Origin of the sequence: Phenylobacterium koreense, assembly GCF_040545335.1 — a bacterium.
Lineage (GTDB): Bacteria > Pseudomonadota > Alphaproteobacteria > Caulobacterales > Caulobacteraceae > Phenylobacterium > Phenylobacterium koreense.
Window position 1 is genome coordinate 501,299 of the sequence record NZ_JBEPLU010000001.1, and the last position, 56,761, is coordinate 558,059.

Genomic DNA, 56,761 nt, shown 5'->3' on the forward strand with positions numbered 1-56,761 from the left:
CGACAGCGTCGCGATGTTGTCGAACTCGAAGGAGTTCTGCGACGAGGAGAACAGCACCGAGGTGACCGACTTTTCGAACTGATAGGTCATCCGGCGGCCGATCGACTGGTCGCCGTTGAAGGCGCCAGCGGCCAGCTCGATACCGGTGAGGGTGTCGAAGCTGCCGTCCGAGTAGTTGAAGCGGATCGAGTTGTAGTTATCCGGCGAGCCCATGAAGAAGCTGAGGGCGGCGATGCCGGGGGTGGTCAGCAGCATTTCGCCGCCACCGAGAACCGCAGCATAGAAGCCGGTGGCGCCCGGAGGCGGAGCGGCGTCCGAAGACGAACCGGCGGCGACGGCGCGAGGACCGGAACCGGCGGTGAAGCTGACGCCGTAGCCGGCCCCCTCGACACCATCGAAATCCCAGACCATCTGCTGACCGGCGGGCAGGCCCGCGTCGGTCGAAGTGAAAGTCACGTTAACAGCGGCTTGAGCCGAACCGCCAGCGGTGGCGGCGAGCGCGGCCACGGCGGCGAAAGCGGCCGCCTTCAATGCGATCTTCATAAAGCTTACCCCTACCTATTGAACGCTCGGCGCCAGTACGCGCGCCCAGTTGCGTCTCAAAACGGGACAACCCCGTTTCGTTGCCGCAAGGGCCAGTTCACGAAGGGCGCCAACGGGGAGCCGCAGGCAGGAGCGTTCACCCGTCTCGGCGAACGATGTTTGGGCGACGCCGATATCGACCGCCGTTATTGAAATATCAACGATGTCCCAAAACGGGCACAGGGCGCCCCACATGGCAGGACGCCCCGCTTTAAGCTGCGTACTCCAGGGATTCACCCGGGATGAACGCCACGCGCCGCGTGGGCGTCAGGCGCCGCGGAGGACACCCCGACGGCGCTGCGAACGCACCGCAGATCCCAACCCAAAGAAGCCGATGATCATCATGGCCCAGGTCGCCGGCTCCGGCACCGCGCTGGTCGGCGGCGGCGTGACAGGCGGCGTGACCGGCGGCGGCTCGACAGGAGGCGGGGGCGTCGGCGGCGGCAGGACGGGAGGCGGCGGGACAGGCGGCGGAGTCACCGGAGGGGGCTCGACCGGAGGCGGCGTGACCGGCGGCTCGGTCGGAGGCGGCGGATTTTCCGGATTTCCGGGATTTCCGCCACCGCCACCACCGCCGCCGCCACTGACGAAGCCGCCAGGGCCGCCACCGAGGGGGAAGCCGATCGGGAAGCCGCCGGCGGGCGCTTCGGCGCTGGCCAGGGTCACCGGCGGGGCCTCGACCGGGGTCTCCGGCCCGGCCACTTCATCCAGCAGCCGCTGCACGGCGGGCTTGGCCTCGGGAGGCAGGGCGGTCTGGATCGAGGGCTTGGTGTCGCACTCCACCGAACGCGGCGGCGCACCAAGGCCGGTCCGCATTTCGTACGAGGATTCATCCAGCAGCTTTTGCACCGGCTTCGGCTTGGCGACCGCGGCGACGCGCTTCTTCGGCGCAACCGGACCGCGCACATGATGCTTCACGGGCTTGCGCACCTTGGGCGGGCTCGCCTTACGCTGAGGCTGCGCAATCCTGGGTGGCGGCGCGGGCCTCATGCTGGCGGCCATCACCTTGGGGAAGCAGTCTTCGGCGGCGGCCGAACCCGCCATCACGGTCGCAAGGGCCGCGCCCAACAACAGAGATCGAGAATGCGCCAACGTCTTCACCCACAGCCAATCCAGGCTGGATTCGAGCACAAGCCAGCGCGCCTACGAGAAGGCCTGGAGCCAGGCTAGCCCAGCTCCGCGCGCGCAGCGGCGTTAGTACACAACCCCACCCGACGTTAACGACCATACAGCACAAACTGCGGTCGAGTGGGTAATGAATTGCAAATTCGGCGCCAACCGTCGAGCCGCCAGTCAAGCTGGACGAAAAATCGGCTATTCTTCGGCCTGGCGGGTCCGCGAGAGGCTGGGGGCGCCGCTGAAATCCATGACGCACATGGTCGAGTAATCCCGATGGCCGCCGCAGCCTATGCCCACGACCTCGAAGCTGGCGTGGAAGATGTTCCGCCGGTGTCCGCGACTCGGCACGCCGCTGTCGATGATGAGCTCGCGCACCACGTCGGCGGGGGTCGCCGGCCCATAGGCGATGTTTTCGGCGGCGATGGCTTCCGCGGCGCCATGGCGGCGCAGCCGGTTATAGAAGCGCTCGCCGTTGACGCCGCTGTGGCCGACAAGTCCGGCCGGTCCCTGCAGCGCCACATGTTCGAAGGCGGCGCCGGCGAGCACGTCGTCGGCCTTCAGCGGCGGGAGGGGTTCCTGGCGCTGCAACTGGTCGACGGCCTCGAGGAAGGCCTCATGATCATAGGGCTGGCCGCCGGCCTCCAGGGCCCGCTCCCAGGCGGTGACCGGCTCGCTCAGCAGCCGGCGGGCGTATTCCTGGGGATAGGCGCGAGCGAAGTTGACTTCCGCCAGCACCGCATCTTCCATCGGCCCGCCAAACGCCGCCCCGCCCATCGCGAGCGCGAAGGCCGGAGCACAGAGCCACGCATGTATAGAACGCAGGTTCAACTTGGCTACTCACCCTACATCGGACGAGCCCACCTTGCCGCGACGCCGTATATACGTCTTTAAACTTGATGGTTTATTTCCTTGGTTACTCTCGCATTAACCATCATTACATAATTCTCGGAAAGTATTAGGGCGCGACCTGGGCCCATTCGGCGACGATTTTGAAACTATGACTCCCCGCTTCCTCTCCTTGTTGATTGGCGCCGTGCTGCTGGCCGGCTGCGACCAGGTCGCCGACACGACATTCGAGCACCGGCTGCGCGCCTATCTGCTCGACCACCCCGAGGTCATTCGGGAAGCGGCGATCAAGCTAAAAGAAAAAAAGGCGCGGGAGGTTCCCGAGACTATCGCGCGTCATCAGGAACAGCTTGAGCATGATCCCAGGGATTTCGTCGCCAATCCCGGCGGCAATATCACAGTCGTGCAGTTCTTCGACTATCGTTGTCCTTACTCGCGCGCGGCTGCGCCACAAATACTGAAGCTCATCCGGGAAAGACCTGACATCCGGGTCGTCTTCAAGCCCTACCCGCTGCTCGGCAGCACCTCCGACTGGGCCGCGCGGATGTCGCTCACCCCGCAGGCCAAGGCCAAGGGGCTGCAGGTGTACCAGGCGCTGATGAGCTCGCGCGACCTGAACCAGGATCGGATCGACCAGGCCCTGCGCAGCGTCGGCGTCGATCCGGTCGCGGCCAGGCGGGCGGCCAGCGATCCCACGGTCGATCAGCAGATTCGCGACGCCCGCGCCCTGGCGGCCGGCATCAACATCACCGGAACGCCGACCTTCGTGGTCGGCGACCAGATGATCGCCGGCGCGGACATGGAGCGGCTGTCGAGCGCCATGACCCGCACGCTGAGCAGTCACTACAGCAGCGTCGGCGCGCCGCTGACCTCGCCCGCGCCGTTCGGCACCCATTAGAGCGCGTTGGGCGAAAGCGTGCGGCTTCGCCCTGAACGCGCTCCAACATTAAGAAAGTAGAGCCTTTTTCAACGGGCTGGATGACGTCATCCAGCCCTGAAGGCTCTAGGCCGGACCGTAGTTCAGGATCGGCGCGAGCCAGCGCTCGGCGGTCTTCAGGTCCCAGCCCTTGCGGCGGGCGTAGTCCTCGACCTGGTCCTTCTCGATTCGGCCGACGCCGAAATAGTGCGCCTCGGGGTGCGAGAAATAGAGGCCCGAGACGCTGGCCGGCGGGCTCATTGCGAAGCTTTCGGTCAGTTCGATGCCGGCCGCGGCGGTGGCGTCGAGCAGCTTGAAGAGCGTCGCCTTCTCGGTGTGGTCGGGCTGGGCCGGATAGCCGGGCGCGGGGCGGACGCCGCGGTACTGCTCGGCGATCAGGGCTTCGACGTCGAACGGCTCGTCCGGCGCATAGCCCCAGAGCTCGGTCCGGACCTTGCGGTGCATGGCTTCGGCGAAGGCTTCGGCCAGGCGGTCGGCGAGCGCGGTGGAGAGGATCGCCGAATAGTCGTCGCCGGCCTCCTTGAAGCGCCTGGCGATCTCCAGCTCCCCATGGCCGGCGGTGACGGCGAAGCCGCCGACCCAGTCGGCCGGGCCGCCGACCGGCGCGACGAAGTCGGCCAGGGCCACATTGGCCCGGCCGCCGTCCTGGCGGCTCTTGTCCTTGGGCATCTGCTGGCGAAGGCTGTGCAGACGGGTCAGCTCGATCGTCCGGCTCTCGTCGGTGTAGAGGACAACATCGTCGCCATCGGACGCAGCCGGCCAGAAGCCGACCACGCCGTTCGCCTGGAACCACTTCTCGGCGATGATCTTGTCGAGCATGGCCGTGGCGTCGCGATAGAGGTCGCGGGCGGCCTCCCCCACCACGTCGTCCTCCAGGATCTGCGGAAAGTGTCCGACCAGCTCCCAGGAGGCGAAGAACGGCGACCAGTCGATGTGGCGCGCCAGTTCGGCCAGGTCGTAGGTGGTGAAGGCGCGGGTCCCGATGAAGCTCGGCTTGGGCGGCGCGTAGCTTTTGAAGTCGGGCTTGAGGGCGTTCTCGCGGGCTTCGTCCAGGGTGGCGCGGGCGCGGGTCCCCTGCCCCCGGGCGAACTGCTCGCGGACCTTGACGTATTCGGCGCGGGTCTGCGCCTGCACCCGGTCGCGCTCGGTCGGCGACAGCAGGTTGGAGACCACGCCGACGGCGCGGCTGGCGTCGAGGACGTAGGTGGTGGAACCCGCCTTGTAGGCCGGCTCGATCTTTACCGCCGTGTGGGTCTTGGAGGTGGTCGCGCCGCCGATCAGCAGCGGGATGGTGAAGCCGCGCCGCTCCATCTCGCCGGCCACATAGACCATCTCGTCCAGGCTGGGGGTGATGAGGCCGGAGAGGCCGACGATGTCGACCTGATGCTCCTTGGCGGCGTCGAGGATGCGGTCGGCCGGGACCATGACGCCCAGGTCGATGACCTCGTAGTTATTACATTGCAGGACGACGCCGACGATGTTCTTGCCGATGTCGTGGACGTCGCCTTTCACGGTCGCCATCAGGATCTTGCCGGCGGACTCGCGCGGCTTGCCTTCCTTCTCGGCCTCCATGAACGGCATGAGGTAGGCCACGGCCTGCTTCATCACCCGCGCTGACTTCACGACCTGGGGCAGGAACATCTTGCCCGAGCCGAACAGGTCGCCGACGACGTTCATGCCGTCCATCAGCGGGCCTTCGATGACGTGCAGCGGGCGCTCGGCGGCCTGGCGCGCCTCCTCGGTGTCGGCCTCGATATAGTCGGTGATGCCGTGAACCAGCGCGTGCGACAGCCGCGAGGCGACGCTGCCCTCGCGCCAGGCGAGGTCGACCTGCTTGGCCGCGCCCTTCTGGCCCTTGTAGCGGGGCGCCATGTCGACCAGGCGCTCGGTGTTGGAGACGTTGGTCCGCTGGGGCCGGTTGAGGATCACGTCCTCGACGGCCTCGCGCAGTTCCGGGTCGATGTCGTCATAGACCGGCAGGTCGCCGGCGTTGACGATGCCCATGTCCATGCCCGCGGCGATGGCGTGATAGAGGAAAACCGAGTGGATCGCCCGGCGGACGGGCTCGTTGCCACGGAAGCTGAACGAGACGTTGGAGACCCCGCCCGAGACCCGCGCATGCGGCAGGTTCTGCTTGATGCGGCGCGCGCCCTCGATGAAGTCGACGGCGTAGTTGTCGTGCTCCTCGATACCCGTCGCCACGGCGAAGATGTTCGGGTCGAAGATGATGTCTTCCGGCGGGAAGCCGACCTTGTCGACCAGCACCCGGTAGGCGCGCTCGCAGATCTCGTACTTGCGGTCGGCGGTGTCGGCCTGGCCGGTCTCGTCGAAGGCCATGACCACGACCGCCGCGCCGTAGCGCAGGCAGGCCTTGGCCTGCTGGATGAACTTCTCCTCGCCTTCCTTCAGGGAGATCGAGTTGACGATGCACTTGCCCTGGACGCACTGCAGGCCGGCTTCGATGACCTCCCACTTGGAGGAGTCGACCATGACCGGCACGCGGGCGATGTCCGGCTCGGCGGCGAGCAGGTTCAGGAAGGTCCGCATGGCGACGACGGAGTCGAGCAGCCCCTCGTCCATGTTCACGTCGATGACCTGGGCGCCGGCCTCGACCTGCTGGCGCGCCACCGACAGCGCCGCGGCGTAGTCGCCGTCGACGATCAGCTTCTTGAACTTGGCCGAACCGGTGACGTTGGTGCGCTCACCGACGTTGATGAAGACAGGTCTCATTGGGTCTCCGCGGCGCGCGCCTCTGCGAGCGCGATCTGGCCGTGCAGGAAGTCGACGAAACTGACCCCATAGGCGGCCAGCGCCTTGGGATAGAGCGAGGCCTTGGTCAGGCCCGGCAGGGTGTTGATCTCGAGGAACACCACGCCCGTCTCGGTGACGATGAAATCGGCGCGGGAATAGCCGCTGGCGCCCACCGCACGGTGCGCCTTCAGCGCGGCCTCCTGGATCGCGGCGTTGACCTCGTCGCCGAAGCGGGCCGGGCAGATCTCCTGGGTGCCGGACGCGAGATACTTGCTGGCATAGTCGAAGGCGCCGTCGGCGGGCACGATCTCGACCGGCGGCAGGGCCACGAGATGATCGCCCTCCTCCAGCACGCCGCAGGTCGCTTCGGCGCCGGTGACGAACGGCTCGACGAGATAGGCCTCGCGGGCAGCCGCTTCGGCGAGCGCGGCGAGGTCGGCGGCGGTGCTGACGAAAATCAGGCCGTAGCTCGACCCTTCGGCGATCGGCTTGGCGACGAGCTTGCCGTGCAGGGCTAGGCCTTCGGCGGCGCTTTCGACCGAAACCTGGCTGGGGACGCTGACGCCCAGCTCGGCGAGCTTGGCCTTGGTCGCGGCCTTGTCGAAGGCCAGGCGGCTGGCCGCCGCGCCGGAGCCGGTGAAGGCTACGCCGCGGGCCTCGCAGAGGGCGGCGAGCTCGCCGTTCTCCGCCGGGCCGCCATGCAGCGACAGGACCAGCACGCGGCCTTCGGCCTTGGCCCGATCGAGGGCGTCCTCGATGGAGCCGATCACCTCGCCGCCGGCCTTGAAGTCCAGCTCGAAGGGCCGCTGGTGCGCGGCCAGGGCCGCGTGGTCGGCCGCCTGGACCTGACCGTCGGGCCCCCAGAACCAGAGGTCGGCATCGGGCAGGGCCGCCGAGACGGCCTGGGCGCTGGCGACCGCGACGAGACGCTCGCGGTTGGTTCCGCCAAATAGGATCGTGGGCTTCATGTGACTGCGCTTACTGCCAGAAGGGTCGCCTAGGCCAGTTCGAAGGGTTCGAGACCGGCGAGGCGCATGGCCTTCGGCCGCTCAGGGACCCCGCGAGGCTTAACGCCGGCGACCTCTTCGGCCACGTGACGGATGTGGTCTGGCGTTGTGCCGCAGCAGCCTCCGAGGATGTTCACCAGGCCCTGCTCGGCCCACTCGTGAAGCTGGTGGCCGGTCTGGTGCGGCTGCTCGTCGTACTCGCCCATGGCGTTGGGCAGGCCAGCGTTCGGATAGGCCGAAACCAGGGTGTCGGCGACCCGCGCCAACTCGGCGATGTGCGGCCGCATCAGCTCTGCGCCCAGAGCGCAGTTCAGGCCGACGGCGAACGGCCTGGCGTGCTTCACCGAGTTCCAAAACGCCTCGACGGTCTGGCCCGACAGGGTGCGGCCGGAGCGGTCGGTGATGGTGCCGGAAATCCAGATCGGCAGCGGCTCGTAGCCCTCGTCCTCGAGGTCGAGGATCGCCTTGATCGCCGCCTTGCAGTTCAGCGTGTCGGTGATGGTCTCGATCAGATAGAGGTCCACCCCGCCCTCGTGCAGCGCGATCATCTGCTCGCGATAGGCCTTGTAGACCTCCTCGAAGGTCACCAGGCGCGCGCCCGGATCGTTCACATCCGAGGACATGGACAGCATCTTGTTCAGCGGACCAACGGAGCCGGCGACGAAACGCGGCTTATGCGGCTCCTTGGCGGTCCAGGCGTCGGCGACCTTGCGGGCGATCTGCGCGCCCTGGAAGTTGATGTCGTAGACGGCCTCGCCGCACTCGTACTCGGCCTGGGCGATGGTGGTGGCCGAGAAGGTGTTGGTCTCGGAGATGTCGGCGCCGGCCGCGTAATACTGGTCATGCAGGTCGGCGATGACGTCCGGCCGCGTGATGCAGAGCAGGTCGTTGTTGCCCTTGAGTTCCAGATTGTGGTGGGCAAAGCGCTCGCCGCGATAGTCGGCCTCGGCCAGGCCGCGCTTCTGGATCATCACGCCCCAGGAGCCGTCGAGGATGAGGATGCGCTCCTTGGCGATGGCCTTGAGCGCGGCGATGCGTTCCTGGCGGGTCATTTCGCGGCTTTCTGTTGCTTGGCGAGGGCCTGGCGGAAGGCCTGCTCGCTTGCGGCTACGGTCTTCTGCAGCGCACTGGGGTCTATAAAGGGGTTCGGGCCGCCGGCCGCCAGCCTGGCGCGCTTTTCGACCAGGCCGAACTGCTCGGCGTGAGGTGCGAGAAAGACGTCGCCATTCAGGCTGCGAAGCCGTTGGAAGGTCTTCTCGTAATCGGCGACGATGCCCGGGTATTGCGGGCCCTTGGCCTTGGAGGCCAGGCGGTTGGCCGCGACCGAGGTGCTGCAATAGAGCACGGCCTGGTGAGCCTCGCCCTTGATGGTCACCGGGAAGGTCCAGGTGGTGCAGCCGGCCGTGTGCCCGGGCGTCACGTGAGCGGTGAGCGTCGCCCCGCCCAGAGTGACGGTGTCGCCGTCGTTCAGCACCCGGTCGACCTTCACCGGAGCGAAGTCGAAGGCCTCCACGTCTTCGGAGCCGATGTACTTGCCGCTCTCCAGCGCCTGGCGGTCGCCGGCCGAGGCGGCGAACTGAGCCCCAGTGTCGGCCTTCAGTTCGGCCAGGCCGCCGGTGTGGTCGAAGTGGGCGTGGGTGTTGAGAAGCACCTTCACGTCGGAAAGCTTGAAGCCCAGCTTGGCGATGCTCGCCTCGATAGGCTTGGCGCTCGTCGGCATGGCGCCGTCGATCAGGATGTGTCCCTGCGGCGTCGTGATCAGGAACACCGAAATGCCCTCGGTCCCGACGTAATAGAGGTTGTCGGCGATCTGGAACGGCTCGGTCGGCGCGGTCCAGGAGGCGGGCATCTGCGCCTGAGCCGCCGAGGCGCAGGCCAACAGGCCGAGAGCGAGAACCAGCCGCTTCATGCCGCCGCCTCGATGGCCGGCGGGGCGCCGTTCTCGCGGACGCCGAGGACACGGCAGATCGCGTAGACGAGGTCGGCGCGGTTGAGGGTGTAGAAGTGGAAGTCGGAATAGCCTTCCTCGGCCAGGCGCACGCACATCTCGGCCGCCACCGATGCGGCGATCAGCTTGCGGGTCTCCGGATCGCTGTCGAGGCCTTCGAACAGGTTGGTCAGCCAGCCTGGGATGGCGACGCCGATCCGTTTGGCCATGTTGCTCAGGCCTTCGACGCTGCTGACCGGCATGATGCCGGGGATGATCGGGATGGTCACGCCGGCCTTGCGGACGCGCTCGATGAAACGCAGGTAACCGTCGATATCGAAAAAGAAATTCGTGATCGCGCGGGTCGCGCCGGCGTCGACCTTGGCCTTCAGCACATCGATGTCGTGTTCGAGCGAGGGGCTCTCCGGATGGACCTGGGGATAGACCCCGACGCTGACCTCGAAGGGCGCGATGGCGCGGATGCCGGCGGTCAGCTCCGTGGCGTTCTGATAGCCATCGGCGCGGGGAACATAGGTCCCACCGAGCGAACCGGGCGGATCGCCGCGCAGGGCCACGATGTGACGGATGCCGGCGTCCCAATAGGCCTGGATCACCTCGTCCACCTCAGCGCGCGAGGCTTCGACACAGGTGAGGTGAGCGGCAGGTTTCAGGTTGGTTTCCTGCAGCATCCTGACGACCGTCCGGTGGGTGCGGTCGCGCGTCGAGCCGCCGGCGCCATAGGTCACCGAGACGAAGGCCGGATTCAGCGGCTCAAGGCGGCGGATCGCCTCCCACAGGCCCTCCTCGCTCTTGGGTCCCTTGGGCGGCGAGAACTCGAAGGAGATCGACGGGCGCGTGGCCAGCCCGGCTCCGGCCCGGGCGATCGGGCCCAGCGCGGTTTCTTGGGGGCTCATGCGACGTTCCTTTGCGGCATGCGGGCGCGCTCGGCGACCCAGATCTTCACGGTGAGGCCCTCCTGCCGGGCCGGCGGCAAGGCGGTCACGCGGATGTCCGAAAGACCGGCCTCGCCCAACCAGCGGGCCATCTCGGTCTCGGAGAACCCGAGGCGGCGGTGCTGGTGTTGTTCGCGCAGGAACTCAAGGGCGTGGGGGGCGAAATCCACGATCAGCAGGCGTCCGCCCTCGGCCACCAGCCGCGCGGCCTCGCGCACGGCCGCGGCGGGGTCGGCCAGGTAGTGCAGAACCTGGTGGACGACGACGAGGTCGGCGCTCTGGCCCGGCAGGCGAGTGCCGAAGATGTCGCCATGGCGCAGCTCACAGCGCTCCAGGCCAGCCTCGGCCACATGGTTACGCGCGATGTTCAGCATCTGCTGCGAAAGATCGAGACCGACGGCCGTCTCCGCCTGCGGGCCGAGCAGGGTCAGCATGCGGCCGGTGCCCGAGCCGAGATCGACCAGCTTCTTGAAAGGCCCAACCCCGGCGGCATCGAGGATCGCGGCCTCGACGGCGGTCTCGGAGACGTAGAGCGAGCGGATCTCGTCCCAGCGGGCGGCGTTGCGGGCGAAATACTCGCCAGCCTCGGCCGAGCGCTCTCCCCTCACCGCCTGCAGGCGTTCAGCGTCGCGGGCGAAGACGGCGTCGTTCGGGTCGATGAGCTTGAGGGTCTCGTCGGCGAGATGACGCGCATCGCCGGTGGTGACGAGGCGATAGAAAACCCAGGCGCCATCGGGAAACCGCTCGACCAGGCCGGCCTCAGCCAGCAGCTTCAGATGTCGAGAAACCCGCGGCTGGCTCTGGTCCAGTACGCGGCAGAGCTCGAGCACGGCGAGTTCCTCGCGAGACAGGAGGCCCAGAATACGCAGGCGGGTCGGCTCGCCCGCCGCGCGCAAAACCTCGACCGCCTGTCCCGTGGAGAGAGTCATGAGCACATAAAGATATCTTTATGTCTTTATGTCAAGCTGACAGCATCGCGCTCGGAGAGCCCTTATAGCACGGCGTGAGCGGCGGTGCGCGGAGGTCCGCGGCCTCTTCTCCTAGGCGAAGCGAACTCACCCCCGCCCCTGCGTTGACTCCAGTTTATGCATATGCGAGTGACTCGCATTATTAGAAGGGGTGGTGAATGCGTAATTTATGGAGTTCGGCCGCAATCGCGGCGGTCATGACCTATGGCGGGGGCGCGCTTGCGGCCGAGGCGGCCAGCGGGGCCGTCGTTCAAGAGGTGGTGGTGACCGGCGAGAAGGTCAGCCGCTCGCTGCGCAACACCGCCTCCAGCGTCGCCGTGGTCCAGGACATCACGCCCGACATGGCCACGACCAGCGACCTCCTGGCGCGCATCCCCAACCTAGTGACCAGCGAACCGACCAACCTCGCCCCTGCCGTGCGCGGTCTTGACGGGACCGGCCCCGCCCAGGGCGCCGACGCCTTCTTCGCCGGAACCCGGCCGCGGCTGAATTTCCAGGTGGACGGTCGCACCCTCAGCCACAACGAGGCCATCTTCACCGAGTCGACGCTGTTCGACGTGGAGCGGGTCGAAGTGTTCCGCGGGCCGCAGAGCACGCTGCAGGGTCGCAACGCCGTGGCCGGGGCGATCATCATCCGCACCCGCAACCCGACCTACGATTTCGAAGGCGCGGCCCAGGCGCTCGTCGGCGACCTGGAGACCCGGCAGGCCTCGGTGGCGGTCTCCGGTCCGCTGATTGCGGGGCAAGTGGCGGCGAGGCTATCGGCGGACTGGCGTCGAGCCGACAGCTTCGCCGACTTCACCGGCTACGAGGGCGTCGATGATCCCGGCAAGTCCGAGCAGGTGGCCTTGCGCGGCAAGCTGCTGATCGAGCCCGAGGCGACGCCCGGGCTGCGGGCCCTGCTTACGGTTTCGCACATGCGCGCCTACGCCCCCCAGACGGCCGACGTCGTACGGCCCTTCGGCGGTCATGTGGCCGCCTTTCCGTTCCAGCCGCGGTTTCGCACCCGGTCGAACAGCGCCATTCTCGATGCGTCCCGGAAGCTGGGCGGGGGCTGGTCGCTGGAGCTGACCGCCTCGGCCGCCGACCTGAGGGTCAACCGCTACGCCGTGCCGGGCGATGGGATCGCCGAGATCAACGGCAAGGAATACGTCCTGGAGCCGCGTCTGCGGTTCAGCGGCGAGGACGGCCGAGTCACCGGCTTCGTCGGGCTGCACGTCTTCGATGCGGACCAGGGCGAGCACATCGACCTGTTCGGCGGCGGGACCTTCGACGACAGCACCCGCACCTATGCCGCGTTCGGCGAGGGGACCGTCAAGCTTACGGATCGGCTCGGCCTTACGGTCGGCGGCCGCCTGGAGCGCGAGGAGCGCCGTCGGACTGGCGGCGTCTGGTCGTTCGTCATCGACCTCGACGAGACCTACGAAGCCTTTCTGCCGAAGGCTAGCCTCTCCTACCGAGTGAACGACGACCTCACCGTCGGGGTGCTGGCCTCCCGTGGCTACAATGGCGGCGGGGCGGGCTTCACCTACGACGCGCCGTATGAGAGCTACGTCTACGATCCGGAGTTCGTCTGGAATTACGAGGCCTTCGCCCGCGCTTTGCTGCTGGACGGCCGGCTGAGCCTTTCGGGCAATATCTTCTATGACCGCTATCGCGACCTGCAGCTCCCGTTCGATCTCAACTCCGATCCGAAGGTCTGGTCCTACGTGGTGCGCAACGCTGGCCGGGCGGAAACTTATGGCGCCGAGATCAGTGCGCGCCTGATCGCCGCCCGAGGACTCGAGCTGTTCGCCAGCGGCGGCCTGCTGAAAACCGAGGTCACGAACTATCCGGGCTCGGACATCGAGGGGAACGAGCTTCCGCGCTCGCCGGCCGCCTCCCTCTCGTTCGGCGCGGACTACGTTCATGCGAGCGGCTTCGAGGCCGGCTTCGACGTCCGCTACAGCGACGGCTACTTCTCCGACATCGAGAACAAGCCATTCGGCGAAGTGGACTCCTATTGGGTCGCCAACGCCCGCGCCGCCTATCGCTTCGGCCAGGCCAAGGTGTTCGCCACGGTGGCCAACCTCTTCGACGAGGTCGGACCGGTCATGCTCTATCCGGGCGACGTCCGGGCGGACGACACCGCGACGGTGCTGCGGCCCCGCACCTGGCAGGTCGGTCTGCGGGTGGATTTCTGACGATGATGAGCCGCACCGCCCTCAGAAACTGGTGCTTCGTTCACAAGTGGACCAGCCTGATCTGCACGGCCTTCCTGCTGCTGCTGTGCGTCACCGGCCTGCCGCTGATCTTCCATGAGGAGATCGATACGGCCCTGGGCCGGCATCCGGCGCAGGCCGACGTTCCAGCAGGCGCACGCCCAGCCGATCTCGACCGCATCGCGGCCGACGCTCTCCAGCGCCGACCGGGCGAGAGGCTGCAGTACGTCAGCTTCGAGGACCATGCGCCGGTGGTCTATGTCACCACCGGCGAGCGGCTCGATTCCATCGACGGGCACACCGCGACCTACGACGCCCATACCGGGCGGATGCTGGATGCGCCGCCCCTCGACGAGGGCGTGATGTATTTCCTCTTCCGCCTCCACTACGACATGTTCGCCGGCATCGGCGGCACGCTGTTCCTGGGGCTGATGGGCCTGCTGTTCGTGGCGGCCGTCGTCTCGGGCGTCGTGATCTACGCGCCGTTCATGCGTCGCCTGCCCTTCGGGACGGTGCGCAGCGACCGCAGCCCGCGGCTGAAATGGCTCGACCTGCACAATCTGATCGGCGCGACCACGCTTGCGTGGGTGCTGGTGGTGGGCCTCACGGGTGTGATCAACACCCTCGCCACCCCGATCCTGCAGCTCTGGCAGGCCGGCCAGCTCGCCGAGATGACCGCCCAGTACAAGGGTCGGCCGCCGCCGACGGATCTTGCCTCGCTGCAGGGCGCAGTGAACACCGCCAAGCAGGCCATACCGGGCATGACCCCTTCGATCGTGGCCTATCCGGGCACGCCGTTCTCCAGCAGGAACCACTATGCCGTCTTCATGCATGGCGAGAGCCCGGTGACCTCGCGCATCCTCAAGCCGGCGATCATCGACGCCGAGACCGGTGAACTCACCGAGGCGCGCGACATGCCCTGGTACGCGGTGACGCTGTTCCTCTCCCAGCCGCTGCATTTCGGCGACTACGGCGGCATGACCATGAAGGTGCTCTGGGCGATCCTCGACGTGCTGTCGATCATCGTGCTCGCAAGCGGCCTCTATCTCTGGCTCGCCCGCCGGCGAAAGCCGCTGGAAACCCGAGTGCTGGAACAGCTCGAACGCCGCGCTGGCGGCCCGGCGGCCGCGATGTCGGAGCGACGGTCATGAGCCAGCGCCCTTCGGACCTGGCCCAGATCCTGTTCGTTCCGGCGGTGCTGGCGGCCGTGAGCGGCGCAGGACTGGTGCTGGCCCTGCTCGTCGACGGCCCCCTCGACGCCCTGACCTGGCCGGCGATTGGCGCGCCGCCGGCAGTCATCCTCTGGGCGTTGGCCAAGCGACGGGCGCCCCGACATTGACGAACGGCGGCGTTCTTCCGATCTGATGGAGCATGAGCGAACGCGTCCCTCACATGCCGGCGATCTTCGTCGGCCACGGCAGTCCGATGAACGCCCTGGGCGGCGACTATGCGGAAGTCTGGCGGGTTATCGGGGCGGCGCTGCCGCGACCGAAGGCGATCCTCTGCATCTCGGCGCACTGGTACGTCGAGGAGACCGCGATCACGGCCATGAGCCAGCCGCGGACGATCCACGACTTCTATGGCTTCCCCAAGCCGCTCTACGACATCGGCTACCCCGCGCCCGGCGATCCCTGGCTGGTGGAACGGGTGAGCGACATTCTGGCGCCGCTGCCGGTTCGCGAGGACCACGATTGGGGCCTGGACCATGGCGCCTGGTCGGTGCTGATGCACATGTTCCCCGAGGCCGACGTGCCGGTGCTGCAGCTTGCGATCGACCGGCGCCAGGGCCCGGAGTTCCACTACGAGCTTGGCCGGCGGCTGGCCGAACTTCGCGACGAGGGGGTGCTGATCGTCGGTTCCGGCGATTGGGTGCACAATCTGCGGCAGGCCATCTGGGACCCCGAGGCCCCGCCGCATGACTGGGCCGAGCGGTTCAACGAAACGGTGAAATCGCTGATCGTGACCGGAGACCACCGCCAACTGGTCGACTGGATGAGCCTGGGCGAGGACGCGAGACTCTCGATCCCGACCGACGAACACTATCTGCCGCTGCTCTATGTGCTGGGCGCCCAGCGGCAGGACGACGAGGTCGCCTTCTTCAACGACGCCATCGACCTGGGGTCGATCAGCATGACCGGGGTCGTGGTCGGCAAGCCGGCCTAGTGAACGCCCTCGGCGAACTCCTCGACCATCTTGGCGCAGAAGGCCGGCAGATCGTCTGGCTTGCGTGAGGTGACAAGGCCCTGGTCGACCACCACCTCCTGGTCGATCCATTCGGCGCCGGCGTTCTTCAGGTCCGCTTCCAGCGAGGGCCAGGAGGTCATGCGCTTGCCGTCCACCGCGTCGGCGTTGATCAGCGTCCAGGGGCCATGGCAGATCGCGGCGATAGGCTTGCCGGCCCTGGCGAAGGAGCGGATGAAGTCGATGGCCCTAGGCTCCAGCCGCAAGGCGTCGGGATTGATCACCCCGCCCGGAAGGACGATGGCGTCATAGCTTGAGGCGTCGGCCTGCGAGAGGTCGCGGTCGACCGGAATCTGCTGTCCCTTGTCGTGGTGGTTGTAGCCCTGGATCTGGCCGCCCTTGGGGGCCACGATCTCGACCTGGGCGCCCTCGGCCTTGAGCGCTTCCACGGGCTTGGTCAGTTCGACCTGTTCGAAGCCATCAGTCGCCAGCACCGCGACCTTGCGGCCCTCCAGCTTGCCGTTCGCCATCGCCCTTCTCCTTTTTGGATACGGCGGGAGAACCGGCGCACGGAGGGCCGGTTCCAGCCTAGACCGAGACGATCCATCCGGCGGGCAAGGCCGCGGCCTGCACGCCGACCAGGATGAGTTGCGCCTCGCCGACGCTCACCAGCGTGTCGGCGCCCTGCTGGGTCACGGTGTAGGGAACGCCGCCCTCGACCCGCACGCGATCACCCTCCCCGATCGCGAAGTCGAGCACGCGGTCGATCCCGGCGCCGTCGAAGACCGTGAAGGTGTCCGCGCCGAAACCACCGGTGATAGTGTCCGCGCCACGGTCGCCGAACAGCCAGTCGTCACCGGCCTCGCCGAAGACCTCGTCGTCGTTCTGGCCGCCGCGGATGGTGTCCGCCCCGGTGCCGCCGACGCAATAGTCATCGCCCATGTTGCCGTAGACGATGTCGTTCCCGCCATCTCCGAAGAGCTGGTCGTCATCCTTGCCGCCGACGACCCAGTCGTCGCCGCCGTAGCCGACCACCGTGTCCGCACCCATGTTGCCGTGGAGATCATCGAACTCGTCGGCGCCTTCGAGGTAATCGTTCCCCTCCTCGCCGCGCAGCATGTTCAGCCCGCCCATGTCGATGAGGACGTCGTCGCCGGCGCCCCCGAACAGCGTGTCGGAGCCAGACTGGGTGATGAAGGTGTTGCCCGCTGCATCGCCGCGCAGGACGCTGCCGTGCAACGACCCGGCCAGCGACTCCACGCTCACCAGCCGATCGACCCCGTAGCCGGTGTCCTGCGGGCCTGTCAGGGTGAGATCGACGTGCACGACACCCGGAGCGAGGGTGTAGTCCGCCAGGTCGTCGCCTAGGCCGCCATCGAGCAAGTCATCGCCGGCTCCGCCATCGAGCAGATCATCGCCGACGCCGCCAATGACGGTGTCGTCGCCTGCCAGGCCGCCCAGCAAGTCATCCTCGACGCCGCCGTCGATGTAGTCGGCGCCCGCGCCGCCGACGACGGTGTCGGGCGCAAGCCCGCCGTGGACACGGCCGCCAAAGTCGCCCAGCCCGACGATTTCGGCATTGAAGATTCGGATCTGCCCAAGCGGGCCATCCTGGTCGAGCCAAACCTCGATGGGGCCTTTCGCCATTTCGAGGGAGACGACATCGAAGCCTTCGCCCCCGTCGATGCGGTCGGCGCCGTCACCATCGACGATCCAGTCGTCATCGCCCCCGCCACCAATGGTGTCGTCGCCGCCGAGGCCGGAGATCGAATCCATCCCCGACCCGCCCAGCAGGCTGTCGGAACCTGCCGTGCCGGTCAGGGTCTCATTGTCCGCCGTCGTAACATACGCGACCTTCATGCCGCATTCCCCCCAACGACCATCCCGGCCTCATGACGAGGCCGCCCCATAGACGGACGCAAAGGAGGAAGTCTCACGTCAAGGCTGCGTTGAGCAACCTTGACGTTAGGTCAGCGGCCGAACTTCTGGAACTTGATCCGGTGCGGGATCAGGCTGTCGGTGCCCAGGCGGCGCTTCTTGTCCTCTTCGTAGGCTTCGAAGTTGCCTTCGAACCATTCGACGTGACTGTCGCCCTCGAAGGCCAGGATGTGCGTGGCCAGGCGGTCGAGGAACCAGCGGTCGTGGGAGATGACCACGGCGCAGCCGGCGAATTCCTCAAGGGCCTCTTCGAGGTTCTGCAGGGTCTCGATGTCCAGGTCGTTGGTCGGTTCGTCAAGCAGGATGACGTTGCCGCCGGTGGTCAGGGTCTTGGCCAGGTGGACGCGGTTGCGCTCACCGCCCGAGAGCAGGCCGACCTTCTTCTGCTGGTCGCCGCCCTTGAAGTTGAACGAGCCCACATAGGAGCGCGTGTTGATCTCGCGCTTGCCGACCGTGAGGATGTCGAGGCCCTGGGAGACCTCCTGCCAGATGGTCTTGTTGGGGTCGAGGGCGTCGCGGCTCTGGTCCACGTAGGACAGCTTCACCGTCTCGCCGAGGCGGAACGTGCCGGCGTCGGGCTGCTCCTGGCCGGTGATGATGCGGAACAGGGTCGACTTGCCGGCGCCGTTCGGGCCGATGACGCCGACGATACCGTTCGGCGGCAGGCGGAAGGAGAGGTTCTCGAACAGGACCTTGTCGCCATAGGCCTTCGACAGATTGTCGGCCTCCAGCACCACATTGCCCAGGCGCGGGCCCGGCGGGATCTGGATGGTGGCGAAGGTCTGGGCCTGGCGGGAGTTCTCCTGCTCGGAGACCATGCGCTCATAGGCGGCCAGACGGGCCTTGGACTTGGCCTGGCGGGCCTTGGCGCCGGAGCGGACCCATTCCAGTTCGCGGGTCATGGCGCGCTGGCGGGCTTCGGACTCGGACTGTTCCTGGACGATCCGCTTGGTCTTGGCTTCAAGCCAGCTCGAATAGTTGCCTTCGTGCGGGTGGCCCTTGCCGCGGTCGAGTTCCAGGGTCCACTTGGTCACCTGGTCGAGGAAGTAGCGGTCGTGGGTGACGAGGATCACGCAGCCCGGGAAGCTTTCCAGGTGGTGCTGCAGCCAGGCCACGGACTCGGCGTCCAAGTGGTTGGTCGGTTCGTCGAGCAGCAGCATGTCGGGCTTGGACAGCAGCAGGCGGGCCAGGGCCACGCGGCGCTTCTCACCGCCCGAGAGCTTGTCCACCGGCCAGTCGTTGGGCGGGCAGCGCAGGGCGTCCATCGCCATCTCGATGCGGCTATCGATGTCCCAGAGATCGCCGGCGTCGATCTTCTCCTGGAGGGCGGTCATCTCCTCCATGAGTTCGTCGGAATAGTCCTCGCCCAGCTTGGCGGCGATCTCGTTGTAGCGGTCGAAGATCTTCTTCTCTTCGCACCAGGCGATGACGTTGCCCCAGACATTGAGCTGGTCATCGAGCTGGGGCTCCTGCTCCAGGTAGCCCATCTTGACGCCGTCGGCGGCCTTGGCCTCGCCGGAGAACTCCTTGTCCATCCCGGCCATGATCTTCAGCAGGGTCGACTTACCCGAGCCGTTGACCCCGACCACCCCGATCTTGGCGTCGGAGTAGAACGACAGCCAGATGTTCTCGAACACCTTCTTGCCGCCGGGATAGGCCTTGGTCAGGCCCTGCATCTGGAAAATATACTGCTGCGCCATGAGGCGTCCGCGCTCGCTCTATCGGAAAGATCAGGGAATTCGGGGACGGAGATAGCCGCGCGAGGCGCGAGGCGCAATGCGGCGGAGGAAAAGACGCGGTCCGCCGGGCCGGAACGCGGGGCCCCTGCGAGCGTACTCCCATACACACCGCTTAAGGAGAAGGTGATGCACAAGGACACCGTGAAGGGCGCCGCCAAGCAGACCGCCGGCTCGGTCAAGCAGGCCGTCGGCAAGGCGAGCGGAAACCGTCGCCTGGAAGCCGAGGGCGCACGCGAGAAGATCGTCGGCAAGGTGCAGAAGGGCGTGGGCGATCTGAAGGACGCCGCGCGCGATGCGCTGAAGCACTAGCGGCAAGACAACGACGAGAGCGAAGAGGCCGCGTCCCGCAAGGCGCGGCCTTTTTCGCGCCAGCCTTCGACCAGCCGCCATACCGCCGAGATTTCGCCGCAAGCGGGGCCATAAGCTCTACCCTGAGAAGCAGCAGGCGGGAGGTTCGCCATGTCGGCCAGTGTGCGTAACGCGTCGGTGCTGGGTCTGGCGGGACTTATGGCGTTGTCGGGGCCGGCAGAGCCGATGGCCGCTCCAGCGAGCGGCGATGGAACCCCGACTCCAGCGGCCTGCGAGGCGCTGGGATTTCCAACCGGCCCGCAGGGCGGCGAACCGATCACCCTCAGAGGCAGGCGAGCCTTCATGCAGGCTCCGATGCCGGCCATTCCGCCCTTGCCGGTCCCGCCGGTGCAGAAGCGGCTCGACGAGGTCACCGTCACCGGACAGGCCGTCGCGCCCACCGCCGCACCGCGAAGGCCGCCCATCGTCATGACGTTTCCGCCGCAGGCGGACACCGAGCGCTACCCGAACGCCCAGGCTAATCCGATCAGGCAGGTCGCGCAGGACCCGGTCTCGACCTTCTCGGTCGACGTGGACACCGCCTCCTACGCCAATGTCCGCCGCTTCCTGAACGAGGGCGCGCGGCCGCCGGCGGACTCGGTGCGGGTCGAGGAGCTGATCAACTATTTCGACTACGGCTATCGCCAGCCGGCGAGCCGGCAGGAGCCCTTCGCCCCTTATGTGGCGGTCGTTCCCTCGCCCTGGTCGAAGGACCGGCAAATCGTTCACATTGGGCTGCAAGGCTATGATCTGCCGAGCAAAACCCAGCCGCCGCTGAACCTGGTGTTCCTGGTGGATACGTCCGGCTCGATGTGGGGCCCCGACCGCCTGCCGCTGGCGACCAAGGCGATGAACCTGCTGGTCGACCAGCTCGGACCGAAGGACCGGGTGGCGATCGTCGCCTATGCCGGATCGGCTGGGGCGGTGCTGGCCCCGACCGACGGGCGCAGCAAGCTGAAGGTCCGCTGCGCGCTGGGCGCGCTGCGGGCGGGCGGATCGACCGCCGGCGGCCAGGGACTGGCCCTGGCCTACGACCTGGCCAAGCAGAACTTCGATCCCAAGGCGGTGAACCGGGTCATCCTGATGACCGACGGCGACTTCAACGTCGGGGTCGCCGATCCGGCCAGGCTGAAGGATCTGGTGTCCGACCAGCGCAAGAGCGGGGTCTATCTGTCGGTCTACGGCTTCGGTCGCGGCAACTACAACGACACCATGATGCAGACCCTGGCCCAGAACGGGAACGGGACCGCGGCCTACGTCGACACCCTGAGCGAGGCCCGCAAGCTGTTCCGCGAGGACTTCTCCAGCTCGCTCTTCCCGATCGCAGACGACGTGAAGATCCAGGTCGAGTTCAACCCGGCGCAGGTGAGCGAATACCGGCTGATCGGCTACGAGACGCGGATGCTGGCCCGGGAGGACTTCAACAACGACCAGGTCGACGCCGGCGAGGTGGGTTCGAACGCCTCGGTCACCGCGCTCTACGAGATCACTCCGGCCGGGGCGCGGCCCTCCAGCGACCCATTGCGCTATGGCGTGTCCGAGCACCCGGCCGCGACCGGATCGGAGCTGGCCTATCTGAAGGTGCGCTACAAGCTGCCGGGCGAGGCGAACTCGCGCCTGATCGAGCGCGCCATCGGCCGGGGCGACGCCTACGCTTCCCTGGCGGCGGCGCCGGAGGCCAGCCGGTGGGCGGTGTCGGTGGCGGGCTTCGGCCAGCTTCTGAAGCGCGATCCGCGGATCGATGCAAGCTTCGGCTGGCCGCAGGTGATCGACATCGCCCAGGGCGCACGCGGGGACGATCCGTTCGGGCTGCGGGCCGAGTTCGTGCAGCTCGCCAGGACCGCCGGCGAAGCTGTTCCGAAGGGGGATTGAAAAGCTCCGGCGTCCGCCTATTTTTTGGATGAACGCAGTTCGATTTCAGAACCAAATCTGCCCCCGTTCGTTAGGGCTCCGTCGTAAACAGGGAGGCGGCGGGTGTTCGACGTCACCGACTCGCGTACAGAGAATCTGATACGCTTGGACCCTTTAGAAGCTCCGCATTTTGGCGCCCCAGGTCGCATGGGTTTCCACCTAATCGACACGACGATGATGTACGCTCCTCGCTCCGGCGGGGTGAAGCGATACCTCCATGAGAAGCGCGACTGGCTGAACAAGCGGCGTCCCGACATCAATCACACCCTGGTCGTGCCCGGCGCGACCACCGGGCTTGCGTCGCACGGCGTCGTCACTGTGGCGGCGGCGCGCCTGCCCTTCGGCGACGGCTATCGGATGCCGGCCTCGACCACGAAGTGGGAGACGGTGATCCGGATGCTGGAGCCGGACATCATCGAAGCCGGCGACATGTTCGTACCCGGCCACGCTGCGCTGGAGGCCGGCGAGGCGTTGGGCGTTCCGGTGGTCGGCTTCTGCCACACCGACGCGGCGGCGCTGGCGGCGCTGCACTTCGGCGAATGGGCCGAGGCGCCGGCGATGAAGCATTGGGCGGCCACCTTCCAGCGGTTCGACCGCGTGGTCGCGCCGAGCCGCCACATCGCCCAGCGCCTGGCTGAGGGCGGGGTGGAGCGGGTGAGCGTCCAGGCGCTGGGCGTCGACACCGACCTCTTCCATCCCAGCAAGGCCGACCCGCAGAAGCTGCGCCGCAAGCTGGGGCTTCCCGCCGAGGCGCGGCTGTTGGTGTTCGCCGGCCGTCCGGCCCGCGAAAAGAACATCGAGAGCCTGATCTGCGCCGTCGAGCGCCTGGGCGCGCCCTACCACCTGCTGCTGGTCGGCGCGGGCAAGGACACCCATTACTCGTCGCGCGTCATCCCGATGGGCTACGAGCGCGATCCGGTGAAGCTGGCCGGGATCATCGCCAGTTGCGACGCCCTGGTGCACGCCAACGAAAACGAGCCCTTCGGCCTGGTGGTGCTGGAGGCGCTGGCCGCCGGCCTGCCGGTGGTGGGGCCCTCGCGCGGCGGTGTCTCGGAGATGATCGACGAGCAGGTCGGGCAACGCGCCGCCACCGTCGATCCGGCCGGCATGGCCGAGGCCATCGAGGCGCTGTTCGCCCGCGACCTTGCCCCGATCAAGGCGGCCGCCCGGCGCCGGGCCGAGCAACGGCATCGCTGGGACAACACCTTCGAGGCGCTGACCCGGATCTACGGCGAACTGGTGGCCGGCCGCGCCGCCGCCACACCGGTGGCGATGAGCGCCTGACCGGCCCATCCCCGGGCACGCTCACGCGGCCGGGGGATGACGATCGCTGAAGGGAAAAGGGGCGAAGAACCCTACCGCCCGGTCGGCAGGTCCTTGAACGGGATGTCCTTGTCCACGCGAATGTCGCCGGGCAGGCCAAGGACACGCTCGGCGATGATGTTGCGCAGGATTTCGTCGGTGCCGCCGGCGATGCGCAGGCCAGGCGCGAACATCAGCGACCAGTGGAAGGACGCCTTGAGCGGCGCGAGGGTCTCGTCGTTGATGATCCCGTACTGATCCAGCATCTCGATCGCCGTATTGGCGAGATCCTGCATCTGGCCGGCTGAGATGATCTTGCCGATCGAGCTTTCCGGCCCGGGCGTCTGGCCGCGCGACAGGGCGGTCATGGTGCGGTTGCGGGTGTGCTTGAGCCCCTCGGCCTGGACGTACCAGTCGGCCAGCTTCTCGCGCAGGGCCTGGTCCTTGAGGGCCGAGCCGCCGTCGAGGCTCGGCGTCTGGCGCGCGGCCTCCATGAACTCCGACCAGCCGGAGCCGGTCGCCCCGCCCACGGCGAGACGCTCGTTCATCAGGGTCACCAGGCTGACCTTCCAGCCATCGCCCTCCGCCCCGAGGCGCTGGCTGTCCTTCACTCGCAGATTGGTGAAGAACACCTCGTTGAAGCCTGAGCCGCCGGACATCTGGTGGATCGGCTTCACCTCGACCGCCGGATCCTTCATGTCGATCCAGAACATGGTCAGCCCCTTGTGCTTGGGCACGTCGGGGTTGGTGCGGACGATCACGATGCCATAGTCGGAGAACTGCGCGCCGGTGGTCCAGACCTTCTGGCCGTTGATGATCCAGTCGCCCGAGCCGTCAGGCGCCCGCTCCGCCTTGGTGCGGGAACCGGCGACGTCTGAGCCGCCGGCCGGCTCGGAGAAGAGCTGGCTCCAGATCTCCTCGCCACGGATCGCCGGCCCCACGAAGCGCTTCTTGGTCGCCTCGTCGGCGAAGGTCATCACCGTCGGCAGGCACATGCCCAGGCCGATCTGGAACGGATTGCCGGGGGTCGGGTAGTTCGCCTCTTCCTGGCTGAAGATGACGTTCTGGACCGGCGTGCCGCCCTGCCCGCCCCACTCCTTGGGCCAGGTGATGCAGGCGTAGCCGGCGGCCGCCTTCTTGGCCTGCCACGCCTTAGCGGCGGCGAGGTCGTCGCCGCCCTCGGGATCGGCGCTCTCGACCTTCTTCGGCGCGTTGGCGGCGAGCCATTCGCGGACCTTCTGGCGATAGGCGGCTTCTTCGGGGGAGTCGTTGAAATCCATGACCTTCTCCTCGCCTCAGGCGGCTTGCGCGTTGCGGCGCTCGATATGGCTGACCAGCCGCTCCTTCCAGACCCGCGGCGCGCCGGCCACGAGCGAAAGCTGGCGCGAGCGCCGGTAATAGAGGTGGCAGTCCATTTCCCAGGTGAAGCCGATGCCGCCGTGGGTCTGGATGTTCTCCTTGGAGGCGAACCAAAAGGCGTCACTGGCGGCGATCCGCGCGGCGCTGGCCGCGACCGGCAGCTCCGGCGCGTCGGTGTTCAGCGCCCAGGCGCCGTAATAGGCGTTGGAACGGGCCAGCTCGTTCTTGACGTACATGTCGGCCAGCTTGTGCTTGATGGCCTGGTAGGAGGCGATCACCCGGCCGAAGGCGTAGCGCTCAAGCGCGTAGGCCTTGGCCATCTCCAGGCAGCGGTCGGCGCCGCCGGTCTGTTCGAAGGCCAGGAGGACGGCGGCGCGATCGAAGACCTGTTCCAGCAGCGCAAAGCCCTCGCCGGCGGCGCCCAGGCGGGCGACCGGGGTCTGGTCGAAGACGAGCCTGGCGGCGTCGCGCGTCGGATCGAGCGTGCGGACCGCCTCGCGTTTCACGCTGGGGTGGGCAAGGTCGGCCAGGAAAAGCCCCGGCTTGCCGTTCTCCTTGGCCAGCACCAGGGCGAGCGTGGCGATGTCGCCGTCGGTGACCGGGATCTTCACGCCGGAGAGCTTGCCGCCCTCGACGCTGGCCTGAAGCGTGGCGGGGCCCGTGACGCCAGGGCCTTCGGAGGTCGCCACCGCGCCGATCACCTCGCCGGCAGCGATCTTCGGCAGGATCTGCGCCTTCTGGGCGTCGTCACCGGCCAGCATGATCGCTTCGGCCAGGAAGTAGACCGTGGAGGCGAAGGGGATCGGGGCGACCACCCGGCCCAGCTCCTCGGCGATCACGCAGAGCTCCAGCCGGCCAAGGCCCAGACCGCCGTGCTGCTCGGGGATGGCCGCGCCGAGCCAGCCCTGAGCGGCGACCTGCTTCCAGAGCGCCTCGTCGTAGGCGACGGACTCGTCGTCGAGCACCTTGCGCACCCGCGAAGTCGCGCAGTTCGCCTCGAGGAACTTGCGCGCCTCGCCCTTGAGGAATTTCTGATCGTCAGAGAAGTCGAAGTTCATTTCCGCCCGTCCCGTCATCGTTTCGCCGATGCTCGCGGCCAACATACGCGGGCGGCGAGCCAAGAAAAGATTGACCTCGCGTCAAGAAATTCAGCGTCTTATGCCGCGCTGGCGAGGCTCCGGGGGCGGTATGGCCAAGGCGGTATTTCAACGTAACCAGAAAGTCTGGGTCGAAAGCGTCGGCGCCTGGGCGGTGATCGAGAAGATCGTGCCGGTCTGGGCCAAGGGCTTCGATGAACCCGTGCGCGTGACCTATGAGGTCGGGTTGGGGCGCGAGTTCCAGGCGCACGAACTGCGCGCCGAGGCGGACGCCACCGTCGAAACGGTCGGAGAGGGCGGCGCCTGGCGGCTGATGCGGGCGCGGAACAAGTGGCAGACCGAAGAGGACTGCGCCCACCATCCGCACCCCGGGACTTATCCCGTCGTGGTGACCGACGAAGCCGACTGGGGCGGCTGGCGGGTCCCAGGGGCGGAGTATGACCGGGCGCCAGGCAGGATCGAACAGCAGGCTCGGCTGATCGCCAGCGCGCCACGCCTACTTACCCTGGCGCGGGCGGTGATGCGGCTGGTGGACGAGAGCGCCGGCGACGCCCCGCCTGAGCTGCAGCGCCTCGCCGAAGCGTTCGCCAGGCTGGACCGGCGCATTCGAGAGGCGCCGGCGGCGAGCCCTGCTCCATTGACCACCGAGTGACGCCTAACTTCCCTTCTTCCCCCGTGGGAGAAGGAAACCTTCGGAGCTCTCTCCGTTGGCGCCGCGCTCGCGGGGGACTACATCCTTCGGATGCGCACAGACACGCCCCAGCCGATCCGGCTCGCCGACTACGCCCCACCCGCCTTTCTGATCGACGAGGTCCGGCTGGACTTCGACCTGGCGCCGAACACCACGCGGGTGAAGGCGAAGCTGACGGTGCGGCGCAACGGCGAGCACGCCCAGCCGCTGGTGCTGAACGGCGAGCGGCTGAAGCCGGTCTCGGTGGCGATCGACGGACGGGTGCTGGCGGAAGCCGAGCGGACCATCGACGCCGAGTTCCTGACCATCCCGAACGCGCCCGACGCCTTCGTGCTGGAGACCGAGGTCGAGATCGACCCGGAGAACAACAAGGCGCTGGAAGGCCTCTACATGTCCGGCGGCCGCTTCTGCACCCAGTGCGAGGCCGAAGGCTTCCGCAAGATCACCTGGTATCCGGACCGGCCCGACGTGCTGTCTCGCTTCACGGTGCGGATCGAGGCCGACCGCAAGTTCCGGCACCTGCTGTCCAACGGCAACCTGATCGATGCCGGCGAGCTGCCTGGCGGGCGTCACTTCGCCGTCTGGAACGACCCCTTCCCCAAGCCCTGCTACCTCTTCGCCCTGGTGGGCGGCGAACTGGACGTGCTGGAAGACAAGCTGGTCACCATGACCGGCCGCACGGTCGACCTGCGCATCTATGTCGATCCGGGCATGGCGCCGCGCGCCGCCTACGCCATGGACGCGCTCAAGCGCTCGATGAAGTGGGACGAGGAGACGTTCGGGCGCGAGTACGACCTGGACCTCTTCATGATCGTCGCCGTGCGTGACTTCAACTTCGGGGCGATGGAGAACAAGGGGCTGAACATCTTCAACTCCTCGCTCCTGCTGGCCGATCCGGCGACCGCCACCGACATGGACTATGAGCGGATCGAGAGCGTCGTCGCCCACGAATACTTCCACAACTGGACCGGCGACCGGATCACCTGCCGTGACTGGTTCCAGCTCTGCCTGAAGGAGGGCCTGACCGTCTTCCGCGACCAGAGCTTCTCGGCCGACATGCGTGGCCATGCGGTGCAACGGATCAAGGACGTGAAAGCGCTGCGCGCCCGGCAGTTCGCCGAGGATCAGGGGCCGCTGGCCCACCCGGTGCGGCCGTCCAGCTATCTGAAAATCGACAACTTCTACACCGCGACCATCTACGAGAAGGGGTCGGAGGTGATCCGGATGCTGAAGACCCTGATCGGTCCCGAGGCGTTCCGGAAGGGCATGGACCTCTATTTCGAGCGCTGGGACGGCCACGCCACCACGGTGGAGGAATTCATCCGCTGCTTCGCCGACGTGACCGGCCGCGATTTCGAGGGCTTCTTCGCCTGGTACGAGCAGGCCGGGACGCCCAGGGTCTCGCTCAAGCAAAGCTATGACGCGGCGGCCCGGACGCTGGAACTGGAGCTGGCGCAGGAAACTCCGCCGACGCCAGGCCAGCCGACCAAGAAGCCGCTGCCGATCCCAGTCACCCTGGGGCTGCTGGACGGCGACGGACGGACCCTTGCCTTCGAGCGCGACGGCCAGGCGGCCGACGAAACCCTGATCGTGCTGGACCAGGCGAGCGCCAAGGTCACCCTGACCGGCGTGGACGCCGCGCCGGTGGTATCGGCCTTGCGAGGCTTCTCCTCGCCCGTCGAGCTGACCACCGATGCGCGGGCCTCCGACCGTTATGTCCAGCTCGCCGGTGACGCCGACCTGTTCAACCGTTGGGAGGCCGGGCAGGAACTGGCCCGCGCCCTGATCCTGGCCCGCGCCAAGGGCGCTGCAGACGAGGTGAGCGAAGAGCGCTATGCCGAGGCCCTGGGCCGCGCGCTCAACGACCAGGCCTCGGACCCAGCCTTCAAGGCCCTGCTGCTGGCCCTGCCCAGCGAATCCGATCTAGCCCTGGCGATGGCGCCGGCCGATCCGGCGGCGATCCACGCCGCCCGCGACGCCCTGCGGCTACGCCTGTCGCTGCACCTGACCGAAGACCTGCAGCGCCTGCATATCGGGCTGCAGGAACTGGGCGAATTCTCGCCGGACGCCGCCAGCGCCGGACGCCGGGCCCTGCGCAACGCCGCGCTCGACCTGCTGGCGGCCAACCCGCGCGCCGAGACCGGCGAACTCGCCGACGGACACTATCGCGCGGCGGCGAACATGACCGACGCCATGGGCGGGCTCTCGGCCCTGATGCAGATCGGCGGCGACCTCTACGAGAACGCGCTGACGGACTTCTTCCAACGCTGGAAGGCCGAACCGCTGGTGATCGACAAGTGGTTCGCGCTGCAGGCCCGCGATCCCGACGAGAGCGCGCTGGGCCGCGTCATGGGCCTGACCGCGCATCCGGCCTTCGACGAGAAGAACCCCAACCGGCTGCGGGCGCTGGTCTCGACCTTCGCCAACTTCAATCCGGCCAGGTTCCACGACCCGAGCGGCGCCGGGTACCGCTTCCTGGCCGACCAGATCCTGGCAGTGGACGGCTTCAACCCGATGACCGCGGCTCGGCTGGTCGAGCCCCTCGGCGGCTGGCGTCGCTACAAGCCCGAGCTCGGCGCTCTGATGCGCAAGGAGCTGGAGCGGATCGCCGGAACCGAAGGCCTGTCGAAGAACGTCTACGAACTGGCCACCAAGGCGCTGGCCGACTGAACCTGCGCCAGTGGTGCGTGACGCGCCCGTCAAGGATGCGTAGACTCACGGCCTAGGTGAATCGGGCGCAGGAGCGGCGGGGCTTTGGCCGGACGCGGAGGCGGCAAGGATGTGACCGGCTCTCGGCCAAGTCACCTGCGCGGCGCGGCCGTTGCAGGCGGCAGGCTCGCGGCCAGCCGCACCTTCGCGCGCATCGCCCTGCTCTCGACCCTGCTGCTGGTCTGCACTCTGGTTGCGGTGATCCAGGCTTCCCGCCCGCTCGCCGGCCTCGACGCCCGGCAGATCGCCTGGCTGGCGGCGCCCGCGGCCCTGGCCTGCCTCATCGGCCTGATCCTGGTCCTGGAAGGCCGCCGCGTCGCCAACGCGCAGCAGGCCTTCATCGATTCCGAGCAGCGCTTCCGGATGGCGGCGGAAGCGGCCCGGTGCGGCATCTGGGAATGGGACCTCTCGACGGACGAGATCTTCATGTCAGACGTCACCGCGGCGATCCTCGGACTGGGCGCAAGCGGGATCGTGCCCGGGCAGAGCATCCTCGATCGGGTCGCGCCCGATCACCGCGACCGCCTGCGCCAGGCGCTCTCGACGGCGGCGATCTATGGCGTGTTCGACGTTTCGTTCCGAACGGCTGCGGCGACAAACGGGCGCTCGGTCTGGGTGGACGCCCGCGGCCAGGCTTTCGGCCAGCCGACTGACGAGGGCTACTCCCGCATCATCGGCGTGGCGCTCGACGTCACCGAAGAGCGCAAGGCTCAGGCCCGCGCGCAAGCGGCGGAAGGGCGGCTGCGCGACGCCATTGAAAGCGTCTCCGAGGGCTTCGTGCTCTGGGACCGCAACGGCCGCCTGCTGCTCTGCAATCACAACTTCCGCAGCTTCTTTGCGCTGGATTCCAGCGTGCTCAAGCCGGGCGTGACCCGCAAACAGGTGGATCGCATGGCCAGGCTTGCCGTCCGGCAGGCCACGCCGAGCCTGAACGGCAAGCCGGGAGTGCACGAGGCCGAGTTGCGCGACGGTCGCTGGGTCCAGATATCCGAGCGGCGGACGGCCGAGGGCCGCCTGGTGATCACCGCCAGCGACATCACCGCGATCAAGTCGCAGGAAGAAACCCGCAGGCGCAATGAGGCGCAGCTCCAGGCGCTGGTGGCCGACCTGGAACGCAGCCAGGAGCAGCTCTCCGAACTGGCCCGCAAGTACGAGGCCGAGAAGGTCCGGGCCGAGGGGGCCAACAAGGCCAAGAGCGAATTCCTGGCCAATATGAGCCATGAACTGCGCACGCCGCTGAACGCCATCAACGGCTTCTCCGAGATCATGGTCGGGGAGATGTTCGGGGCGCTGGGGGACACCCGCTACAAGGGCTACGCGCAGGACATCCTGTCCTCGGGGCAGCATCTGCTGGCGTTGATCAACGACATCCTCGACATGTCGAAGATCGAGGCCGGGAAGATGAACCTGCGGTTCGAGCCGCTGGCGCTGGACGAGGTGGTCGAGGACGCGGTCCGGTTGGTGCGCAACCGCGCCGAGGCGGCCGGCCTCGTCATGGCCATTGAGCTGCCACCGCTGCCGGAGGTGGAGGCGGACTATCGCGCGCTGAAGCAGGTGCTGCTGAACATCCTCTCGAACGCCATCAAGTTCACGCCGCGCGGCGGGCGCATCACCATCAAGGCCGAGGGCCGCCGCGGCCCGTTGGGCGATCATGTTCGTGTGAGCGTGCAGGACACCGGCATCGGCATCGCCCAGGACGACCTGCCGCGGCTCGCCCGGCCCTTCGAGCAGGTGGAGAGCCAGCAGCACGCGAAGTCCACCCAGGGGACCGGACTCGGGCTGGCGCTCACCAAGTCGCTGGTGGAGATGCACGGCGGCCTGCTGGACGTGCAGAGCGCGCCCGGCGAAGGGACGCTGGTCAGCTTCACCGTTCCGCTGCAGCAGGCCGGCGACAGTCCGGCCAAGGGCGTGGTCGCCGCCTAGAGCGCGTTAGGCGAAAGCGTAAGCGCGCTCTAAACTTAAGAAAATATAGCTTTTTCAACGGACTAGATGTTTTCCATCTAGCCCCTAAAGGGCTCTAGCGGCGGTGCGGCGGCTCGCCCCGGCCGCGGGGCTCAGTCAGGCCCTTGACGAGGATCGTCCGTTCGGCGGGCGAGAGGCCGGCGGCGAAATCGACCACCTTGTCGTCGACCAGGCCCCTGGCCCGGGCTTCCTGCGTCCTGATCTCGGCGAGGCGTCGCCGGGCGGCCGCGGCGTCGAAAGGCTCGTCCGCCAGTGCGCGCCAGGCGTCCTGACGGGCGACCCGCACCTGGCGCATGGCGTCGCGCATCTGCGGCCCGCCGCTACGCAGGGCGGCGCGATAGGCGTTGCGCTGCTCCTGTGAAAGACCATCGGCCGCGCGCCAGAGCGGCGGCTGGACGCCGACCCGCGCCGGCATCGGATGGGCCGCCCGGAACCGCTGGCCGACCACCAGGCCTCCGGCCACGGTTCCGATCAGGAAGAGGTTCAGGGCCAGGGACACGAACAGGACGATCAACAGCGACTTGCGGCTCACTAGGCTCCCTCCCCCACACCGAGGCCCGACAGTTCGTCATAGCTCGCCAGGGCTGCGGTGACGGCTTCGTCCGTAGGCTGCAGCGGCGCCGCATCCGACAGCGCCACGCCCAGGACCAGCCCCGCCGCGCAGGCGGCCGCGAGCCCCGCGCCAGCCCCCGCGCCCCAAAGCCAGGCCATGGGGTTCAGGCCGCGTCGGCGCGACGCGGGCGCAGCGGCGAGGATCGTGTCCTGCAATCTCACGGAGGCCGCGGGCATCCGCCAGCCGTCCAGCAGCAGGTCAAGTTCGGCGTCCGCCTCCAGGACGCGCCGGGCGAGGTCCGGCTCCTGCGCCATGAACAGCGCGGCCTGGTCGCGTTCGGCGACGGGCCAGCGGGCCATGTCGCCGCCATAGGCCTCGGCGAGTTGCTGAAAGCGTTCGTAGGTCATTCGACTAATGTCCCGCCATGTCCGAGAGCGCCCCCCGCAAGTTGCGGCGGCCCCGCGCCAGCAGGCTCTCCAGCGCATCGACGCTGACGCCCATCAGCCCGGCCGCCTCGATATTCGAGAGCTCCTGATAATGGCAAAGCACGATCGCCTCCCGCTGGCGGTCCGGCAGGGCCTGCATCGCGGCGGCGACCCTGGTCCCGATATCCCGAGCCTGCAATCCCCGGTCCGGGGCCGGGCCTTCATCGGCACGTTCAGGCACAAGCGCCACAGTAACCTCCCGCCGCCTTCGAAGCCGGTCGTAGCAGAGATTGAGCGCCACGCGATGCAGCCAGGTGTCGAAGCGCGCCTGGCCCGGCTTCCACTGCGGCGCCTGCTTCCAGGCCCGGAGGAAGGCCTCCTGAGCCACATCCTCCCCCTCGGCGGGGTCGCCGAGCATGCGTTGGGCCAGGGCAAGCACCCGCGGCAGCTTGCGCCCCATGAGGGCGCGAACGGCGGCAGGATCCCCCCGCCCCACGCGCGCCAGCAATTCCTCGTCGGGATCGTCCAAGCCTCACCTCGGCCAGGGTCGCCTCAAGCCGCTCGTCAACCTTTGCCACGGATCCGGCCCTGGCTCGAGAGTTCGCTCCCCGTCAGCCAGCCATCCTTGTTCGCGTCGCGCTTGTCGAAGCGCCGCTTGGCGCCGGCGTCAAGCTCCGCCCGGTCGATGAAGCCGTCGCCGTTGACGTCCGAGCGCGCCCACATGCGCGCCAGGCGCTCGGTGCGTTTGGAGCCCTCCGGCGCGCGATCGGACACTGGGCGCATCTCGGCGCGGGAGATCTTGCCGTCGCGATCGGTGTCCAGCCGGGCAAGCATGGCCGTATTCTCGGCCTTGGCGAACTCGGCCGGCGAGACACGACCATCGCCGTCGCCGTCCCGGGCGCCGGCCGGCGCCTGGGCATGCGCCATGCCGGTGGTCATGGCCAGGGCGGCGGCGAGAACCAGAGCCTTCATACGGAAATCCCTTCGAGCAGCGTCGTTTCGAAGGGTTGAACGCAGCCGGCGCGGTTATCCGTCGCTGACGATCTCAGCATAGGCCTGATGAGCGGCCTTGCGGGCGGTTTCAAGCCTGGTCGTCAGGCTGCGGAAGTCGCGCGCTCCGCCAGCCCGGGCCAGCAGGGCGCGGAAGGCCTTGGGCTCCTCGGTCGGGTCGCCATTGTCGCCCAGCGCCACCTTCAGGAGCTGGGTGAGGTCCTGCTGCAGAGTCCAGGCCTTACGCAGGGCGGCGAGCGCGCCGGCCGGCGCCAGGCCGTCGAAGGCCGCCAGGGCTTCGGCCGTGTTCTGCCGCAGGGGACCGCCCTCGGCGGCGTTGGCGAGCTGGAGGAACTGGGCGGCGAACTCGATGTCGACCAAGCCGCCGGGCGACAGTTTCAGATCCCAGTCGCCCTTGGGCGGGCGTTCCTGGGCCATCAGCGCGCGCATCTCGCGCACGTCGGCGGCTGTGCGCTTGCAGTCGCGCGGCCGACGCAGGGCGGTCTCGATGGCCTGGACCGCATCGGCCGCAAAGGCCGGGCTGCTCGACCAGACCACCCGCGCTCGAGTGAGCGCCAGAAGCTCCCAGGTCTCGGCCTCGCGCTCGTAATAGTCCTCGAAGGCCGCGAAGCTGACGGCGACCGGCCCCTTGGTCCCCGAGGGACGAAGCTGCATGTCGACCTCGTAGAGCCCGCCCTCCGCGGTCGGGGTCGAAAGCGCGGCGATGAGGCGCTGGGTGAAGCGGCCATAGAAGACGTCCGCGCTCCAGCCCTTGATGGTCGAGACCCCGGCCGGGTCGGCGGCCCGATAGAGGGTCATCAGGTCGAGATCCGAGCCTGCGCTCATCTCGCGCGATCCGCACTTGCCGAGCGCGATCACGGCGACGTCGCCTTCGAAATCGCCACCTAGGCGCACGGCCTCGGCCAGGGCGACCGGCGCGAGGGCCTCGATGCAGATGTTGGCGAGGTCGGCGAAGGCCCGGCCGGCGATCTCGGCGCTGGCCGCACCGCTCATCACCTGGACGCCGACCCGGAACGCCTGCTCGCGATGGGCCCGCCGTACGGCGTCCATGGCCTCCTCGAAGCCATCGGCCTGCGAGAGGGCCAGGGCCATGACGTTGCGGTCTTCCTCGCTGTCGATCTGGGCGAAGAAGGCGCCGTCGAGCAGGGCGTCGAGCGCCGCCGGCCGACGGGCGAGGGTGTTGGCCAGCTTGGGCGCGAAGGCCATGACCTGGACCATCAGCTCGAACAGCCGAGGCTGGGCCAGGAACAGCGACTGGAGTTGCACGCCCGAGGTCAGCTTGGAGAAGAAGGCCTCGAAGCGGTTGAAGGCGGCGTCGGGCGAGCCGGTGGCCTGGGCCGCTTCCAGCAGGCGCGGCGCCAGCCGGGTGAAGAGCTCCCGCCCCCGCTCCGTCCGCGTCGCCTGAATGTGGCCGTGGTGCCAGGAGCGGATGGTCTGCGAGACCAGGGCCGGATTGGAAAAGCCCATTCGGGCCAGGGTCGCCAGGGTCTCCGGATCGTCGTCCACGCCGGTGAAGATCAGGCTGCCGTACTTGGAGGACAGCGCCTCCTCGTCGGGGAAGAGTTCTCCATAGCGGCGGTTGACGGTCTTCAGAACCTTCTCGATGGCGGCGTCGAAGCTGCGGACACGGTCATAGCCGTAGAGCGCGGCCACGCGCTTGCGCTCGTTGTCGGATTCCGGGAGCCGGTGGGTCTGCTCGTCGGCCAGCATCTGAATGCGATGCTCCACGGCGCGAAGCTGGGCATAGGCTTCTGTCAGTTCCGCCGCCGTCTGGCTGGAGACGTGGCCAGCCGCTTCCAGCGCGTGCAGCGCGTCCAGGGTCCGCGGCGAGCGCAGGTCCGGGTGACGGCCGCCGAGGATGAGCTGCTGGGTCTGGACGTAGAACTCGATCTCCCGAATGCCGCCTCGGCCCAGCTTCAGGTCCATGCCCTTGGCGGTAAGCCGGTCGTCGACCTTGTGGACGTGGATCTGGCGCTTGATCGAGTGGATGTCGGCGATGGCCGCGAAATCGAGGTTCTTGCGCCAGATGAACGGGGCGAGTTCTTCCAGGAAGGCCCGCCCGCGCGGGATATCGCCGGCCGCCGCCCGGGCCTTGATGAAGGCCGCCCGTTCCCAGTTCTGGCCGACGCTCTCGTAATAGTCGAAGGCCGCCGGCGCTGGCACGGCCGGCGGCGTTGAGGACGGATCGGGGCGCAGGCGCAGGTCCACGCGGAAGACGTAGCCGTCGCCGGTCTTGTCCTGCATGAGTTCGGCGAGGCGGTGGGTCAGCCGGACCGCAAAGGCCTGGGTCTCCACGCCCTCGGCCACGGGCAATGCGTCCGGCTCGTAGAAGACCGAGATGTCGATGTCGCTGGAATAGTTGAGCTCGTAGGCGCCGTGCTTGCCCATGGCGATGCAGAACCAGCCGGGGACCGGCCCTTCCGCGCCCGAGCCCAGCCGGGTCAGGCGTCCGGCGTCGAGCTCGGCCTGGGCGGCGACCACCAGCGCGGCGGCCAGAGCAGCGTCGGCGAAGCGGGCCAGGGCGCCGGTCACCGCATCCAGGCTCCAGACACCGCCCAGGTCGGCCAGGGCGATCAGCAGGTGCGCCTCGGCCTTCAGCTTGCGCAGGCCGGACTTCGCGCCCTCCCAGTCGGAGGAAGCTTGGGCGGCGGTGCGGAGCAGCAGATCCTCGAACCGAGCGGTCGGCTCGCTCTCGATCAGGGCGCGAAGCCGCCCAACGTCGCGGCGCGCGAGGCTGGTGAGGTAGGGCGAGGCGCCGAACACCGGGGCCAGGGCCGGCCAAGCCTTGTCGAGCAGATCTTCCCAGCCGTCCCGCACAGCGGCTTCGACCAGGACGTTGCGCGCACGCTCGGCGGCCTTCGGGTCAGCGATCGGCCCGCAGGGGCGCATGGAATCGACGAGTTGAGTCATCGAAAAGACCTTAGCCGCGCGACGATAGAGATTTCACTACGAGCTTGGCGAAGGCCCGCCATCAGGCCCGCGGGAGGATGAGGGCCACCCGCAATCCCGGCCCCATGTCGCCGACCTTGCCGGGCCCTTCCGAAAGCTCCAGCCGGCCGTCGTGCGCCTCGGCCACGGCCGCGACCAGTGAGAGGCCGAGACCAGAACCGGGTTCGCTGCGGCTGTTTTCCAGGCGCACGAAACGCTCGACGACGCGGGCGCGATCCTCGTCCGGCACGCCGGGGCCGGTGTCGGTCACCGAGAACTCGATCTCGCCGGAAGAGCGGCGGCGGACCCGCAGCATGATGGCGCCGCCGACGGGCGTGTACTTGACCGCGTTGTCCAGGATGTTGGCCAGCGCCTGGGCCAGAAACTCGCGATTGCCGCGGACCTGGAGGTCGCGGGTCAGTTCGGAGCCGAACTCCAGGCCCTTGTCCTCGCAGGTCGGCTCGTAGAGCTCGGCCAGGTCGCCAGCCAGTTCGGCCGGGTCGAAGACGGTCTGGTCGGGCGCGCGGCCGGCCGCCTGCAGGCGGGCGATGGCCAGGACGGCGGAGAAGGTCTTCAGGACGCCATCGGTGTCCTCGAGGGCCTGGCCGAGGGCTTCCTTGGCGTCGCCCTTGCCGGCTTCCACGTCGAGATAGGCCGTTTCCAGCCGCGCGCGCAGGCGCGTCAGGGGCGAGCGAAGGTCGTGGGCGATGGCGTCGCCCGCATGGCGGTGGCCGGCCATGGACCGCTCCAGCCGGTCGAGCATCTCGTTGATGCCCTCCGAAAGCTCGTCAAACTCGTCACGGGCGCCGCGTACCGCGGCCCGAGCGCCGAACTCCCCGTTGCGCACCGCCGTCACCACGTCGTTGAGCGCGCCCATGCTGCGCGAGACGTTGCGGCTGACGAGCAAGCCGCCCGCGAGACCGAGTAGGATGACCAGGGCGCCTGCGCCCCAGAGGGCCCGGACGATCTTCACCACATAGGCCTGGTCCTCGCTGATGTCGGCGCCGACGAACAGCACCTCGCCGCCGCTCAGCCGCTCCTGGAAACCGCGGGCCGGGTGCTTCACCATACGGCCCTGGGCGTCGTAGTCGGTGACGGAGAAGCTCGCGCGGGCGGGCGCCGCGCTGGCGCCGCCCTCGATCGGCGTCTCGGCGATCGAGCCGGATATCCGCGTGCCGTCCGGCTTCATGAGCAGGTAGAGGAAGGGTCGCTCGCTGGACGCCCGCTCGATCAGGGACTGATTGACCGCGTCGATCCCAGCGCGGTCATAGGCCGCCACGAGCGAGCGCATTTCCCGCGTGATGTTACGGTCGGTGCGGCGCGTCGCCTCTCCGGCGGTGGCGAGATAGATGTAGGCGAGGAAGGCGCTGGCCGCGGCTGCGAACAGGGCCAGGAAGAGCAGCGTCAGCCGAAACGGCGTCGTGCGGAAAAGCCTGGGCAGGCGCATGACGCCAAGCCAGCCTTAAGGGTCGAGACGATAGCCCGCGCCGCGGACGGTCTGCAGCATCGGCCGATCGAAGCCCTTGTCGATCTTCGAACGCAGGCGCGAGACATGGACGTCGATGACGTTGGTCTGCGGGTCGAAATGGTACTCCCAGACCTTCTCAAGCAGCATGGTGCGGGTCACCGACTGGCCGGCGTGGCGCATCATGAACTCCAGGAGCTGGAACTCGCGGGGCTGAAGGTCGATCTCCTTGCCCTGGCGATGCACGGTGCGGCCGATGAGGTCCATCTCCAGCTCGCCGACCCGCAGCAGGGTCTGGACCGAACCGGTCTCGCGGCGACGCGACAGCGCCTCCACCCGGGCGATCAGCTCGGCGAAGGCGTAGGGCTTGACCAGATAGTCGTCGCCGCCCGCCTTGAGGCCTTCGACGCGGTCGTTGATCTCACCCAGGGCCGAGAGGAAGAGGACCGGCGTGCCGTCCCCCTCCCGCCGCAGGGTCTGGACCATGCTGACGCCGTCCATGCGCGGCATCATCCGGTCGACGATCATCACGTCGAAGTCGCCGGCATGGGCGGCCGAAAGGCCCTCCTCGCCGTCGGCGGCGCGAACGCACTCGTGTCCCGCCTCCGTGAGGCCGCGGTCCATCACCCCGGCTGCTTCGAGATCGTCCTCGACAATCAGGATACGCATCGTTCGCGGCCCCCGCCGTTTGCGCCTATTCGCTGATCCGGATCGGCAGGAACGAGGTCCGGCCGCCACGATGCACGCCCAGAAGCACGCTCTGGCGTTCGGCCTTCTTGGCCGCGGTCACCGCCGCCGAGAGTTCGGCCGCAGTGGTCACCGGAACGCCGTTGGCCTGCACGACCACGTCGTCGCGACGCAGGCCCTTGAGCGCCGCATCGGAGGATTGATCGACACTGGTGATCAGGACGCCGCGGAAGCCCGGGTCAAGGTTCAGGCGGCGACGGGCCGCGTCGTCCAGGGGCGCAAGCGCCAGCCCGAGCACGACCGGGCGCTGAGCCTGGGCGCCGGGACCTTCCGAGCCCTCGCGGCCGCCACCGCCCTGCTGGTTGTCGTTGGAGGCCAGTTCGCGTTCGGTCGGACGCACGCCGGAACGGACCTCGACCGCGCGGCGCTTGCCGGCGCGGATGACGTCGAGGCGAAGCACGTCGCCGGCCTTGGCCTTGGCCACCTCGCGGGTGAGCTCCGAGGAGGTCCGCACGGCAACGCCGTTGACCGAGGTCACGATATCGCCCGACTGAAGGCCGGCCTTCTCCGACGGACCGCCAGGCGCGACGTTGGCGATGATCGCGCCGCGCTGGTCGGCCATACCCTGGGCCTCGGCCATCTCGGACGTGAAGTTCTGGACCGTCGCGCCGATGTAGCCTCGGGTGATCTTGCCGCCCGACATGAGCTGCTTGGTGATCGAGTCGGCCAGATCCGCCGGGATCGCGAAGCCGATGCCGACCGAGCCGCCGGACGGCGAGAAGATCGCCGTGTTGACCCCGATGACCCGGCCGTAGATGTCGAAGGTCGGGCCGCCCGAGTTGCCGCGGTTGATCGGCGCGTCGATCTGGATGAAGTCCACGAAAGTCTCGCCGATGTCACGGCCATAGGCCGAGACGATCCCGGCCGTCGCCGTGCCGCCGAGGCCGAAGGGGTTGCCGACGGTAATGACCCAATCGCCCACGCGCGGCTTGGCGGCGTTCTCGAAGTTCACATAGGGAAAGCCCGAGCCTTCCACCTTCAGGACCGCCAGGTCGGTGCCTTCGTCGCGGCCGACGATGGTGGCGGTCAGCTCGCGCTCGTCCTTGAGCACGACTTTGATTTCCTTGGCGTTCTCGACAACGTGATTATTGGTGACGATGTATCCGTTGGCCGAGATGAAGAAGCCGGAACCAGACGACTGCTGGCTGGGAAGGCGCGGGTTGCGGCCCTGACCGCCCTGACCGCCCTGGCCCCCTTGTCCGCCCTCCTCGTCCTCGCCCTCGCCGCCCGGAGCCTGGCCGCGGGGAACGATGTCGAAGGGGAAATTCTCGAAGCCCGGCACGCGGCGCAGGGCCGAGGCGTCCATCTCGGAGGTCACGTTGATCGAGACGACGGCCGGCGAAACCTTTTCGAAGATATCGGCGAAGGACAGCGGCGCGCCGGGCGGTGGCGCGAAGATCGGGGCTGTCGACGTCCGCATGAGCAGGCTGCGGTCGATGGTCGAGCTGGTGCGGGGCTGGTCGGACAGATTGGCGCCGGCCAGGGCTGCGGTGGCGACGCCCACGCCTGCAAGAGCGCCGAGGAGGTAACCGGTCTTCTTCGAGGTCATAAGCCTTCAATTTCCCTGTGGGGCGACGGGACTCAACACCAGGGCCCCTTACCCGACAACCTAGGTTCGATGCCTGAGAGCGCAACGTCCCTCAAGTTACGTTTAGGTCACGCTCGGCGCTTCATAGCGGTCTTTGTTTGGCGCAATCTTGTCACGCCGCTCAATCGCGCGACAGCCGGTTCAGTCTTTCGACCTCGTCAGGCGTAAGCTCGTCCGCCTCGACTCGGTTGCGGAAATTGCGCACCAGCAGCAGCAGTCCTGCAAGCACCACCAGGAGCGGCGCTCCCCAGAGCATGGCGTTGCCCCAGGAAAACGCCGGCTTCAGCAGCACGAATTCGCCGTAGCGATCGGTGAGATACTTGCGGACCTCATCGTCGGTCCTCCCGGCCTTGATCTCCTCGCGCACCAGCCGGCGAAGGTCGGCGGCCAGCTCGGCGTTGGAGTCGTCGATCGACTCGTTCTGGCAGACCAGGCAGCGGACTTCGCGGAAGAGCTCGCGGGCTCGCGCCTCCTGCGCCGGATCGGGCAAGCGCTCGGCCGGATCGGACGCCGCGGCGATGCAGAGGATGGCCGCCATGGCCGCCAGCAGCCGCTTCATGCCGCGGCCTCCACCAGGCGGCGCCCGGCCGCCAGCCGCATGCGCCGGTCGCTCAGCGAGACCAGGCCGCCGACGGCCATGATCGCCGGGCCGAGGAAGATCAGCAGCGCCAGGGGGTTCCAGTAGGCCCGGACCAGCCAGACAGGCTGGCCGGCGGCGTCGCGCCGTTCACCCAGGACGACATAGAGGTGATCGAGGCCCCGAGTGCAGATGGAGACTTCCGACGTGGTCTGGCCGCCGGTGGAATAAAGGCGGCGCTCTGGCGTCGGTTCGCAGATCAGCTTCTCGCCCTTGAAGGCCCGCATCAGGCCGCGCTCGGCCTCGTAGTTCGGACCATCGACGCCGCGGATGTCGTCGAGCACGAGGCTGTATTCGCCGAGCGCCAGCCGCCCGCCGATCGGCAGGGTCTGGGCTGCCTCGACCTTCCAGCCGGTCTCGAAGCAGGCGCCGAGAACGAACACGCCCAGCCCCAGGTGAGCCAGCGTCATGCCCCAGGCCCCGCGCGGCAGGCCGACGAACCGCCGCCAGCTCTCGCCGGCCGAGACGCGGAAGGCGCGGGTGCGCTCGGCCAGTTCGACCAGGGCGCCGAGGATCAGCCAGGCGCCCATGGCCACGCCCGCCGCCGAGAAGGCCTTGCGCGGGCTGATGAGGGCGAAGGCCGCCAGGCCGCAGGCCAGCGCGATGAGGGCGGCGACCCACAAGCGTTGGATCACGCCCTGCAGGTCGCCCCGCTTCCAGGCCAGGAGCGGGCCGGCCGGAAGGATCAGGATGAGCGCCGCCATCAGCGGCATGAAGGTCAGGTTGAAGAAGGGCGGGCCGACGGAGATCGCCTCGCCCGTCGCAGCCTCGCGGATCAGCGGATAGAGCGTGCCCAGCAGCACGGTCGTCGTCGCGGCGGCCAGGAGGATGTTGTTCAGCACCAGCGCGCTCTCGCGGCTGATCGGCGCGAAGAGACCGCCGCGGCTTAGGGTCGGCGCGCGCCAGGCGAAGAGCGCGAAGCTCGCGCCCGCGGTGACGCCGAGGATCATCAGCAGCAGGACGCCGCGGGTCGGATCGACTGCGAAGGCGTGGACCGAGGTCAGCACGCCGGAGCGGACCAGGAAGGCGCCCAGCATCGAGAAGGAGAAGGCCGCGAGCGCCAGGAAGACCGTCCAGCCGGTCAGCGCCCCGCGCTTCTCGGTCACGATGGCCGAATGCAAGAGCGCCGCGCCGATCAGCCAGGGCATGAAGCTGGCGTTCTCGACCGGGTCCCAGAACCACCAGCCGCCCCAACCGAGTTCGTAATAGGCCCAGAAGGCGCCGAGCGTGATGCCGACGGTCAGGGCGGCCCAGGCCGCCAGGGTCCAGGGACGCACCCAGCGCGCCCAGGCCGCGTCCACGCGCCCCTCGATCAGGGCGGCGACGGCGAAGGAGAACACCACCGACATGCCGACATAGCCGAGGTAGAGGGCCGGCGGGTGGAAGGCCAGCGCCGGATCCTGCAGCAGCGGGTTCAGCGAACGGCCCTCGACCGGCGGGTTCGCTATCCGCACGAAGGGGTTCGAGGCGAAGACCGTATAGGCCAGGAAGACCACGCCGAGCAGGCCCTGGACGGTGATCGTCAGGCTCTTGAGGCCGGCCGGCAAGTCACGACCGAAGGCGGCGACCGCAGCGCCGCAGCCGGTCAGGGCCAGGCACCAGAGCATCATTGAGCCCTCATGGCTGCCCCAGGTCCCGGCCACCCGATAAAGCAACGGCTTGGCGGTATGGGAATTGGCCGCCACGTTGGCGACCGAGAAATCCGAGACTACGAAGGCGTACATCAGGCTCGCGAAGGCGATCGCGAGCGCGATGAAGGCCGCAATGGCCGCACCTTGCCCCGCCCCGGCCAGGACCGACGAGCGACGCACGCGCGCCACGGCCGACAGGATCGCCTGGGCCAGGGACAGCGCCAGGGCGAAAGCCAGGGCGAAGGCTCCTATTTCGACGATCATGGCTGGGCGGCGTCCGTCTGGTAGCTCGGTGGCGGCGAGCCCTCGCCGCGCCATTCGCCTTGTTCCTTCAGCGCCTTGGAGACTTCGCGCGGCATGTAGCGCTCATCGTGCTTGGCCAGCACCTGGCGGGCCTCGAACTCGCCGTCCTTGCGGAACGAACCGGTCGCGACGATCCCCTGCCCTTCGCGGAACAGGTCGGGCAGGTCGCCCGAGAAGTGGACCGTGGCGGTGGCCTGCTGGTCGGCGACGACGAACTCGACCCGGCCGTCGGGGTGCTTGACCACGCTCCCCGGCTGCACCAGGCCGCCGAGCTGCACCGAACGCCCCGGAGGCGGCTTGGCGGCAGCGGCCTGGGCCGGGGTGTAGAAGAACGAGATCGAATCCGAGAGGCCCCACAGGGTCAGCCCCGCCGCCAGGGCGAGCACCGGCGCGATGGCTGCGATCAGATAGAGGCGGCGACGCGCCTTGGGGGATTTCGGCAGCCAGCCGCTCATTGCATGGGTTCCGTCTTGGCCGCGGCGTCCAAAGCCTGCAGGAGTTCAGGTTCGCCGGCGTAACGAGCGCGAGCCGAGGCCAGGGCCTGATCGCGTTTGGCCGCGTCGCCGAGCACCGCGTAGGAGCGCACCAGCCGCACCCACCCCTCCGGGTCGTCGGGCTCGGCCTCGAGGCGCGCGGCGAGACCGGCGACCATGCCTTGGATCGCGGACTTCTGGGCGTTGTCGAACTTGGGCGCCGGCGCGCCTTCGACCCTGGCGATAGCCTGACGCACGGCGACACGCCGCCGGTCGGTGGCGGGAAGCTCTTCGGCCAGGGCGCGCCAGGCGGCGAGCCCCTGCTCGCGCTGGCCGGCGTCGATCTCGGCGCGAGCCAGATGGAAGCGGGCGTTCACGGCCTTCGGGTCGCGCTTGAGCGCTTCCTCGAACGCGCGCTTGGCCTGCGCGGTCACCTCGCCCTGGGCCTGGACCACGAAGACCTCGCCAAGTTCCTCCCAGAGGTCGGCGCGATCGGGGGCCAGTTCGACGGCCCGCCGCATGGCGCGCAACGCGCCGTTGGGATTGTCGGAAGCCATCTCCGCCTGGGCGAGATAGCCATAGGCGTCGGGATCGCCGCCACGCTCGCCGATCAGGGTCTGCAGCACGACCACCATCTGCGGGGCCGTCAGGCTGGCCGGATCGGCCGCACGCCACTGGGCCACCCGCGCCTTGAAGGGCTGGTCGTGGAAGCCGGGGGAACCGATGACGAAATAGAGGCCGAGGGCGATCAACGGCGTCAGGGCGGCGACCGCCAGGACCGGCTTTCGCAAGCCGACGTCGGCGGTCCAGGCGACGGCGTGGCTATCGGCCGCGTTCAGCAGGCGGCGGGCGGCTTCGGCTCGGGTCGCGCCCCGTTCGCTCTCGGCGATGAGGCCGCGCTCGGCCAGATCGTCGATTTCCCGAAGTTGGCGGCGATAGAGCGCGGTCGTGGGATCGTTCGCTCCCGCGGCTCGAGCCGCGCGCGCCGAACTCCACAGGATAAGGCCGGCGCCAAGCGCCGAAAGGACGCCCGCAACCACCCAGAATGCGATCATGGCGCGGCCTTTATACGAAAGCGTGCGCCAGTTCTACTGGGCCGATCGGCGCATGCGCGAACTACCCGGCCAGGAAGCTTCCGCCCCTGCGCCGGGGGGCCACGACCGCGAAGGCCGCGGCGGCCCTGCGGCGAACGATGTCGCCCGCCCGAGGCTCCCGCAGCCGACCGATGAACTCGGCCGCCGCCTCCAGCAGATGCTCGGCGATATCGTTGTGAGGCGCCGCGCCGTCGCGGACGGCGTCCAGCACCTCCTCGACATACTCATCGAGAGCCTCGGCGGCCTTTTCGATGACCTGACTGCGGGCGGATGCGAACCCGCCATGGTTGGCGCTGGCCCGAACCCCCTCGATGAAGGCCAGCAGGCTGCGGCAGGCCTCCACCTGCTGCGGGTCGGGGCGGGCGTCCAGGCGCGGTTCGGAAACCATGGCGCGCGCGGTGCGAACCCGCTGGCTTGGCAGAGCGGCGTTGATGAGCTTGGGCAGTTCGCGCACGCGCCTTTCGACCGTCGTCGCGAACACCTGCTTCTGTTTCTGGATCCGCGCGCCCCAGACGCCGTCGCGCGCCAGCTCGATGTTGCTTTCGAGCTCCGAAATCTGGAGCGTCAGGACCTCGACCGCCCTTGCCGCCTCGACGGCCGCCGCCTCCCCGTCCTGCAGATCGAAGCCCGCCAGCGCCTTTACGCCGAGATCGACGGCGTCCATGAGCCGGACGGCGAAGGAGGCCAGTTCTGAACCGGCCATGTAGCTCTCGGCCGGTTTGTCCATCACAGCAGAGACGATCCGCAGGATGGTCCAGGGCTCGGCGAGCTGCCCCGCCAGCATCTCGAAGAACAGCGGCCCGCGGTCTTCTCCTCCCCGGCAGGCGTCGCGATAGGCGATACGGGCGGCGGTCGCCCGTTCCTGCGTCGTCCGGACGATCCAGTCCGGCAGCTTCATCGTCGCGCGCCGGACGATCGGCGCGATGCTCAGGCAGGTCCGCAGACTGGCCGATGCGCCCGGACGGGCTTCATCGAGAATCTTGAGGGCGGCGACGATGTCCGGCTGGCCCTTCGCGTCGATCTCGTCCGCCAGCCGATCGGTCAGCAGATCGAAGGGCTCGGCGCTCGTCACGCCAGGCTCGTAGCCGTGCAGGATCAGCGCCGCGTGCTCGGCCTCGTCCGAAGCGACCGCACGCAAGCCGCGCCAAAGCAGGGGAAAGGCCGCCGGGGCGAAGACCAACGTATCGCTCGGGACCGCCATGCTGCGAAACAACGGAGCGACCGGCTCCAACACCTTGTTGCGAAGAATGCGCTCGCCGATCTCGGCCTCGACCAGCCGCCGGACGCCCGCCAGCGCGGTGTCGCCGCCCGCCGTCGCCAGGGCGTTCTGCAGGCCGCTGACAACCTTGTCTGGGGCCGCAGCCACCAGGCCTCTGACGATATCGATCTTGTCGTCGGACAGGCCGGCCATGGCGAGTTGGCTCCGGCGCGAAGCCGTCTCCGCGCAAGCGTCGACACTGGCCGCGCCGGAGTTAAGGTTTCGCAAAGCTGAGCCTTGTCAGGCCTCCGCGCGCGGCAGGTCCATCTCGACCGACAGGCCGCCCAGCCGCGCCTCGCCCAGCCTCAAGACCCCGCCATAGGCGCGGGAGAGCTCATCGACGATGGAGAGGCCAAGGCCCGATCCGGGCGCGGTTTCGTCCAGGCGCGCGCCCCTGCGCACCACCGCCTCGCGCTGCTCGGGAGTGAGGCCCGGGCCGTCGTCCTCGATGGTCAGGCGGAAACGGTCGGCGGAGACGGGAGCCGCCCGTACGCGGATGCGATGGCCGCACCACTTGCCGGCGTTCTCCATGGCGTTGCCGGCCAGCTCCAGCAGGTCCTGGCGCTCGCCCTGGAAATAGAGGTCGTCGGGCGCGTCCCAGTCGATCTCCACGCCCTTGTCCTGGAAGATGCGCTCCAGCGTCCGGGCCAGTTCGTCCAGCACGTCGGCGACCGAGGTCCGTTCGCCCGAGCCCTGCATCCGGGCCGCGGCGCGGGCGCGCCTCAGATGATGATCGACCTGCTGGCGCATGGCCTCGGCCTGGCCCTCGACCACCTCGGCAAGCGGCCCGCCGGTCTGGCGCGCCTCGGTCAGCATGACCGACAACGGGGTCTTCAGGGCGTGGGCGAGATTGCCGACATGGGTCCGCTGGCGCTCCACGACTTCCTGGTTGTGCGCCATCAGCGCGTTGAGCTCGTCGGCGAGGGGCGCCAGTTCGCTGGGATAGGCGGCCTGGACGCGCTCGGCCTTGCCGCGGCGGACCGAAGCGATCTCCCGTTGAAGGGCGAAGAGCGGGTTGAGCCCCACCCGGACCTGGATCACCACCGCGGCGATCATGCCGACGCCCAGCAGCAGGAAGGCGATGGCTGTGGCGGTGATGAAACTGCGCACGTCCCGGTCGACCGGGCTGCGGTCTTCGGCGGCCATGAACACCACCGGGGCGCTGCGGCCGGGCAGCTTGGCCTGGGTGGCCATGGCCCGCAGCCGTTCGTTGGTTTGCGGGCCGGCGGTGTTGTAGGAGACCGGCTGGCCCGGCTCGGCGTTCAGCCGCTTGACGATGTCGGTCGGCCACTTGAGCTCGCTGTCCCACAGGGAGCGGGAGCGGACGAGCACCTTGAGCTGGCCGTCCGGCGTCGGTTCGGCGATCTGCCAGTACTTGCCGGAAAAGGCCCGCAGGGCGCGCAAATCGGTCAGGGCCGGGGCCACGACCTCGCCCTCCTCGGCAATGGTGGTGCCGGCGGTCAGGTTGTCGATAAGTTCCAGAAGGCCCTGATCGAAGCCGCGGATCGCCGCCTGCTGGAACAGCAGCGCCAGAACCAGCGCCGTCACCAGCAGCACCGCGAGGCTCCAGCCAGCGGCGAGGATCACCAGCCGCCGGACGAGCGACGGCTGGCCAAGGGCCGGCATGCTCACGGCTTGGCCGCCTCGCCTCCCAGTTCCTCGGACGGCGCGGTCAGGCGATAGCCCAGCCCGCGGACGGTTTCGATCCGATCGGCGCCGATCTTCTTGCGCAGGCGCCCGATGAACACCTCGATGGTGTTGGAATCGCGGTCGAAGTCCTGGTCGTAGAGGTGCTCGACCAGTTCGGTGCGGCTGATCACCCGGCCCTGGTGCATCATCAGATAGTGCAGCAGCCGGTACTCCAGCGAAGTCAGCCGCAAGGGCTCGCCGTTGACGCTGGCGCGGGCGGCCCGCGGATCGAGGCGCAGGCCGCCGAGGGACAGGCTGGGCGCCGCATGGCCGGCCGAGCGCCGCAGCAACGCCCTCAGGCGAGCCAGTAGCTCTTCAGTATGGAAGGGCTTGGTGAGGTAGTCGTCGGCGCCGGCGTCGAAGCCCGCGACCTTCTCGCTCCAGGCGCCGCGGGCGGTCAGGATCAGGACCGGGACGGCCATGCTCTCGCGCCGCCAGCGCTCCAGCACCGACACGCCGTCCACCTTGGGGAGGCCCAGGTCGAGGATTACCGCGTCATAGGGCTCGGTCTCGCCCAGGAACTGCGCTTCCTCGCCGTCGGAGGCATGGTCCACCGCATAGCCCGCGTCGCCCAGCGCCGACTTGAGCTGGCGCGACAGGTCCGGATCATCCTCTACCAACAGGATACGCATGGAACTCCTCAGCCGCCTTGGCGGGAAATGATGGCGCCCGACTGGGCGTCGACCACGAAGATGATCACCCGGCCGTCATTGGTCTGCCACTGGACGAAATAGGCGGGTCGGCCGCCCGCGTCGCCCTGGGTGGTGTTGAGCTGGCGTCCAGGCGTGCGCGCCGCGATGGTGGCGATGACCTGCTGCAGCGGCACCTGCCGGCCGCCGCGCACGGCCGCACGGGCCGCGTCCTGATCGCCCCGGCCGCCATAGGAGGGCCGGCCGTAGTCAGGATACGGCTGGGCCTGGGCCGCCGGAGCGGCCGCCAGCAGCGCAGCGATGACAAGAAGGCGTTTCATGAACCGCAGGCTTAGAGGGAGCTCACTGAACCGAGGCTGAATACGCAGTTTATGAAGCTCCGGACCCGTCCTGTCATCCTAGCCGGCGGAAGTTATCTCTTCTTGGGCGTGTAGGGCCGTTCTTTTCGCCAACGCTCGGCGAAGCCTTCCAGCTCCGGGTCGACCTTTTCAGGCAGCATCAGGACGATACGCGCGAGGAGGTCTCCGCGCTTGCCGCGACTGTCGGAAAGCCCCCGCCCCTTCAGCCGCAGGGACTGGCCGCTGTTGGCCCCCTTGGGGATGGTCAGGGAGACGACGCCGTCGGGCGTGCGTGCCTCGACCTTGCCGCCCAGCACGGCGTCGGGGATCGAGACGGGCAGGTCCATGACCAGGGCCGCGCCTTCGCGCCGATAGATCGGGTGCGGGCGAACGACGAGTTCGATGAACGCGTCCCCCGGGCCGCCCCGTCCGGGCGAGCCCTGACCCTTCAGGCGCAGGGTCTGTCCCTCCTCTGCGCCCTTGGGAATGCTTACGTCGATGGTGCGGCCGTCAGAGAAGGCGATCCGCTTCTTGCCGCCGTGGATCGACTCTTCGAGGTCGATCTCGAGCCTGGCCCGGACGTCCGACCCCCGCTGCGAAAAGCCGCCGAAGCCGCCGCCCCGCCGTCCCAAGATCTCACTGAAGAGGTCGCTGAGGTCTGCGCCCTCCATCTCCTCGGCCTGACGCCCGGACCAGGGGCCGCCCTGGCCGCCGCCGAAAGGACCGCCGCCGCCGAAGCCGCGCATGGTTTCGCGACCATCGGCGTCGATCTCGCCAGCGTCGAACTTCTTGCGCTTCTCGGCGTCGCCGATGATGTCGAAGGCCGCGCTGACGCGCTTGAAGCGCTCCTCGGCGGCCTTGTCGCCGGGATTGGTGTCCGGGTGATGCTGCTTGGCGAGCTTGCGGAACGCCTTGCGGACCTCATCGGCGCTCGCGCCACGGGAGACGCCCAGCTCCTGGTAGGGATCGCGCGCCAAAGAAAGAACCTCTCGAAATCTCGTGAAAACTCAGGTCACTCAATTAGGCCGTTTACCCGATGGTGCAAGCGGCGTTGTGACATTTTTACCACATAGAGGCTTCAGCCTAGTCGCGCCCGCGTTCCTCGAGCAAGTCCCAGGCCGCGTATTGGACGGCGTCTTCCGGATCGGCCAGTTCCTCCTCGCTGAAGGTCTCGCCGCGGATGGAGACGCCGGCCTCGTGGACGCTCTCCGGATCGCCCGACACCAGCGGGTGCCAGTCGGCCAGGCCCCGGCCTTCGTGAATCCGCCGATAGGCGCAGCTCAGGGGCATCCAGCGCAGCGCCCTGATGTTCTGCGGCGTCAGCTTGATGCAGTCGGGGACGTAGCGCTTGCGCTCGGGATAGTTCGTGCAGCCGCAGGTCTGGGAATCGAACAGGCGGCAGTGGACCCGCGTGGGGAATATCTCGCCGGTGTCCTCGTCCTCGAAACGGATCAGGCAGCAGAGCCCGCAGCCGTCGCAGAGGCTCTCCCACTCCGGCCCCGTCATCTGGGAGAGGGACTTGGTTTCCCAGAAAGGCCTCGAAGCCATCTTATAGGCGCCCTACACAAACCGAATTACGCCGCCCCAGTTTACCCGTGACCGACGACCACAACGACTCCGAACCGACCGCGAAGCCCGAGGGCCTGCGCCCCGGCCCGACGCCCGAGATCAGGCTCTCGGACGAGCCGTTCCGCGCGGACCTGCCGCGTAAGCGCGGGAAAGGCAAGCTCGGCTGGGCGATCCTGAAGTGGTTCTCGGTGTTCGTCCTGGTCCTGGCGGCCCTCGGCGCGGGCGCGGCGCTCTACGCCTGGAACTATGTCGAGAAGACCTACCTGCAGGACCTGCCGCCGGTTCCCACGCGCGAACAGATCTATGCGGCCGTCCGCGCCCCGACCATCAAGTTCTACGACATGAACGGCGCCTTCGTCGCCGCGCGCGGCCCGCAGTACGGCGAGAAGGTGCGGATCGACCAGTTGCCCGACTACGTGCCCAAGGCGTTCCTGGCGGCCGAGGACCGGCGGTTCTACCAGCATGGCGCCGTCGACCTCTGGGCCATTGCCCGCGCCGCCTACGCCAACCACAAGGCCGGCCGCGTCGTGGAAGGCGGGTCGACCATCACCCAGCAGCTCGCCAAGGGGATGTTCCTGACCCCGGAGCGGGCCCTGAAGCGCAAGATCCAGGAGGCCGCCCTCGCCCACCGGCTGGAGCAGATGCTCAGCAAGGACGAGGTGCTGGAGCTCTATCTCGACCGCATCTATTTCGGCGCCAACACCTTCGGCCTGGACGGCGCGGCGCGCACCTATTTCGGCAAGCCGGCCAGCCAGCTCACCCTGTCGGAGGCCGCGCTGCTGGCCTCCCTGCCCAAGGCGCCCTCGCGCATGGCGCTCCATCGCAACATGAACAAGGCCTTGGAGCGCCAGCGTCTGGTGCTCGAGCGCATGCGCGGCGAGGGCTGGATCAGCGATGGGGAACTTCGCAAGGCCCTGGCCAACCGTCCCCAGCTCGCTTCCACCGCCCTGACCAGCGAGGGCGACGAAGGCTACCTCATCGACTACGCCCAGGCCGAGGTGCTGAAGATGGTCGGCGAGAACTCGCCCGACCTGGCGGTGACTCTGACCGTCGACCCTCGGCTGCAGAGGGCGGGCGCCGAGGCGCTGAGGCGGATCGTCCAGACCGACGGCAAGGCCAGCGGCGCCAGCCAGGGCGCGATGGTCGCCATAGATTCCACCGGCGCCATCCGGACCATGGTCGGCGGGGTGGACTATGCCGAGAGCGTCTTCAACCGCGCCGTCCAGGCCAGGCGCCAGCCCGGCTCCAGCTTCAAGCCCTTCGTCTATGCCGCGGCCCTGGAGAAGGGGGATCTGCCCACGGACATCCGCGAGGACGCGCCAATCAAGATCGGCGATTGGGAGCCCAAGAACTACGGCGGCCGCTATAGCGGTCCGGTGACGTTGGAGACGGCCCTGGCCCAGTCGTTGAACACCGTCGCCGTGCGGCTCGGCGAGGAGGTGGGCACCGCCGCCATCGCCAACCTCGCCAGCCGCTTCGGGATCACCACCCTGCCGCCGAACCCGAACCTGTCGGTGGCCCTGGGCGCCTATGAAGTGCCGCTGATCGAGATGACCTCGGCCTACCAGGTCTTCCAGCAGGGCGGGTCGCGGATCACGCCCTTCATCGTCGCCGAGATCCGCACGGTGAACGGCGACGTGCTGTTCAGCCACCAGACCGCTTCGCCCGTCCCCGCCTACGACATCCACTGGGCGAGCATGATGGTGAAGATGATGGAAAAGGTGGTGACCGAGGGCACGGGCGCGCGGGCGAACTTCGGCCGCCCCGCGGCGGGCAAGACCGGGACCAGCCAGAACTGGCGCGACGCCTGGTTCATCGGCTTCACGCCCGACTACGTGGCCGGGGTCTGGGTCGGCAACGACGACGACCGGCCGATGAACCAGGTCACCGGCGGACAGGTCGCCGCGGCCATATGGCGCGACTTCATGGCGACCGCCCACATGAACCTGCCCCCCCGCGACTTCGACTGGCTGCTGCCCGACCCCGAACCCGTCTACGAGGACGACCCGCGGAACGGCTTCTATGAGGGCCTGCAGTTCGATTTCGAGACCGCTGCGCTGGCCGGCCCGCCAGTGGTCGTGCCCCCGCCGCAGCCGGCGATGCAGCAGCTCGCCCTGCCCCCGGCGCCGGACCTGACGAGCGAAGAACCCAACTGAGGGGTCGCGTCAGGGCGCGGGGATCGCTATGTGCCTTCGCCGATGAAGCCGCCCGCGTCGATGAAGCCCCCTGTTCTTGCCCTGAAGGATGTCCGTCTCGCCGACGGGCCGAAAATGCTGTTCGACGGCGTCGACCTGGCCGTGGAGCCGCGCTCGCGCGCCTGCCTGGTCGGCCGCAACGGGGCGGGCAAATCGACCCTGCTGAAGATCCTGGCCGGCGCCATCCAGGCCGACGACGGCGAACGCACCATCCAGCCGGCCACCCGCATCGCCTATGTGCCGCAGGAGCCGGACATCGCCGGCGAGACCCTGCTGGACTACGTGGTCGCCGGCGGGGCCGAACCGCACCGCGGCGAGGCGGCGCTTGAGCTGTTCGGCGTCGATCCGGCCAAGCCTGCCCGGGGCCTCTCTGGCGGCGAGATCCGGCGCGTGGCGCTGGCCCGCGCCTTCGCGGAGGAGCCGGATGTCATCTTGCTGGACGAGCCGACCAACCACCTGGACATCCTGGCCATCGAGACCCTGGAGGCCGAGCTCGCCAGTTCCCGCGCCGCCCTGGTGATCGTGAGCCACGACCGCGCCTTCCTGGAACGCGTCACCAACCGCTGCTTCTGGCTGGAGCACCGCAAGGTCCGGCGGCTCGACAAGGGCTTCGCCGCCTTCGACGAGTGGGTCGAGCGCATCCTTGCCGCCGAGGCCGAGGAAGCCCGGCGGCTCGATAAGCAGCTCGAAAAGGAAGAGTACTGGCTGCGCCGCGGCGTCACCGCCCGCCGCGCCCGCAACGAAGGCCGCCGCCGGGCGCTGATGGAGCTGCGCAAGGTCAAGGTCGAGCGGATGCGCGAAGTGCGCGGCGACCTCTCCATGGGCCTGGCGAGCTCGGGCCTCTCGGGCCAGCGGGTGGCCGAGGTGAAGAACATCGCCAAGTCCTTCGGCGAGCGGACGCTGGTGAAGGACTTCTCCACCCGCATCATGCGCGGCGACCGCGTCGCCATCGTCGGCCCCAACGGCGCGGGCAAGACCACGCTGGTCAAGCTGCTGCTGGGCGAATTGGCCCCCGACGCCGGGGCCGTGAACCTCGGGGTGAACCTGGAGATCGCCTATATCGACCAGGGCCGCGCCGACCTGAAGCCGGAGATGAGTCTGCGCGACGTGCTCACCCCGCTGGGCGGCGACCAGGTCATGGTCCGCGGCCAGCCCAAGCACGTCGCCGCCTACGCCAAGGAGTTCCTGTTCACCGACAGTCAGATTCGCCAGCCGGTGCGAAGCCTCTCCGGGGGCGAGCGCAACCGTCTGCTGCTGGCTCGGGCTCTGGCGACGCCGGCCAACCTGCTGGTGCTGGACGAACCGACCAACGACCTCGACATGGACACGCTGGACCTGCTGGAGGACCTGCTGGCCGATTATGAGGGCACCCTGATCCTCGTCAGCCACGACCGCGACTTCGTCGACCGCCTGGCCACCTCGACCATCGCCCTGGACGGCCATGGCAGGGTGGTCGAGACCCCCGGCGGCTGGCAGGATTTCCTCTCTCAGAACCCCGGTTTCTTCAAATCCGTCGCCGACGGCGCCGCCGCGCCGGCGCCCACGCCCAAGCCGGCCGCCCCGCGGGCCGAGCCGTCGAAGCCCACCAAGCTCTCCTACAAGGATCAGCGTCGGCTGCAGGAGCTGGACGCCCTGATCGCCGGCCTCCCGGACAAGATCGCCAAGCTGGAAACCGACCTGGCCGATCCGAGCCTCTACACGCGCGATCCCGCCGGCTTCGCCCGCATCAGCGCGGCCCTGGAAGCAGCGCGCGACCAGCTCGGCTCGGCCGAGGAGGAGTGGCTCGAGCTGGAAGAACGCCGCGAAGCGCTCGCGCGCTAACGCACGAAGCAGCCGCCGCCGATCGAGGCGCAGAACACCTGCGCCTCGGCGCGGGTCTGGAAGCCCCTGACGATCGCTCGGTGGTAGGTACGGCCCTCGACCACCGCAGTCTGCACCTCGGTCGAGAGCGGCCGGGCTATCCGCCCCTTCAGCCTGGCCAGGGCCTCCTTCGCCTGCCGCTCGGTCGGCGATGCGGCCACCTGCACGGCGACCTTGCCTGGCGTACTGAGACGCGGCGCAGGCTTGCGGGCGGCGGGCTTCGGCGAGGCGGGATCAGCCACGCGACCTCTCAGGGCCGGCGGCTGAGCGGCGGAGGCCGCGAGCACCGGCGGCCGCGCAGGCGCCGTCCGGAAGCCCGCTTCGATGGCGGTGGCCATCGGCGCGTCGGGATCATCGCTCAAGGTCACGGCCGCGGGCGGAGCAGGCTGTGGGACATGCGCCGCTTCCCCGCGCCCCGTTTCCGGCCGAGACCGTGGAAGCGCCTTCCCTCGCGTCTCCGCCACCACCGGCGCTGTCCCGCAGACCGCGCGATTGACCGCGGCGAGATAGGCGCCCGGCGACGGCTGGGCCCAGTCGCCGGGAACCTGCCGCGCGATGGCCAGGCCCTTGGCGCCAGCTTGCGCATAGACCGTCATCCGGGTCACGAGGTCGCGTCGCCGGACGCAGTCGATCTTGAGGGTCGAGCGCATGGAGCGGTAGCCGAGCGCTTCGCCCGCCCGCTGCGAGATCACCTCGCCCTGCAGCGTCACGCCTTCGAAGAGGCCGCCGCCCGAGCTTCGCGCGCCCCGGTCGCGGATGGCCACGATCATCTCCGGGCTGGCGAAGACGACCGCCGATGGCGGCAGGCCCGCCGCGTTCGCGGCGCGCCGCTGGGCGGCGGTCAGCTCAGCCGCCTGCGCGCCAGCAGCCAGCGCCCAGACCAGGGCCAGCAACGCCACCGTGCGCGCGCTCAAGGGCCGCTCCCTCTTAACCATAATCAGAGCCATAGCAGGTCGCATGGATCGCGACGGCGTAACAGGGGTCAGGAACGATCCCCGCGAGAGCTGCGCACAGATTCCCGCTCCTGTGGACAAGTTCGCCGCCGCCGCGCCGCGATCCCCATGCCCTGCACAGGTTGTCCACCGGATCGTCCCATGGCGCTGGGCCGCCCGGAGAGCTTGTCGCCCATGCGACATACTGTCTCCCAAGGCGAAGTCTTAAGCCCTTGTTTTCCAAGTCCGCGGAAGGATTTCCCGAACCCTCCCGGGAAGTCCCATGTCCGCCCGCAACGGCCGAATTCATTACCTGGCGCTTGGCGGCTGCCTCGCCGCCCTGTTCATGTTGAGCACCGCATTCAGCCTGGTGCTGACGCGTGAGGGCGAAGGGATCGCCACGGTCTGGCTGGGCGGTGGCGTGCTCGCCGCCGGCTTCCTGATGCTCCCGCGCCGCTGGAGCCTCGGCCTGGGCGCCTTGTGCTGGACGTTCCAGTTCGGGTGCAATCTGGTGCTGGGCAACTCGCTGGTCCATGCGCTGACCTTCCCCATCCTGACCATCGGCGAGGCGGCGTTCACGGCCTGGTTGGCCGTAAAGGTCTGCGGCCCAGCCCTGCGGCTCACCACTCTCTCGCGCCTTGCCCGCCTGATCGGCCTCGCCGTCGCACCGGCGACCAGCCTCAGCGCCCTTCTGGCGGCCGACGTCCTTACCCTCTACGGCCACAGCTTCGACACCGTGCTGGCGAACTGGTTCTACGGCCACGCCCTGGGCATGGTGATCGTGCTGCCGGCCATCCTGCTGGCGGCCCGCCCAGGCCTGATGCGGGAGTTCCAGCGGCCGGCCATCGAGGAACTGGCCCTCTACGCCCTGGTGGCGGCCTCGGGCGTCATAGCCTTCACGCCGATGCGCTTTCCCCTGGTGCTGCTGTTCTTCCCGGCCATGACGCTGGTCGCCTTCCGCCTTGGGCCGCGCGGGGCGGCGATCGCCGCGCTGATCATGGGAGTCACCGCCTCCATCATGGTGGTGCAGGCGCCCCTTGCCGAAGGCGTCTCCTGGAGCGTCATGGAACGCACCCGCGCCATGCAGTTCCTCGTCGCCCTCTGCTTCTTCACCAGCCTGACCACCGCCATGGCGATTTTCGAACAGAAGCGGATGAAGCGCCTGTGGATCGGGCGGACGCGAGCGGCGCGCGCATCGCAGGACCGCGCCCTCGCCGCCGGCAAGGCCAAGACGGAATTCCTGGCGACCATGAGCCACGAGATCCGCACCCCGATGACCTCCATCGTCGGCTTCACCGAGGTGTTGCTGACCCGCGAGGACCTGCCCGAGCACGCCCGCCGGCAACTATCCCTGATCGACCGCGCCGGCGCGTCCCTGCTGAGCGTCGTCAACGACATACTGGATTTCTCGAAGGTCGAGGCCGGGGAGGTCACGCTCAATCCCGTCCCCACGGTTCCGCGGGCCCTCGTGCAGGAAACTCTGGCGATCGTGGCCGAAGCGGCCAAGCTCAAGGGCCTCGACCTTCGGCTCAGCTTCATCGGCCCCGTCGACCGGACGGTGATGATCGACGAGTTGCGGGTCCGCCAGATCCTGCTGAACCTGCTCTCCAACGCCATCAAGTTCACCGACCATGGCCGGGTGAGCCTGGAGGCCCAGGCCATCGCGCAGGGCGATCACATGGCCCTCCGCTTCCGGGTCAGCGACACCGGCGTGGGGCTGACCCCCGACCGGGCCGCGCGGCTGTTCAAGCGCTTCAGCCAGGGGGACGCATCGGTCAGCCGCACTCACGGCGGCACGGGCCTGGGATTAGCGATCTGCAAGGGCCTTGTCGAACTGATGGGCGGCCACATCGCGGTCGAGCCTCCGTCCGGCGCCGGGGCCGTCTTCGGCATCGAGATTCCCGCCCCGGTCGCGGACGCGCAGACCCAAGCAGCGCCGGAGTCCCCCGTCCAGCCGCTCGCGGCCAAGGTGCTTCTCGTCGACGACCATCCGGCCAATCGCGAGTTGGCCGCGACCGTGCTCGACATCCTCGGATGCGAGGTCACCCTGGCCGAAGATGGGGAAGAGGCCGTCACCGCCGCCGCCTCCCGCGCCTTCGACCTGATCCTCATGGACGTGCATATGCCACGTATGGACGGCCTGCAGGCCAGCCGGGCCATACGGGCCCTGGGCGGCGAGAACGCGACCCTGCCGATACTGGCCATGAGCGCCGATGTCATGCCGGAGATGGAGGCCGCCTGCCTGGAGGCCGGCATGAACGCCACCGTCGGCAAGCCCATCCAGATCCCGGCGCTGCATGCTGCGCTCGCCAGGTGGCTGGGACGCGACGCCTCGGCCATCGCCGCCTAAAGGCTCGTTTTCCCGTCGCTCGCGGCTTGGAACGACGCGCGCCTGCGCATAGGCTCCCGGCCGGCTTTGGTCTGGGGGGTGTCCATGAAAGTCCTGCGTCTCGCCGCCGTCGCGCTTGCGGCTCTCGTCTGCGCCTGTTCCCCAGGCAAGAAGGAGGACGCCGCGACTTCGGAAGGCAAGACCGTCATCCGTTTCGCCACCGACTGGCGCGCCCAGGCCGAACAGGGCGGCTTCTACCAGGCGGTGGCCACGGGCGAGTACGCCAAGCGCGGCCTGGACGTGCAGATCGTCCAGGGCGGTCCCGGCGTGAACGTGCCCCAACTGCTCGCCTCCGGCGCGGTGGAGGCCGGCATGGGCTCCAACAGCTTCATCGTGATGAACCTCGCCAAGGAGAACATCCCGGTGAAGGCCGTCGCGGCCATGATGCAGAAGGACCCGCAGGTCCTGATCGCCCACCCCGACCAGGGGCTGGAGAAGATCGCGGACCTGAAGGGCCGGCCGATCCTCCTGTCCGACGCCTCGGTCACCGCCTTCTGG

General features: G+C 68.5%; 48 protein-coding genes (2 of these 48 cut by a window edge). 15 read left to right on the forward strand and 33 right to left on the reverse strand.

What is annotated here, in order from left to right; genetic code table 11:
* From ABID41_RS02485 to ABID41_RS02495, 3 genes are all read right to left on the reverse strand, one after another.
* Positions 1 to 543, reverse strand: partial view of a PEPxxWA-CTERM sorting domain-containing protein gene (locus ABID41_RS02485; RefSeq protein ID WP_331930116.1) — the 5' portion only. The gene continues 108 nt to the left of window position 1, outside the view; only the first 543 of its 651 coding nucleotides appear in the window; the start codon lies at positions 541 to 543; the stop codon falls past the left edge of the window.
* Between the two features lie 306 nt (positions 544 to 849).
* On the reverse strand, positions 850 to 1,626 hold the full coding sequence (locus ABID41_RS02490; protein WP_354297130.1) for a PEPxxWA-CTERM sorting domain-containing protein: 777 nt from the start codon (positions 1,624 to 1,626) through the stop codon (positions 850 to 852).
* A gap of 270 nt (positions 1,627 to 1,896) precedes the next feature.
* The gene (locus ABID41_RS02495) at positions 1,897 to 2,529 is read right to left on the reverse strand and encodes a CAP domain-containing protein (protein ID WP_331929925.1); all 633 of its coding nucleotides are present in this window, start codon (positions 2,527 to 2,529) and stop codon (positions 1,897 to 1,899) included.
* A gap of 169 nt (positions 2,530 to 2,698) precedes the next feature.
* Here ABID41_RS02495 and ABID41_RS02500 point away from each other — a divergent pair, with 169 nt between their 5' ends.
* A complete protein-coding gene (locus ABID41_RS02500) occupies positions 2,699 to 3,445 on the forward strand; it encodes a DsbA family protein (RefSeq protein WP_331929927.1) in 747 nt (248 codons plus the stop codon).
* A 105-nt stretch (positions 3,446 to 3,550) separates the two neighbouring features.
* Here ABID41_RS02500 and metH read toward each other — a convergent pair whose 3' ends face one another.
* From metH to ABID41_RS02530, 6 genes are read right to left on the reverse strand one after another with little or no spacing between them, the layout of a single operon-like run.
* A complete protein-coding gene (metH, locus tag ABID41_RS02505; protein WP_331929929.1) occupies positions 3,551 to 6,214 on the reverse strand; it encodes a methionine synthase in 2,664 nt (887 codons plus the stop codon).
* A complete protein-coding gene (locus ABID41_RS02510) occupies positions 6,211 to 7,203 on the reverse strand; it encodes a D-alanine--D-alanine ligase family protein (protein WP_331929931.1) in 993 nt (330 codons plus the stop codon). Before ABID41_RS02510 ends, metH begins: the two co-directional genes overlap by 4 nt.
* Positions 7,204 to 7,232: 29 nt before the next feature.
* Complete coding sequence (locus ABID41_RS02515) at positions 7,233 to 8,294, reverse strand: homocysteine S-methyltransferase family protein (RefSeq protein ID WP_331929933.1); 1,062 nt, start codon at positions 8,292 to 8,294, stop codon at positions 7,233 to 7,235.
* On the reverse strand, positions 8,291 to 9,151 hold the full coding sequence (bla, locus tag ABID41_RS02520) for a subclass B3 metallo-beta-lactamase (RefSeq protein ID WP_331929935.1): 861 nt from the start codon (positions 9,149 to 9,151) through the stop codon (positions 8,291 to 8,293). Before bla ends, ABID41_RS02515 begins: the two co-directional genes overlap by 4 nt.
* Positions 9,148 to 10,083 carry a methylenetetrahydrofolate reductase [NAD(P)H] gene (gene metF, locus ABID41_RS02525; RefSeq protein ID WP_331929937.1) on the reverse strand — a complete coding sequence of 312 codons (936 nt, stop codon included), beginning with the start codon at positions 10,081 to 10,083 and terminating at the stop codon, positions 9,148 to 9,150. Before metF ends, bla begins: the two co-directional genes overlap by 4 nt.
* Positions 10,080 to 11,051, reverse strand: a complete 972-nt coding sequence (locus tag ABID41_RS02530; protein WP_331929939.1) for an ArsR/SmtB family transcription factor — start codon at positions 11,049 to 11,051, stop codon at positions 10,080 to 10,082. The genes metF and ABID41_RS02530 overlap by 4 nt, the downstream gene beginning before the upstream one ends.
* A 197-nt stretch (positions 11,052 to 11,248) precedes the next feature.
* On the opposite strand from ABID41_RS02530, the gene ABID41_RS02535 reads away from it, so the two are divergent.
* Genes ABID41_RS02535 through ygiD form a run of 4 tightly spaced genes read left to right on the forward strand, consistent with a single transcriptional unit; the run spans position 11,249 to position 15,454 of the window.
* Complete coding sequence (locus ABID41_RS02535) at positions 11,249 to 13,273, forward strand: TonB-dependent receptor (protein ID WP_331929941.1); 2,025 nt, start codon at positions 11,249 to 11,251, stop codon at positions 13,271 to 13,273.
* Positions 13,274 to 13,278: 5 nt separating this feature from the next.
* Complete coding sequence (locus ABID41_RS02540) at positions 13,279 to 14,442, forward strand: PepSY-associated TM helix domain-containing protein (RefSeq protein ID WP_331929943.1); 1,164 nt, start codon at positions 13,279 to 13,281, stop codon at positions 14,440 to 14,442.
* On the forward strand, positions 14,439 to 14,630 hold the full coding sequence (locus tag ABID41_RS02545; protein ID WP_331929945.1) for a hypothetical protein: 192 nt from the start codon (positions 14,439 to 14,441) through the stop codon (positions 14,628 to 14,630). Before ABID41_RS02540 ends, ABID41_RS02545 begins: the two co-directional genes overlap by 4 nt.
* Positions 14,631 to 14,662: 32 nt before the next feature.
* A complete protein-coding gene (gene ygiD / locus ABID41_RS02550) occupies positions 14,663 to 15,454 on the forward strand; it encodes a 4,5-DOPA-extradiol-dioxygenase (protein WP_331929947.1) in 792 nt (263 codons plus the stop codon).
* Here ygiD and ABID41_RS02555 read toward each other — a convergent pair.
* The 3 genes from ABID41_RS02555 to ettA all read right to left on the reverse strand — a co-directional run bounded on the left by ABID41_RS02555 (position 15,451) and on the right by ettA (position 19,110).
* Positions 15,451 to 16,002, reverse strand: a complete 552-nt coding sequence (locus tag ABID41_RS02555; RefSeq protein WP_331929949.1) for a type 1 glutamine amidotransferase domain-containing protein — start codon at positions 16,000 to 16,002, stop codon at positions 15,451 to 15,453. The genes ygiD and ABID41_RS02555 overlap by 4 nt on opposite strands.
* Before the next feature lie 58 nt (positions 16,003 to 16,060).
* Positions 16,061 to 17,332, reverse strand: a complete 1,272-nt coding sequence (locus tag ABID41_RS02560; RefSeq protein ID WP_331929951.1) for a calcium-binding protein — start codon at positions 17,330 to 17,332, stop codon at positions 16,061 to 16,063.
* Between the two features lie 110 nt (positions 17,333 to 17,442).
* Positions 17,443 to 19,110: an energy-dependent translational throttle protein EttA gene (gene ettA, locus ABID41_RS02565; RefSeq protein WP_331929953.1), complete on the reverse strand. Its 1,668-nt coding sequence runs from the start codon at positions 19,108 to 19,110 to the stop codon at positions 17,443 to 17,445.
* Positions 19,111 to 19,275: 165 nt separating this feature from the next.
* On the opposite strand from ettA, the gene ABID41_RS02570 reads away from it, so the two are divergent.
* The 3 genes from ABID41_RS02570 (at position 19,276) to ABID41_RS02580 (ending at position 22,692) form a co-directional block, all read left to right on the forward strand.
* Positions 19,276 to 19,458 (forward strand): CsbD family protein, encoded by a 183-nt coding sequence (locus ABID41_RS02570; RefSeq protein ID WP_331929955.1) that lies wholly within the window; start codon positions 19,276 to 19,278, stop codon positions 19,456 to 19,458.
* 342 nt (positions 19,459 to 19,800) lie between these two features.
* Positions 19,801 to 21,369, forward strand: a complete 1,569-nt coding sequence (locus ABID41_RS02575) for a vWA domain-containing protein (protein ID WP_331929957.1) — start codon at positions 19,801 to 19,803, stop codon at positions 21,367 to 21,369.
* Between the two features lie 186 nt (positions 21,370 to 21,555).
* Complete coding sequence (locus ABID41_RS02580; protein WP_331929959.1) at positions 21,556 to 22,692, forward strand: glycosyltransferase; 1,137 nt, start codon at positions 21,556 to 21,558, stop codon at positions 22,690 to 22,692.
* A gap of 71 nt (positions 22,693 to 22,763) precedes the next feature.
* Here the strand turns inward: ABID41_RS02580 and ABID41_RS02585 are convergent, their stop codons facing one another.
* Complete coding sequence (locus tag ABID41_RS02585; RefSeq protein ID WP_331929961.1) at positions 22,764 to 23,990, reverse strand: acyl-CoA dehydrogenase family protein; 1,227 nt, start codon at positions 23,988 to 23,990, stop codon at positions 22,764 to 22,766.
* Between the two features lie 15 nt (positions 23,991 to 24,005).
* Positions 24,006 to 25,127 carry an acyl-CoA dehydrogenase family protein gene (locus tag ABID41_RS02590; protein ID WP_331929963.1) on the reverse strand — a complete coding sequence of 374 codons (1,122 nt, stop codon included), beginning with the start codon at positions 25,125 to 25,127 and terminating at the stop codon, positions 24,006 to 24,008.
* Positions 25,128 to 25,257: 130 nt separating this feature from the next.
* On the opposite strand from ABID41_RS02590, the gene ABID41_RS02595 reads away from it, so the two are divergent.
* From ABID41_RS02595 to ABID41_RS02605, 3 genes are all read left to right on the forward strand, one after another.
* The gene (locus tag ABID41_RS02595; protein ID WP_331929965.1) at positions 25,258 to 25,818 is read left to right on the forward strand and encodes a hypothetical protein; all 561 of its coding nucleotides are present in this window, start codon (positions 25,258 to 25,260) and stop codon (positions 25,816 to 25,818) included.
* Between the two features lie 90 nt (positions 25,819 to 25,908).
* Positions 25,909 to 28,527 carry an aminopeptidase N gene (gene pepN, locus ABID41_RS02600; protein WP_331929967.1) on the forward strand — a complete coding sequence of 873 codons (2,619 nt, stop codon included), beginning with the start codon at positions 25,909 to 25,911 and terminating at the stop codon, positions 28,525 to 28,527.
* 84 nt (positions 28,528 to 28,611) lie between these two features.
* Positions 28,612 to 30,489, forward strand: coding sequence for a PAS domain-containing sensor histidine kinase (locus tag ABID41_RS02605; RefSeq protein ID WP_331929969.1), 1,878 nt, complete (start codon positions 28,612 to 28,614; stop codon positions 30,487 to 30,489).
* Between the two features lie 94 nt (positions 30,490 to 30,583).
* Here ABID41_RS02605 and ABID41_RS02610 read toward each other — a convergent pair whose 3' ends face one another.
* The 18 genes from ABID41_RS02610 to ABID41_RS02695 form a co-directional block, all read right to left on the reverse strand.
* Positions 30,584 to 31,060, reverse strand: a complete 477-nt coding sequence (locus tag ABID41_RS02610) for a periplasmic heavy metal sensor (protein ID WP_331929971.1) — start codon at positions 31,058 to 31,060, stop codon at positions 30,584 to 30,586.
* Positions 31,060 to 31,488: a hypothetical protein gene (locus tag ABID41_RS02615; RefSeq protein WP_354297131.1), complete on the reverse strand. Its 429-nt coding sequence runs from the start codon at positions 31,486 to 31,488 to the stop codon at positions 31,060 to 31,062. Before ABID41_RS02615 ends, ABID41_RS02610 begins: the two co-directional genes overlap by 1 nt.
* 4 nt (positions 31,489 to 31,492) lie before the next feature.
* Entirely contained in the window at positions 31,493 to 32,035 is a 543-nt protein-coding gene (locus ABID41_RS02620; RefSeq protein WP_331932741.1) for an RNA polymerase sigma factor, read from the reverse strand.
* A 35-nt stretch (positions 32,036 to 32,070) separates the two neighbouring features.
* Positions 32,071 to 32,478 (reverse strand): EF-hand domain-containing protein, encoded by a 408-nt coding sequence (locus ABID41_RS02625; protein WP_331932742.1) that lies wholly within the window; start codon positions 32,476 to 32,478, stop codon positions 32,071 to 32,073.
* Between the two features lie 54 nt (positions 32,479 to 32,532).
* Positions 32,533 to 35,427: a bifunctional [glutamine synthetase] adenylyltransferase/[glutamine synthetase]-adenylyl-L-tyrosine phosphorylase gene (locus tag ABID41_RS02630; RefSeq protein ID WP_354297132.1), complete on the reverse strand. Its 2,895-nt coding sequence runs from the start codon at positions 35,425 to 35,427 to the stop codon at positions 32,533 to 32,535.
* Positions 35,428 to 35,488: 61 nt separating this feature from the next.
* A complete protein-coding gene (locus tag ABID41_RS02635) occupies positions 35,489 to 36,892 on the reverse strand; it encodes a sensor histidine kinase (protein ID WP_331931031.1) in 1,404 nt (467 codons plus the stop codon).
* A 15-nt stretch (positions 36,893 to 36,907) separates the two neighbouring features.
* Positions 36,908 to 37,579: a response regulator transcription factor gene (locus tag ABID41_RS02640; protein ID WP_331931033.1), complete on the reverse strand. Its 672-nt coding sequence runs from the start codon at positions 37,577 to 37,579 to the stop codon at positions 36,908 to 36,910.
* A 25-nt stretch (positions 37,580 to 37,604) separates the two neighbouring features.
* Positions 37,605 to 39,206, reverse strand: coding sequence for a Do family serine endopeptidase (locus ABID41_RS02645; protein WP_331931035.1), 1,602 nt, complete (start codon positions 39,204 to 39,206; stop codon positions 37,605 to 37,607).
* Between the two features lie 160 nt (positions 39,207 to 39,366).
* Entirely contained in the window at positions 39,367 to 39,804 is a 438-nt protein-coding gene (locus tag ABID41_RS02650) for a cytochrome c-type biogenesis protein (protein WP_354297133.1), read from the reverse strand.
* On the reverse strand, positions 39,801 to 41,777 hold the full coding sequence (locus ABID41_RS02655) for a heme lyase CcmF/NrfE family subunit (protein ID WP_354297134.1): 1,977 nt from the start codon (positions 41,775 to 41,777) through the stop codon (positions 39,801 to 39,803). The genes ABID41_RS02650 and ABID41_RS02655 overlap by 4 nt, the downstream gene beginning before the upstream one ends.
* The gene (gene ccmE / locus ABID41_RS02660) at positions 41,774 to 42,271 is read right to left on the reverse strand and encodes a cytochrome c maturation protein CcmE (protein WP_331928675.1); all 498 of its coding nucleotides are present in this window, start codon (positions 42,269 to 42,271) and stop codon (positions 41,774 to 41,776) included. Before ccmE ends, ABID41_RS02655 begins: the two co-directional genes overlap by 4 nt.
* Entirely contained in the window at positions 42,268 to 43,344 is a 1,077-nt protein-coding gene (gene ccmI, locus ABID41_RS02665; protein WP_354297135.1) for a c-type cytochrome biogenesis protein CcmI, read from the reverse strand. The genes ccmE and ccmI overlap by 4 nt, the downstream gene beginning before the upstream one ends.
* Positions 43,345 to 43,405: 61 nt before the next feature.
* Positions 43,406 to 44,794 carry a hypothetical protein gene (locus ABID41_RS02670; protein WP_331930520.1) on the reverse strand — a complete coding sequence of 463 codons (1,389 nt, stop codon included), beginning with the start codon at positions 44,792 to 44,794 and terminating at the stop codon, positions 43,406 to 43,408.
* A gap of 87 nt (positions 44,795 to 44,881) precedes the next feature.
* Positions 44,882 to 46,267 (reverse strand): sensor histidine kinase, encoded by a 1,386-nt coding sequence (locus ABID41_RS02675; protein WP_331930524.1) that lies wholly within the window; start codon positions 46,265 to 46,267, stop codon positions 44,882 to 44,884.
* A gap of 2 nt (positions 46,268 to 46,269) precedes the next feature.
* Entirely contained in the window at positions 46,270 to 46,962 is a 693-nt protein-coding gene (locus ABID41_RS02680; RefSeq protein ID WP_354297136.1) for a response regulator transcription factor, read from the reverse strand.
* Positions 46,963 to 46,970: 8 nt separating this feature from the next.
* A complete protein-coding gene (locus ABID41_RS02685) occupies positions 46,971 to 47,300 on the reverse strand; it encodes a PepSY domain-containing protein (RefSeq protein WP_354297137.1) in 330 nt (109 codons plus the stop codon).
* Between the two features lie 92 nt (positions 47,301 to 47,392).
* Positions 47,393 to 48,295 (reverse strand): J domain-containing protein, encoded by a 903-nt coding sequence (locus ABID41_RS02690; RefSeq protein ID WP_331931267.1) that lies wholly within the window; start codon positions 48,293 to 48,295, stop codon positions 47,393 to 47,395.
* Positions 48,296 to 48,401: 106 nt separating this feature from the next.
* Positions 48,402 to 48,866 carry a YcgN family cysteine cluster protein gene (locus ABID41_RS02695; RefSeq protein WP_331931265.1) on the reverse strand — a complete coding sequence of 155 codons (465 nt, stop codon included), beginning with the start codon at positions 48,864 to 48,866 and terminating at the stop codon, positions 48,402 to 48,404.
* Between the two features lie 47 nt (positions 48,867 to 48,913).
* Between ABID41_RS02695 and pbpC the strand changes: the two genes are divergently transcribed.
* Together pbpC and ABID41_RS02705 are read left to right on the forward strand one after the other, a co-directional pair.
* The gene (gene pbpC / locus ABID41_RS02700; RefSeq protein ID WP_331931263.1) at positions 48,914 to 51,043 is read left to right on the forward strand and encodes a multimodular transpeptidase-transglycosylase PbpC; all 2,130 of its coding nucleotides are present in this window, start codon (positions 48,914 to 48,916) and stop codon (positions 51,041 to 51,043) included.
* Positions 51,044 to 51,085: 42 nt separating this feature from the next.
* Positions 51,086 to 52,903 carry an ABC-F family ATP-binding cassette domain-containing protein gene (locus ABID41_RS02705; protein ID WP_354297138.1) on the forward strand — a complete coding sequence of 606 codons (1,818 nt, stop codon included), beginning with the start codon at positions 51,086 to 51,088 and terminating at the stop codon, positions 52,901 to 52,903.
* Here the strand turns inward: ABID41_RS02705 and ABID41_RS02710 are convergent.
* A complete protein-coding gene (locus tag ABID41_RS02710; protein WP_354297139.1) occupies positions 52,900 to 53,856 on the reverse strand; it encodes an SPOR domain-containing protein in 957 nt (318 codons plus the stop codon). The two genes, ABID41_RS02705 and ABID41_RS02710, sit on opposite strands and share 4 nt — an antisense overlap.
* Before the next feature lie 301 nt (positions 53,857 to 54,157).
* Between ABID41_RS02710 and ABID41_RS02715 the strand changes: the two genes are divergently transcribed.
* Positions 54,158 to 56,224, forward strand: a complete 2,067-nt coding sequence (locus ABID41_RS02715) for a hybrid sensor histidine kinase/response regulator (RefSeq protein WP_331930580.1) — start codon at positions 54,158 to 54,160, stop codon at positions 56,222 to 56,224.
* 84 nt (positions 56,225 to 56,308) lie between these two features.
* Positions 56,309 to 56,761, forward strand: the start of a protein-coding gene (locus ABID41_RS02720) for an ABC transporter substrate-binding protein (protein WP_331930582.1). The gene runs 555 nt beyond the window's last position; only the first 453 of its 1,008 coding nucleotides appear in the window; it begins with the start codon at positions 56,309 to 56,311; its stop codon lies off the right edge, out of view.

Bases quoted from the DNA above. Each gene is read 5' to 3' on its own strand.
- ABID41_RS02545 (WP_331929945.1), top strand. From the start codon at position 14,439: ATGAGCCAGCGCCCTTCGGACCTGGCCCAGATCCTGTTCGTTCCGGCG.
- ABID41_RS02640 (WP_331931033.1), bottom strand. From the start codon at position 37,579: ATGCGTATCCTGATTGTCGAGGACGATCTCGAAGCAGCCGGGGTGATG.
- ABID41_RS02675 (WP_331930524.1), bottom strand. From the start codon at position 46,267: ATGCCGGCCCTTGGCCAGCCGTCGCTCGTCCGGCGGCTGGTGATCCTC.
- ABID41_RS02555 (WP_331929949.1), bottom strand. From the start codon at position 16,002: ATGGCGAACGGCAAGCTGGAGGGCCGCAAGGTCGCGGTGCTGGCGACT.
- ABID41_RS02590 (WP_331929963.1), bottom strand. From the start codon at position 25,127: ATGAACTTCGACTTCTCTGACGATCAGAAATTCCTCAAGGGCGAGGCG.
- ABID41_RS02680 (WP_354297136.1), bottom strand. From the start codon at position 46,962: ATGCGTATCCTGTTGGTAGAGGATGATCCGGACCTGTCGCGCCAGCTC.
- ABID41_RS02585 (WP_331929961.1), bottom strand. From the start codon at position 23,990: ATGGATTTCAACGACTCCCCCGAAGAAGCCGCCTATCGCCAGAAGGTC.
- metF (WP_331929937.1), bottom strand. From the start codon at position 10,083: ATGAGCCCCCAAGAAACCGCGCTGGGCCCGATCGCCCGGGCCGGAGCC.
- metH (WP_331929929.1), bottom strand. From the start codon at position 6,214: ATGAGACCTGTCTTCATCAACGTCGGTGAGCGCACCAACGTCACCGGT.
- ABID41_RS02570 (WP_331929955.1), top strand. From the start codon at position 19,276: ATGCACAAGGACACCGTGAAGGGCGCCGCCAAGCAGACCGCCGGCTCG.
- ABID41_RS02580 (WP_331929959.1), top strand. From the start codon at position 21,556: ATGGGTTTCCACCTAATCGACACGACGATGATGTACGCTCCTCGCTCC.
- ABID41_RS02685 (WP_354297137.1), bottom strand. From the start codon at position 47,300: ATGAAACGCCTTCTTGTCATCGCTGCGCTGCTGGCGGCCGCTCCGGCG.
- ccmE (WP_331928675.1), bottom strand. From the start codon at position 42,271: ATGAGCGGCTGGCTGCCGAAATCCCCCAAGGCGCGTCGCCGCCTCTAT.
- bla (WP_331929935.1), bottom strand. From the start codon at position 9,151: ATGAAGCGGCTGGTTCTCGCTCTCGGCCTGTTGGCCTGCGCCTCGGCG.
- ABID41_RS02535 (WP_331929941.1), top strand. From the start codon at position 11,249: ATGCGTAATTTATGGAGTTCGGCCGCAATCGCGGCGGTCATGACCTAT.
- ABID41_RS02705 (WP_354297138.1), top strand. From the start codon at position 51,086: ATGAAGCCGCCCGCGTCGATGAAGCCCCCTGTTCTTGCCCTGAAGGAT.
- ABID41_RS02655 (WP_354297134.1), bottom strand. From the start codon at position 41,777: ATGATCGTCGAAATAGGAGCCTTCGCCCTGGCTTTCGCCCTGGCGCTG.
- ABID41_RS02560 (WP_331929951.1), bottom strand. From the start codon at position 17,332: ATGAAGGTCGCGTATGTTACGACGGCGGACAATGAGACCCTGACCGGC.
- ettA (WP_331929953.1), bottom strand. From the start codon at position 19,110: ATGGCGCAGCAGTATATTTTCCAGATGCAGGGCCTGACCAAGGCCTAT.
- ABID41_RS02615 (WP_354297131.1), bottom strand. From the start codon at position 31,488: ATGACCTACGAACGCTTTCAGCAACTCGCCGAGGCCTATGGCGGCGAC.
- ABID41_RS02630 (WP_354297132.1), bottom strand. From the start codon at position 35,427: ATGACTCAACTCGTCGATTCCATGCGCCCCTGCGGGCCGATCGCTGAC.
- ABID41_RS02645 (WP_331931035.1), bottom strand. From the start codon at position 39,206: ATGACCTCGAAGAAGACCGGTTACCTCCTCGGCGCTCTTGCAGGCGTG.
- pepN (WP_331929967.1), top strand. From the start codon at position 25,909: ATGCGCACAGACACGCCCCAGCCGATCCGGCTCGCCGACTACGCCCCA.
- ABID41_RS02670 (WP_331930520.1), bottom strand. From the start codon at position 44,794: ATGGCCGGCCTGTCCGACGACAAGATCGATATCGTCAGAGGCCTGGTG.
- ABID41_RS02540 (WP_331929943.1), top strand. From the start codon at position 13,279: ATGAGCCGCACCGCCCTCAGAAACTGGTGCTTCGTTCACAAGTGGACC.
- ABID41_RS02500 (WP_331929927.1), top strand. From the start codon at position 2,699: ATGACTCCCCGCTTCCTCTCCTTGTTGATTGGCGCCGTGCTGCTGGCC.
- ABID41_RS02715 (WP_331930580.1), top strand. From the start codon at position 54,158: ATGTCCGCCCGCAACGGCCGAATTCATTACCTGGCGCTTGGCGGCTGC.
- ABID41_RS02595 (WP_331929965.1), top strand. From the start codon at position 25,258: ATGGCCAAGGCGGTATTTCAACGTAACCAGAAAGTCTGGGTCGAAAGC.
- ccmI (WP_354297135.1), bottom strand. From the start codon at position 43,344: ATGATCGCATTCTGGGTGGTTGCGGGCGTCCTTTCGGCGCTTGGCGCC.
- ABID41_RS02695 (WP_331931265.1), bottom strand. From the start codon at position 48,866: ATGGCTTCGAGGCCTTTCTGGGAAACCAAGTCCCTCTCCCAGATGACG.
- ABID41_RS02490 (WP_354297130.1), bottom strand. From the start codon at position 1,626: ATGGCGGGTTCGGCCGCCGCCGAAGACTGCTTCCCCAAGGTGATGGCC.
- ABID41_RS02515 (WP_331929933.1), bottom strand. From the start codon at position 8,294: ATGACCCGCCAGGAACGCATCGCCGCGCTCAAGGCCATCGCCAAGGAG.
- ABID41_RS02575 (WP_331929957.1), top strand. From the start codon at position 19,801: ATGCAGGCTCCGATGCCGGCCATTCCGCCCTTGCCGGTCCCGCCGGTG.
- ygiD (WP_331929947.1), top strand. From the start codon at position 14,663: ATGAGCGAACGCGTCCCTCACATGCCGGCGATCTTCGTCGGCCACGGC.
- ABID41_RS02510 (WP_331929931.1), bottom strand. From the start codon at position 7,203: ATGAAGCCCACGATCCTATTTGGCGGAACCAACCGCGAGCGTCTCGTC.
- ABID41_RS02625 (WP_331932742.1), bottom strand. From the start codon at position 32,478: ATGAAGGCTCTGGTTCTCGCCGCCGCCCTGGCCATGACCACCGGCATG.
- ABID41_RS02635 (WP_331931031.1), bottom strand. From the start codon at position 36,892: ATGCGCCTGCCCAGGCTTTTCCGCACGACGCCGTTTCGGCTGACGCTG.
- ABID41_RS02650 (WP_354297133.1), bottom strand. From the start codon at position 39,804: ATGAAGCGGCTGCTGGCGGCCATGGCGGCCATCCTCTGCATCGCCGCG.
- ABID41_RS02530 (WP_331929939.1), bottom strand. From the start codon at position 11,051: ATGACTCTCTCCACGGGACAGGCGGTCGAGGTTTTGCGCGCGGCGGGC.